Origin of the sequence: Pseudomonas sp. ANT_J12, from assembly GCF_008370045.1 — a bacterium.
Classification (GTDB): domain Bacteria; phylum Pseudomonadota; class Gammaproteobacteria; order Pseudomonadales; family Pseudomonadaceae; genus Aquipseudomonas.
In genome coordinates this window covers 111,783-167,011 of record NZ_VOBN01000008.1, presented here as the reverse complement: position 1 = coordinate 167,011, position 55,229 = coordinate 111,783, and the positions used below count along the sequence as shown (strand labels likewise).

Sequence of the window (55,229 nt, the reverse complement as noted above, 5' to 3'; positions counted from 1 at the left end):
GAAGGACTGTAACCCTGCGCCCGGCGACTTTCGAATTCGCGGTTTAAGGGTGTCTTGGGTAATTCACCGGTTGCTTCAATTGAAGGTGTATTGGCCGTTTGATAACTATCAATATTCTGCAGAATGTAATTAATCGCGCTTTCTTGAGTGCCGGTGTGAACAACTTCCGCTTCCGGAAACTTGATCATGCCGTCTTCTTCAAGTTTGATAATGTGATCGATATTAACTTCGCACACAATCCATCGGGCATCGGCGCGCAGACTTAGCTGAGTAGAAGAACCCTCGCCCCACAACAGCCCGACCAGACCGTTCTCGAGCTTTTTACTGGGCTGCCAATGCTTGCACACCAGGGGCCCGGATTCAGGCCAGACTTGGCCAGCGTGGTCCGACATGTCATTGGCACACGTGCGCAAGACCAGGACTTTGTTGTCATTCATATCAAGTGTACTCAATGGATATAACCGCATCAGCGGGAATCAGGATTGTAAGTGTCCATCCCGTTCAAAAAAGAACGATCAGTTGATTACTCACAGTCACTGGCTGAAATCCATTGATAGCCAGCGGCAAAGCCGCAGCCCTGTTGTTAAACAGGTCGCAGTCCTGGCGAAACTTCTCGATATCGATGATTCACCCTAAAGCAAAGTATCAATATTGCCTACACTTATTGTGGTGGTTATTGAAATGATATTGCTCGTTACAATAGCGCAACAAATTAATGTCAGGGTGGATGTGGTTTAATGCTTTTTTAATTCAAATTAGCGGCGGTGGGGAAGCTGCGTACGCTCTGAAACGGCGCTGTTCTATACGAACGCGTTTTACGGCATTATCGACGGCACGCGATCCTCGCTCGGCCCTCAGGGACCCGGTAGCGTCCCCCCTTAATCTGATGGATTACTTTAAGGCTCCCTGCCATGACCACCGCACTGCTGATCATCGACGTCCAACACGCCCTGTGCACTGGCGAGTACGAATGCTTCGACATCCAACGCGTCATTGCGAACATCAATAGCCTGAGTGCCAAGGCCAGGGAAACCGGGGTCCCGGTGGTCCTGATCCAGCACGAAGAAAAGGGCGACTTGCTGCAACACGGCTCCGAAGGTTGGCAGTTGGCCGCCAGCCTGGAGACTTCCCCGCAGGACCTGCGCGTGCGCAAGACCACCCGGGATTCGTTTTACAAGACCCACCTGCAAGCCTTGCTGCAAGACCAGGGCACTGACCGGCTGATCATCTGCGGCCTGCAAACCGACTATTGCGTCAACGCCACCGTGCGCCAGGCCCTGAACCTGAGCTATGACGTGGTACTCGCCAGCGACGCGCATTCCACCGTCGACAACGGCAACCTCGCCGCCGAAGACATCATCGCCGAGCACAACGCCGACCTCGCGCACCTGACCGGCCCCGTGGCACGGATCGACGTTTTGCCCACCGCCGAAATCCGCGTTTAGCCCGCGTCCGCGTTCAACCAGAAATCAGCCGTGGCGACTCATGATTGTCGACTTGCGGCCGATGGTTAGTGCTCGCGCCAGAGCGCGAGACACGTTTGTCTTCCAGAATCGAAAAGTGGACTGATCACAATGACCGGAGCTGTCACGAAACACCTCAAACTCGCCTGTCTGTTGCTGGCGACCACCGCGCTATTCGGCTGCGCAACCAGCCGTTCGGTGGTGGACATCACCACGCCGCCAGCGGCCAATGGCAATGGCCAGAAAGTGTTCATCAGCGTGCTGGACGAGCGCCGCTTCGAACTCAAGCCTGAGCTTCCGGAGACCCCATCCCTCAAGGAGGGCGAGATCAACGATAAATCCATCACCGAGCGCGCCATTGCCCGTAAACGCAACGGCTACGGTAAGGGACTGGGCGACGTATTGCTGCCTGAAGGCACCCGACTCAGCGACCTTGTCGCCAAAAGCATCGCCGCGGCGTACGGCCAGGCGGGTTACCGGGTCGTGCCGAGCAGCGAAAAAACCGTCGATACCCAAGCGGTCACCGTGCACGTTATCGAATTCTGGTCGTGGATGTCCCCGGGCTTCTTCACCGTCGGCGTGAACAATAAAGTGCACTTGAAAGTCGACACCGGCACCTCGGCGAAACCGATCGAGATCTTTGGTCAGAACCGCGAAGGCGTGCAGACCGTGACCGACAACGACTGGAAACAAAGCACCGAACAAGCGCTGAAAACCGTCACTGACACCATGGCCAAGAATCTGTAAGCCATGGGCTAAACGAAACGGGCGCCCAAAGGGCGCCTGTTTTCATTAACGTCAGTGCTCATCTGAAGAATGGAATCTGCCCGTGCCTCTCACGTTTTCTCCTGTCATCGTCATCGCCTTGCTGTTAGCAGTGTCCGGCGTTTCCCACGCCAGCAGCTTCGACTGCACCAGCGCCGCCAGCCCCAGCGAAAAAGCCATTTGCGCCGACGCTTACACCTCCAACCTGGATAAAAAACTGGGCGAACTGTGGAGCGCCACGTTGCCGAAAGTCGCTGATTCCAAAGCGCTGAAGACCGACCAGCGCCAGTGGCTGAAACAGCGCAATCTGTGCGCGGATGACCTCTCTTGCCTGCGGCAGAAGTATCAAATGCGCATCACCGAACTGGGCTACATGGCCACGCCGTTTTCGTGGGACGCCACTTGGCAGATGATTCCGTGGGGCGTAGCGAACGATGGCGAGTTGAAGACCCGGCGTAAAGATTCGACCCACATCACGTTCAATGTCCTGGCTGCCAACGGCGCCAATATGGGCAATCTGGACGGTGTCGCTACCCTCGAAGGCACGACGGCGCATTACGCCGAGGGCGATTGTGCGCTGACCTTCATCGCCATGAATGGCGTGCTGGATGTCAATCAGCAGGGCAGTGACTCGGAATGCGGTGCCGGGATGGGCGTGTTTTATGCCGGACGATACGTGGCATCGGAGCAGTCTCTGCCGTTGGAAGACGATTTGCTCAGCGTCGGATTGGTGCGCACGCAACAGGAAGACGACGCGATGCGCACATTGCTCAAGGACGACTACCGGCGGTTGGTCGAGAGCAGCAGTTCTCGGACCAAGGGTGACGCATCCAGCGATGTGCCGGGCGCCGAAGTCGATGAAATGTGGGTACGCGGGCTCGGCGGTATCAACGCTTCAATTTTCATGCGCGCCACCGACTCACGCTTCTGGCTGGTGTTGATCGTGAGCGATTCGAAGGGCAATCTTCGCGCCCGTTACTACACCAACGTACCAGGCTGGAAAGGGCGCCTGCCCGAAACACTCCAGCGTTGGTATGACAAACGAGCGGCCGCCGGGTCCTTGCCGCTGGACCAGATGCCCTAGCGAGGGGCGTACTGCTGGACCCTGTAGGAGCAAAGCTTGCTCGCGAAGGCGGCGTGTCAGTCGACATCATCGTCATTGACACACCGCCTTCGCGGGCAAGCCTCGCTCCTACAATTGTTTTGCGCCGTTCACACAATTGGCAGCCAACACCAATCCCTGTAGGAGCGAAGCTTGCTCGCGAAAGCGGCGTGTCAGCCGACATCATCGTCATTGACACACCGCCTTCGCGGGCAAGCCTCGCTCCTACATTTGTTTTGCGTCGTTCACAAAATTGGCAGCCAACACCAATCCCTGTAGGAGCAAAGCTTGCTCGCGAAAGCGGCGTGTCAGCCGACATCTTCGTCGTTGACACACCGCTATCGCGGGCAAGCCTCGCTCCTACAATTGTTTTGCGCCGTTCACACAATTGGCAGCCAACACCAATCCCTGTAGGAGCGAAGCTTGCTCGCGAAAGCGGCGTGTCAGTCGGCATCTTCGTCGTTGACACACCGCCTTCGCGGGCAAGCCTCGCTCCTACATTTGTTTTGCGTCGTTCACACAATTGGCAGCCAACACCAATCCCTGTAGGAGCGAAGCTTGCTCGCGAAGGCGGCGTGTCAGCCGACATCATCGTCATTGACACACCGCCTTCGCGGGCAAGCCTCGCTCCTACAATTGTTTTGCGTCGTTCACACAATTGGCAGCCAACACCAATCCCTGTAGGAGCGAAGCTTGCTCGCGAAGGCGTCAAGCCTGACACACCGCGTTTTCGTTCATCGCGAGCAAGCTTTGCTCCTACGATTAAGGCGTGGTGTCTGACATACGGCGTTATCGTTCTTCGCGGGCAAGCCTCGCGCCTGCCTTGCGCAGCCGCCCCCCAAATCACGTCGCAAACATCAACCCGCCAATCGCCCCAACCCGCTCCGGCACCACACCCCCCAGCACCAACCGGGTAATCGTCGCCGCCGCATTCCGGTAATCCCCATCCTCCGGCACCTGCCTCCCGGTGATATGGGCCATCTGCCAACCCAGATTGGTGTAGGTGCGCGTCGCCGACCAGATAAACAACATCAGATGCTCAGGATCCACCGGCGCCAACAGCCCGCGCTCAATCCAGCTGCGCAGGCACTCGACATTGCGCTGCGCCTCGGCATACAACAAATCCCGACACTCCCCGGGCAACTGCCGTCCCCCGAGCAACAACTCGCCACTGAACACCTTGGCAATGTGCGGATGCTCCCGCGCAATGCGAATCCGCGCCGCAATGTAGGCCTGCAAGCCCTCCACCGGATCATCGCTCTCGCGCAACATCGCCGACGCCTCCAGCAAGGGCTCGACAAACCCGAGCAACACCTTGGCGTAGAGGTTTTCCTTGGTCTGGAAGTAGTAATACAGATTCGCCTTCGGCACCCCCGCGCGCGCGGCGATGTCCCGGGTCTGGGTGGCGTCGAAACCCTTGGCGGCAAATTCTTCGCTGGCGGCGGCCAGGATCAGGTGCTGATTGCGTTGGCGAATGCTGGTCATGAAGACGGAACGAAGGAAGAGGGCATGAGGGGCATCTTGGAAAATCGGTTTCGTAATATACAAAACTATACAGCGAATGAGCTAGAGGCGGTTCGTCCGAGGCTGCCTAATTGAAAAGGGCGTTCCGTGAGCGGTTGCCTAAACTTAATGGGGCTTCGGCTTCTGGCTTGATAGTCGATCATCACCCGCCGACAGGTGCACCCCACGGTCCACCCCCTATCCCGGAAAAGAAGTGCTGATGATCACCGTGGAATACTCGCCCGGCGGCGCCGATCCGGTCCATCGGCACGACGCCCATGGCTTCATCTATGTGCTCGAAGGCTCCATCGTCATGGGCGTGAAGGGCGGCAAGGAAGTGATGCTGACGCCAGGGCAGAGCTTTCATGAAGGGCCTGAAGATGTGCACACGGTTGGGCGTAATGCGAGTCAGGACAAGCCGGCGAAGTTTTTGGTGCTTTTGTTGAAGGAGAAGGGGAAGCCTGCGGTGATCCCGGTTGATTGAACGGCGCAGCTAAAGCGCCTGTAAAAATCGATCCGTCAGTGTTCCGGAGAAACACGTCTCTACCGGTCCAATGAGAAAAACAGACCCCAGCCCATCCCATTGAACCGTAACGGTCCCGCCATCACATTCAACCTCGACGCAGTTGTCCAGCAAGCCCCGGCGAATGCCGTTGACCGCCGCGCCACAAGAGCAGGAGCCCGAGCCGAGCGGGATGCCACCGCCGCGCTCCCAGATGCGCAGCCGAATGTGCGTGCGGTCGATGACCTGGACGAAATGCACATTCGTTTTCAGTGGAAATAGAGCGTCGGTTTCAATGGTCGGTCCGATGGCCGCTATATCAACGGTTGTCAGATCGTCCACAAAATAAGTGCAGTGCGGATTTCCCATGCTGCACGCTGCGGGGTCGCCAGTCAGTGGCAAAACAGCCGTGTCCACTTCCTGCGCCAGGGGAATAGCCGACCAGCCGAAAAGCGGTTTTCCCATGGCGACAGAAATGGCACCCGTTGAGGTGCGTTCGCACGTGAGCAGTCCACGGTTGGTTCGCAATACTATCGAGGTCGTATTTGATTCACGCATCAGTCGATCCGCCGCCCCTCGTGTTGCGCTGCCACAGGCCTCCAGCGTGGAGCCATCGGCATTCCAGAACATCAAGCGCGCGGCGGCATCATCGCAATCGAGCATGACCGCGAGTTGATTGAACCCCACTCCACGGTGCCGATCGCCCATTCGCCGTGCCAGGGCACTGGTTATTGAGAGGGGCGAATTTCGCGAGTCGACAATCACGAAATCATCACCATTGGCGTGCATTTTGTGGAAGCTCAGTGGCATGAAGAGTCCTTGGCGACGAGATAGAAGGTGAATGGACGTCCAGCCGCGATCTAGCCCCACCTGCAGGACTTTTTCAAGCGGTGACGGTATGGACGTCATCACTGCCCCTATGGCATCGTCCAATCAATACGCGATGTAGCCAAAGGATAAGAACTATGCGGGAGGGTAACGACGTCGGTGCCATGACCACACTCAACGCCTTCAACCGCTGCATCCTCCACCTCGGTCGCCTGGCCCGGGATCGCGGCGACTCGCAATTCATCGAAGACGGCCTGCACGCCTTCAGCGAACTGGTGCCGTTCGCGTCCTCCTGGTGGGGCGAGATGTCGGGGTCGGACGCCGATGCGCCGCCCCAAAGCTGGATGCACGGGCGCATCAATCTGCCGCAATCGTTCGCGGCCGAATGGCACACCTGTGCGCAAATCGACAAGTTTTCCAACGACACCCTGAGCCAGCTCGGAGCGGTGGTGCGTGAAAGCGGTTACACCGACCCGAGTGAAGAAGTGAACGACTTCGCGCGGCGTCACGACCTGTATCACCCGATGTGCATCACCTTCGAATTGCCCGAAAGCGGCTTGCTGTTTTTCGTCTGCGTGTACCGTGGCGATGATGCGCCGGGGTTCAGCGACAATGAGGCCGAGTTGTTTTCTGCGTTCTGCGATCATCTGCTGCAACTGTGGCGGTTCCAGGTGCAGGACATGATTCGCTTCGACACCGGCAGCGGCGCCACTGACTTCGGTATCGCCCGACTCGACGGCAGTCTGCTGTACGTCGGCGCCAATTTGTGCGCCGCGATTCAGCGTGAATTGCCGGGGTGGAGCGGCTCGACGCTGCCGTTTGAGGTGATCGCGCAACTGGCCAAAGCGCCGTGCGTGATCCGTTTCGGTCGTTGCACGCTGACGCTGAGCCCGAACGCCGAGCATGTGATTCTGTCCCTCGAAACACAATCGCGCGGGGCGGTGCTGGCGCCTCGCGAACGCACGGCCGCGATGCTGTTTGCCGCCGGCCACTCCTACAAGGAAATCGCCAAAACCCTGGGGCTGAGCCCGGCCACCGTGCGCACGTATCTGCGTAACTGCTATTTGCAGCTTGGCGTGAAGAGCAAGGTGGAACTGGGTTCTGTCCTGCGTTCGCCGTCCCACGATACCCGGCGTATTCCCCACTAATTGCCTGACCCCTCCTCATTTGCGGAGGTCCGGATTTCGCTTGCGCGCTATAGGGTAGGCCTGCCTGCCACGGGCTGGCGCGCCAGTCTGTCCGGGCACTTCAAAAAACTATAAGAACAGAGGTGGGTCAGTGAAATTTTCCGGGCTATTTATCGCGGTGGCTGCGACCACGGCATTGGCGGGTGTGGGGTTGGTGGGATGTCAGACCCAGGGGTCGACCGCTGCCGACATGGTGCTGCGCAACGGCTATGTCTACACCGTCGATGGCAAGAATTCGGTGCAGCAGGCGATCGCTGTCACGGGCGGCAAGATTGTGTATGTCGGCAGTGATGAAGGCGTCGCGCCCTATATCGGCAAGCAGACACAGCTGATCGATCTGGCCGGGCGCATGCTGATGCCGGGCTTCATCGACGGGCACATGCATCCGGGGGACGGCGGCCGCGCCATGACCCTGTGCGACCTGAAATACCAGACGATGACGCGCAAAGTGTTCCAGGAAACCATCCAGGCATGCCTGGATGCCGACAAGGACAAAGGCCCGGACGTGTGGCTCGAAGTCGGCAGTTGGGATCGCATGGGCATGGATGGCCTCGATGGCGATCCGGACAAATCGACTCTGGATGCGCTCAAGACTAAACGCCCGATTCAAGTCCGTTCGACAGACTTCCACACGGTGCTGACCAACTCTCGCGGCCTGGAAGTCGCCGGCATCACCAAGCAAACCCCCAACCCGAGCGACGGCAAATACGTGCGCGACAGCGCCGGCAACCCGAACGGCATCTGCGAAGACGGCGCCGCCGACACCATGGCCGCCGTGGTGCCGCCCGCCACCGACGCCGAAAAGCTGACCCAGACCCGCGCCGCGCTCGACGCCATGCGCCAGCAAGGCATCACCAGTTTCTTCGATGCCATGTCGGGGCCCGAAATGGGTAAAGCGTTCACGACCTTGCAGCAGTCGGGCGAACTGACCGCCCGGGCTTTGTTGGCAATCAAACTCGACCCGGCCGCCGCGGCCGCGGACCCGGGGAAAACCATCGCTGATGCCAAGGTTTTGGCCAACACCTACGATCAGGGCGAAACCAAAGTCGCGCCGGGCGTGAGCATGCGCCACGTCAAAGTGTTCATGGACGGCATCATCAACGCACCGGCCGACACGGGCGCGATGTTGACGCCGTATTTGCATAACACAGGCACCGAGAAGGCGCCGAAATGGACGCCGGGCAAGAATCTCGGCGAGCTGTACTTCCCGCCGCAAGTGCTCAATCCGCTGCTGCTCAAGGCCGTTGAGGCGGGCTTCGATCCGCACCTTCACGCCACCGGCGACCGCGCGGTGCGCGATTCACTGAACGGCATCGAATACGTGCGCCATCAACTGCCGGGCAATGCCTTTCGCCCGACCATTACCCACAACGAAGAAGTGGACCCGGCGGACTATCCGCGCTTCAAGGCGCTCGACGTGACGGCCAACATGTCGTTCCAGTGGGCCCAGCAAGCGCCGTCCACCGTCGATGGCACCAGCGACCACCTCGGCGCCGCGCGGTTCGCCCGCATGGAGCCATCGGGCAGCATCGCCCGGGCGGGCGGTCGCGTGGCCTATGGCAGCGACTGGCCGGTGGATCCGCTCGACGAATTCCTGGCGCTGAAAGTCGGTGTCACTCGCTCGGGTGATCCGCAGAATCCACACAGCTATGGTCCCAAGTACGCGGGCAGGCTCAACGCTGATCCGGCGCTGTCCCGGGAGGAAGTGTTGCGTACCATCACCCTGAACGCTGCCGAGCAGTTGAAGCTGGACGCGGTGGTCGGTTCTGTCGAGGTCGGCAAGTTCGCGGACCTGATCGTGCTGGACAAGAACTTCATGCAAGTGCCCGAGGCTGAGCTGGCGCGCAATAACGTGCTGCTGACCATGGTCGGCGGCAAGGTCGTGTGGGCCAAGGCGCCGTTTGTGGGTGTTACTCAGAAGAGCACAGCGCAATGATTAATGAATAACCTGTGGCGAGGGAGCTTGCTCGTGCTGGACTGCGTAGCAGGCCCCTGCTTTTTAAGGAAAAGAGCGGGGCTGCTGCGCACCTCAGCACGAGCAAGCTCGCTCGCCACAGGAAGGGTTTTAGCTCTGAAGGCCGATGTTGTTCCTCAACCCATCGCCAAACAGGACGGAGCTATGAATAGCCTCGTCACTGCTTATCCCTGTCGATTTTTGCTTTCGTATCCTGATCGATGATGTTGCGCAGAGCCTCAAAAATCGGTTGGGCACTGGTGTGTTTTTTGCCATACGCCAGATTGAACGCGTAGTCGAAGTCCGGCGGGTTCAAGCCCTGATTGTGTTGAAGCAGGGTCTCCAGTTTGTCCAGTGCCTTGACCGCCTGCGCCTCGGGGGACAACGCGTTTTCGTAGTCATCCCAGAGCGCCAATATCTCTGTTTTCAGCGCGTCATCAAGGGTGCTGGTCAAGAGCAGAAGATCGCGTCGTTCATGCTCGCTCTTGTCGGGGAACGAGGCTTGGCTGACGGCTGGAATATCGCCGTTGATGGCTTCGCCCAGATCATGAATGACACACATCTTGAGGACTTTCAAAAGGTCGAGGCTGGCCAGTTCGTCCGCGAACACAATGGCCATCAGGCACAGGCGCCAGCTATGTTCAGCCGTGCTTTCGGTGCGCCCGGAGGTGGTATGCGCACTCCTGAGTACATCCTTGAGCTTTTCCGCTTCGCGCAGAAAGTCGAGGCGTCCTTTGATTTTTTCGATGTCCATACATCCGCCCTGTAGGTTGACCGGCGCCAGACTAGGCCCGGCGAGGCGCATCGTCCACGCATAAAATATGCGCGGCCGTTCTGTCAGAGTGTTTCCACCAGACGTGCCGCCGAGCCGTCGGAGAGGGGAATGCGCGTCCAGCGACACAGGCTCTGGCGGATGGGGACGAGCGCGCAGTCATTGCTCCCGGTGACGAATTCCAGAGCGGGTGGGGCGAGGGCTTCGCGCCAACCCGACTCATCAAGCGCGGCCTCTGTGCTCAGGATCTCTGGCGTTGCGAAGCGCCAGAGCGACTGACCCAGAAGATCGCCCAGCGGGCTGGCAAACTCGGCGGCACGAGACGGGGAGCAGGCCAGCAGACGGTGGGTCAGGTCGCAAATGAGATGAACCGGCCGCGGACTTTCCGCGACCAGTCTGGCGAGGACGCGATCGGCGGCGGAATCGAGACGAGCGGCCAGCAACCGTTCAAGTTGCTGGTGTGCGGCGCGATCCATGGCTTGTACGCCACTCTCCCATCGGGAAATCGTCGATTGGGTGACGCTGAACATCTGCGCGGCGTGGGCTTGTTTGACGCGGTGCAGCAGGCGCCATCGCCGGAGCGCAATGCCGGGCAGCGCTGGCTTCAGCAATAGGTCAGGCATATTGGGGGCCGGTGGGCGGTGGGCGGGTCCCGCAGTTTGATGAGTGCAGGAGCGCTCTGCAAATTGGCTGGATAAATGGGCGTGCGTGAAACGCCTGGCAGGATGGCGGCCCGCTACACTCGGACCAAACCCTAAGGAGGGAACAGCATGACCATCCACGCCCAACGCGCCGACGCCAGCCACCTCGACCCAGTCGCCCGACTCTTCGACGCCTATCGCGGTTTCTACGGCCAGCCTTCGAACCTGCAGCAGTCCCGGGACTTCATCGCCGAGCGCATCGCCCTGGATGAATCCGCGATCTTCCTCGCCCAGGCCGATGACGGTCAGGCACTGGGTTTCGTCCAGCTCTACCCGACGTTTTCCTCCATCGATGCTCACCGAACGTGGTTGCTCAGCGACCTCTTCACCGCACCGGCGGCGCGGGGCCGCGGGGTAGGGACGTTGCTGATGAACACCGCCCGCGCGTTTGCGCTGTCGACGGGGGCGAAGGGATTAGTGCTGGAAACGGCCACGGATAACTTCGGCGCGCAGCGGTTGTATGAGTCGTTGGGGTATGTGCGGGATACGGGCTATTACACCTACGGCCTCGATTTGAAGCAGGACTGATCTGAGTAGGAGCAAGGCTTGCCCGCGAAGAACGATAACGCGGTGTGTCAGGCACGACGCCTTCGCGAGCAAGCTTCGCTCCTACAAGGGATCGGGTCTGATTGGTGTGTAGGAGCAAGGCTTGCCCGCGAAGAACGATGACGCAATACACCAGACCCGACGCCATCACCGTAGGAGCGAGGCTTGCCCGCGAAGAACGATGACGCAATACACCAGACCCGACGCCATCACTGTAGGAGCAAAGCTTGCTCGCGAAGAACGATAACGCGGTGTGTCAGGCACGACGCCTTCGCGAGCAAGCTTCGCTCCTACAAGGGACCGGGGCTGATTGGTGTGTAGGAGCGACCAACCACTGGCCCAACCACCTCCAATTCCGTAACATCCCCACCCCTCATTCCCCGCCACTCCCCGCGGCCAGCTTCACCGGCCCGCATTTTCAGGTAAGCCATGAAACCACAACGCCTCCGCGCCGATGCCCTGGCCGGGCTCACGACCTCTTTTGCGTTGCTGCCCGAATGCATCGCCTTCGCCCTGGTCGCGCATCTCAATCCACTGATGGGCCTCTACGGCGCGTTCATCATCTGCACATTGACCGCGCTGTTCGGCGGGCGGCCGGGGATGGTGTCCGGGGCTGCCGGGTCGATGGCGGTGGTGATTGTGGCGTTGGTGGTGCAGCACGGCGTGCAGTATTTGCTGGCGACGGTGCTGTTGGGCGGGTTGATCATGATGGCGTTCGGGCTGTTGCGGCTGGGTAAACTGGTGCGCATGGTGCCGCACCCGGTGATGCTCGGTTTCGTCAACGGGCTGGCGATCATCATTGCGTTGGCGCAGTTGGAGCACTTCAAGAGCGGCGACACCTGGCTCAGCGGCACGCCGCTGTACGTGATGAGCGGGTTGGTGGCGCTGACCATGGCGATCGTCTATCTGTTGCCGCGCCTGACGCGCGCGGTGCCGCCCGCCTTGGTGGCGATCCTCGGTGTCGGGCTGGCGGTGTACCTGCTTGGCCTGCCGACTCGCACCTTGGGTGACATGGCGCACATCGCCGGCGGCTTGCCGACGTTGGCGTTGCCAGACATTCCCTGGAATCTCGAAACCCTGCGCATCGTCGCGCCCTACGCGATTTTGATGGCGCTGGTCGGCCTGCTGGAAACCCTGCTGACGTTGAACCTCACCGACGAAATCACCGAGAGCCGTGGCTACCCGGATCGTGAGTGCGTGGCGCTCGGCGCGGCGAATATGGTGTCGGGGGTGTTCGGCGGCATGGGCGGCTGCGCGATGATCGGCCAGACCGTGATCAACCTCAGTTCCGGCGGGCGTGGTCGGCTTTCCGGGGTGATCGCCGGGGTCATGATTCTGCTGTTCGTGTTGTTTCTATCGCCGCTGATCGAGCGCATTCCGCTGGCCGCGCTGGTGGGGGTGATGTTCGTGGTGTCGCAGCAGACCTTCGCCTGGGCCTCGTTGCGGGTGGTCAACAAAGTGCCGCTCAACGATGTGCTGGTGATCATCGCCGTGACCACCATCACCGTGTTCACCGACCTCGCCACAGCGGTGCTCTGCGGGATCATCATTGCCGCGCTCAACTTCGCCTGGCAGCAGGCCCGTGAGCTGTACGCCGACACCTACCTGGAAACCGACGGCAGCAAACTCTACCGCCTGCACGGCACGTTGTTCTTCGCCTCCACCGCGCCGTTTCTCAATCAGTTCGATCCCGCCAACGATCCCGCCCTGGTGACTCTCGATTGCCGTCACCTGAGCTTCGTCGACTACTCGGCCATCGCGGCGCTGAAAACCCTGCGCGAACGCTACGACAAGGCGGGCAAGCATCTGCGGGTGTTTCACCTGTCGGAACGCTGCAAGCAAATGCTCAGGCGGGCAGGCGGGGATTACTGATCGCCGGCTTCATCGATCCCGCTGCAGCAGTTCCTCGACCACGCCCATAAAGGCCTCGACGAGCAGGCTGCGCCCCTGGGTTCGCGTGAGAATCAGCAGTTCCGCACGGGCGGTGGGGTCTGCCAGCGGCCGATAGGTCACGCCTTTTTTGGCCAGGGTCCTGGCGCACTCGGGAACCAGGGCGACGCCCTGGCCGGCGGCCACCAAGGCGATGATCGAAGTGATCTGCCGCCCCGACGGCCCCGGACGGATGGGCAGGTCGTTGCAGCGGTACAGGTGCTCGATGGATTCATTGAGCCCGGAGCCGTAATCGGCTGGAAACAGAATCAAGGGGTGCGCACTGAGCTGGGCCAGGGTGACCTCGTCCTGGCTGGCCAACGGGTTGTCGCTGGAGAGGGCGGCCACCAGGGGTTCGCCGCCCAGCGACAGGACCTGAACCTCGGTTTGCCCCGGTTCCGGCAGCAGACGGCTCAGGCCGATATCGATGCGGCCATCGACCACTTGCGAATACAGACTGGCGGACGCACTTTCCACCAGGGTCAGTTGCACGTCCGGGAAACGTTGGGCAAAGGCTTGCAGGGTTTGGCTGAACGGATCCGACAGCGCGATCGAACTGGCGTAACCCAGCGCCAACTGACCGGCAGTACCGGCGGCCAGCTTGCCGGCGATGACTTCGGTCAGGTTGGCCTGGTCCAGGACCGCTTGGGCGTAAGGCAGGAAATGCCGACCCTGGGCCGTGAGCGTGACCGTGCGGCTGGTGCGATCAAACAGGCGAAAGCCCAGCTCGGTTTCCAGGGCCGAAATCTGTCGGGTCAGGGGAGGTTGGGCGAGGTGCAGGCGCAATGCCGCGCGGCCAAAGTGCAGTTCTTCGGCGACCGTCAAAAAGTAACGTAGCTTGCGTAGGTCGAGCATCCTGATCCCTAGGTATTGATCGGTCCGAATTCGGTATTGGTGTTCGGCGGGCTGCGCATTCTATAAAGACCTTCGGCATTAAAACGAGAGGTCTCATGAATTCGCGCCTGCACAGTGCTCGCGTCGCCCTGTTTCTGTGTGGCTGTGCGGCTTTTCTCAACCTCTATTCAACCCAGAGCATTCTCCAGGAGTTTGCCCTGAGTTTTCAGGTGAGCGCTCGTCAGGCCGGCTGGAGTATCACCGTGACCACCCTGGCGGTCGCCCTCACGGCCCCTTTTGTCAGCCGCTTGACCGGTCGCTTCGAGCAACGCTCGGTGATTGTGGTCGCGGCGTTGTTTTTGGCGGTGCCGGCGCTGCTGGCCGCCCGTGCCGGCAGCTTTGCCGAACTGCTGGTGTGGCGCTTTATCGAAGGCATGCTCATCCCGGTGGTGTTCGCCACCAGCGTAGCCTACATCGGCGACCGCTGGCGCGGCGGCACCGTCACCGAAATCACCAGCCTGTATGTGGCGGGGACGGTGCTGGGCGGTTTTGCCGGGCGCTTCGTGTCGGGGATCATGACGCAATACGTGGGCTGGCGTGAGGCCTTTGAACTGCTGGCGATCATCAGCTTGCTGGTCGGCGTGGCCATCCACATCCTGCTGCCGGCCAATCCAGTGTTGACGACCCAGGCTTCGCCTGTGCGTGCGCACACGTTTCGCGACCTGTGCCACAAGCCCCTGCTGGCGGCGTACGGCGTCGGTTTTTGTGTGCTGTTTTCCCAAGTGGCGACCTTTACCTACGCCGGGCTCTACCTCAGCCAGGCGCCGTTCAACCTGGGCGCGGCGGCACTGGGGACGATTTATGCGGTGTTCCTGCTGGCGCTGGTGGTCATTCCGATTGCCGGCCGCTTGAGCAAACTGCGACCGCAATCCGAATTACTTACCGGCGCGGTGCTGCTCGGGGTCTGCGGCTCAATCCTGACCCTGATGCCTTCGCTGTGGCTGATCGTGCTGGGCCTGGCCCTGAGTTCGACCGGGGTGTTTCTGGCCCAGGCGTCGGCGAATGCCTTCATCACGGCCACCGCCCAATGCAACAAGGCCGGTGCCGTGGGCCTGTACCTGACCGGCTATTACCTGGGCGGCAGTTTCGGCGCCATCGTCCCGGCGATGATCTGGAGTCGCTGGGGCTGGCAAGGCTGCGTGGCGCTGATCATCGGCTTCCAGCTGTTGTCGCTGTTGATTGCCTTGACCGGCTGGAAACCCCTCAAACCCGACACCCCCGATACACCGGTCGCACGCGGCCGCAACGGTTCCAGCCGAACCGGTGAACCTGCCTGATTCATCATCCAATAAGGGAATATAAGAGGTGACCATGAGTAACGTAATGACCCGCCACAGCCAGTTGTTGAAGATCGTCGAACCGGTGCTGAACGACATGCCTGCCAGTGTGTTGAAGCATGCGCTGTTCGAGGCCTTCTGGAGTGAAGAAGAGGCGCTGGTGGACATTGAAAATGCGTTCGAGCAACTCACCTCGCGTCGTCATTCACCGGTCGCCTTGCGCAAGTTTTTCGCCAGTTGGTCCAAGACCAACAACTCGGCCGCCAGTGTGTCCGGCCTGGCCAACCGCATTACTTTGCTGGCGCGCTCCGAGCAAGGTTCCGAGTGCGCCGAGCAGCTGTACCGGGCCTGCGGCAGTCTGCAACGAATCACCGATGAAGACCTCGGCGCGCTGGGCAACATCGTGCACTCGGACCTGTTCTACAACATGGCCACACCGTTGTGCGGCGATGACCAGTGGCTGCTGAAGGAAAACTGCCTGCCTTCGGCCCAGGCCTTCAAGGACTGGACCGACACCCGTCGCCTGCGTGATCGCGATTTGTTGCAAGGCCTGCTCACGACCTTGATCCACGAGGTGTACACCCACGGTGAAGTGGAATTTATCCACCCGCTGTACAAGCAGTGGTTCGTGCGCGACATGGGTGTGCCGGAAGCCAAGGCCCGCGCCACCGTCGCCTGGGTCACCGTGCATACCGGCGGCACCGAGAGCAATCATTTCGCCCATGCCGTAGCGGCGGTCAGTGAATTTGTCGATGCCATGCAAATCGCCGTCGACCACCAGACCGCGCGGGAAATCTTCGCCGAGTACCTGCGTCGCAAAGCCACGGTGATGAAGGATTGCGCGCAGCTGTTGCAGTGACGGTGGCTCAGCCTGCTTGACTCTCTACATCCACTTTCAAGTCGCACACGACGATGAACGATTTGACACACGAAGTGGTTCGCCCGCGCACCACGCCACCGGCCGATGCCTGCGTGCGTCGTCGTTCGCTGGTGGCGGGCTGCGGCGCGCATGCCGTGCATGACGGGTTGAGCGACGTTATCTACGTGCTGTTGCCGATCTGGCAGGCGCAGTTCGGCCTGAGTTTTGCCCAGATCGGCCTGCTGCGCGGGGCCTATGCCGGGATGATGGCCGGGTTCCAGCTGTTGGCCAGCCGCGCCGCCAAACGCTGGGGGCGCGAGCGCCTGCTGGTGGGCGGAACGGCACTCGCCGGCCTGGCCTATTTGCTGGCCGGGCAGGCGGGCGGGTTGACGGTGCTGTTGCTGGCGCTGCTGTTGGGCGGATTGGGCGCCAGTACCCAGCACCCGCTGGCCTCGTCGTTGATCACCGACAGTTACGAGGCGGGCGGCGGGGTCAAGCAAGCGTTGGCGCAGTACAACTTCTCCGGCGATATCGGCAAGACGTTGATCCCGGGGTTGATCGGTCTGTTGCTGACGGTCATCAGTTGGCGTGCCAGCGTCACGCTGCTGGGCCTGCTTGGGCTGGCCGCTGCGGGACTGCTGTGGTGGTTGATCCCGGCACGTACTGAGTCGGTGTCGGCAAAAAGCAAAGCGTCCAAGGCGATAAATGGACAGGGTTCCGCCAGCGGGCTGCGCGCCCTGATCCTGACCGGCACCCTGGACAGCGCGGTGCGCATGGGTTTTCTCACCTTCTTGCCCTTTCTGCTCAAAGACAAGGGCGCCGGTACGGCGGGCATCGGCCTGGCCTTGACGATGCTGTTCGTGGGCGGCGCGTTCGGCAAGTTGCTGTGCGGTTACCTGGGCGCGCGCATTGGCATGGTCAAGACCGTGTGGTTGACCGAGCTCACCACGGCGGTGCTGATCGTGATGGCGGTGTACCTGCCGTTTTTCGGCCTGATGGTGATGTTGCCGCTGTTGGGGCTGGTGTTGAACGGCACCTCGTCGGTGTTGTACGGCGCCGTGCCCGATCTGGCGGGGCCGGGCAAACGCGAGCGGGCGTTCGCGACGTTTTACACCGGCACCATCGGCGCTGGCGCGCTGGCGCCGGTGTTGTTTGGCGCTCTCGGCGACGTCACTGGGGTGCCCGTCGCGGTGATGCTGTTGGCCGCCACCCTGTTGCTGACGCTGCCGTTGTCCTGGTGTGTGCAACGCGGCCTGGACGCGGATGCACGGTTGTATCAGAGCGCGAGTCGTTGACGGGCCACCGCCCGTGAGCCGGTCGCTTGGTTTTCAAGTCGTTTTCGCAGGTAGAAGAATGAATCACAGTGAGCCCTCTGCACTTCGATTGGCGTTATCCCATCGTGCCCTGATTCTCAAGGCGCCCGGCACCTCCAGCATGCGCAGCAAAGCCAATGCCTTGAAAGAAAGTGGCATCAAGGTCATCAACTTCGCGGCGGGCGAACTATCGTTCGATGCCAGCGCGGACATGAAGGCGGGCGCCATCGACGCCATCAACGGCGCACGCAATCGCTACACACCGCCCATTGGCTTGCCTCAGCTTCGTGAACGCCTGGCGCAACAGGTCAGCCAGCGCTGCGGCGTCCCGTACGCCGCCAATGAAGTGGCCGTGACCGCCGGCGCCAAACAAGCGCTCTACAACGCGGCGATGGTGCTGCTCAATCCCGGAGATGAGGTGATTGTGCCGACGCCTTATTGGGAAAACTCGCCCACGCAGATCCTGTTGGCCGGCGCCACACCCGTGTATGTCGATACTCGAGGCAACGACTATCGCTTGACCTGCAAGGCCGTTGAAAGAGCCTTGTCGCCACGCACCAAAATGATCGTGATCAACACCCCGAACAACCCCACGGGTACGGTTTATCAACGCGAGGAGTTGCGCAAGATTGCAAAGCTCGCCTTCGATCATCGGCTCTGGGTGGTGTTCGATGAGTGCTACCGCAAACTGGTGCGCCATCCCCATGAACATCACAACATCGTGTCGCTGTTTCCGGCCCTGAAAAACCAGACGGTACTGGTCGATTCGTTCTCCAAGAGCCAGGCCGTTACGGGTTGGCGCATCGGTTACGCCTGCGCCCCGGCCCAGGTCATCGCGGCCATGCACAACTTGCAGGGCCACACCACGTCCCACCCCAGCAGCCTTGCCCAATATGCGGCGCTGAACGCCTTGATCGCCGATTCACCGGACTTCGCCCGCCAGATCAATACCTTCCTCGACAGCCAACTGCAGGCAGCGTGTACCAGTCTGGGTTATGTCGACGCCGTGACCTGCGCGCCCCCGGAAGGGGCGTTTTACCTCTATATCGATGTCTCCCGGAAGCTGGGTTGCCGTTACCTCGGCACGAAAATCCGCGACGTCGATCATCTCGCCGATCTGTTATTGAGCGAGGCGCATATTGCCGTCGTCCCCGGCTCAGGCTGTGGCGACCCCAACAGCATCCGGATTTCCTACGCCGTCGAGCGTGAAGAATTGATCGAAGGCATGACGCGTTTCGTTCAGTTCATGGCAGACGTCGTCGCGGATTGACGGCGGGTATTCATCTTGTCCTAGAGCAATGAACCACCTAATAAGGAGATAAGCCGTGGAACAGTTGAGCCGGAATTTTATCGGGTACGTCAATCAGGCACTGGTTGATGTCGAGGACAGAAATCTTGTTGAAGCGCTGCTGAGTGGTTTTCATCGCCACCCCGACAAGCTGGATAAATATTGCGAAACCTATGTCGACATGACGTCCAGCAACTGGACCGAGTCGTCACTGTGCACGTTCTTTTGCGGCTGGCGCAGCCCGGACGGCGAGGCCCATGCGGTCTCCAGCATTATTGTGCGGATCCTGCAGGAGTCCGAGTCGTTAGCCGACGATGGCAAGTTGAAGATGCTGGAAGCGGCGCGGCACTGCGGCGAAATCATCATTGAAGACGTGGGGCTCGGCGAAATGCACGGGCATCCGCACCATTTGAAGTTGTATTACCGCATGGCGTCGGCCATTTGCGGCTCCGATGACTGGCACCTCCAGGACCGCTTCCAGGACCCGGTCACCAAGGCGTTTTCCAGTGGGGTCGGGGAGAAAAGCCCCCTGGCACCGGAGCTCATCGAAGCGCTGGAAATGATGGCCATGACCGAGCTGTTCAACACTGGCGAATACAACCTGATGACCCCGATGTGGAAACAGTGGCTGCGCGAAGTGCGGGGTTATCCGTCGGGTGAGGCCAATCGCGTCGCCGCGTTCCTCAGCGTCCATTGCGGCAGCGTCGAGGCCCGTCATTTCAAGCACGCGGCACAGGCACTGGAACTCTACGCCAGCGCAACCGCACAACCGATCAACTACCTGCGCATCGAGCGTCTGTCCAGGGACTACGTGGCCAAGGCTTGTGAGCACCTAGGGAAGATGGCGTCGGTGTTGCGCAGCGAAGTGCCTGCCTGGGACTGAACCTATCCCGGCCATTTATGCAGCGGAGTTCGACCACTACTTGGTGCCCCTGGACATGACTCATCCGTAACTGGATTCTGGTGGCAAAGGGGTTTGCCTGTGGTGAGGGGGCTTGTCTGTGGTGAGGGGGGGGCTTTCCTGTGGCGAGGGGGCTTGCCCCCGTTGGAGCGCGAAGCGGTCCCAAAAAGGCGAGCGCTGCGCACTCGAACGGGGGCAAGCCCCCTCGCCACAGGTTTTGTGTCAGGCCATATAGATTGGCTTCACCGCTCTGGAAGCCCCCAACGCTCACGCAACTGCGCATATTCCGCCTCGGGCAACTGCACCAGCAACGGCGTCTGCCGTGGATCCAGCCAGGTGAACAACCGCGCAATATTCGCCGGGTCCATGGCCGTACACCCCAGTGTCGGCGACGTTGGCCCGCGCCAGATATGGAAGAAAATGCACGAGCCCGAACCGGCCGCCGCCGGGCTGTTGTGCTCGATGAAAATCCCCTGGCGGTACATGTCGTCCTTGCGGCGCATGGTTTCGGAACTGTTCCAGTCCTTGGCCAGCGTCGCGCCGTCGACCAGTTGGTTGTAGCGTGTGGACTGGCCGTCATCCACGCATTCGACGGTCGCGCTCAGCGGCAGGTAGGGCAGTTGGGTATCGGCGGTTTTGTCGTAACCAAACGCTGTGCCGAGTTTGAAGATCCCGGCCGGAGCTTTGCCGTCACCTTCGCGTTTGACCGGCCCTGCGCGTTGGTCAACGACGGTCAGGCCCTTGCCCCAGGCCAGTCCGCTTTTACCGACCACCACCGCAAACGGTTCGCCGGATTTTTCAAAGGTTTGCCCGTGGCGCTCATAGCGCTGGGCGGTGCCCTGGATGTCGGTCCAGTTTTTAGTGGTGACGATGATTAACTGATGACTGCTGCTGAGCTCCATCGGGGTAATCGGAAAATCCATCACCTGGTTCAACGCCGGATTGCCATTCCAGGTGAAGTGCCACCACTCCTTCGAATACCCGACAAACCCTTCTTTTTCCATGGCACGGGTCAGTCGCTGGCGATTGGCTTGGGCGGTCGCATTGATCGCAGTGCTGTCGGTGTGGGCCGGTTCGTCAAAGCAGTCGAAACCGGTACCCATGTCCAGTGCGCCGTCGTGCCAACGCTGACCATACGGGGCGGTGCAGTCGACATTTTTGGCGGCAGGCGTCCAGGTAGCGGCGGGCAGGGCGCCTGGGCCGGTCAGGGTCAGGTCCACCGTGCTGCCCTTGGAATGCCCCGAGACCCGCGCCACATACCCCAGGCGCCAGAAGTCCTGCTTGTTCACGCGGGCATAGAACTCGGCTTTGGTTGGATCACCCGGCACCTTGGCGAAATGGCCCATGTCGGCAACCGCGCGGGCCGGGCGATAACAATCGAAGACCTTCAACCCGTAGCCTTCGGCATGCAGCGCGGTTTGCACCCGGGCGAGGGCCTTGGCCGCGTCCGCTGACAGCAGGCATTCGGGTGCCTCGTAACCGTCGAGTGGGTGGCCGGTGAAGTTATGGGCCGTGGCGTAGCGGATGTCTTGCTCGATGCTCGGGGCGATGGTGCGCAGATAAACCATGTGCTCGGGCCGAGGCTCGGCGCTGGCCATGTTCGGTACGATAAGGCACAGGGCCGTCAGGGTTTTGCTGAGTGTGTGCATGGGATGCCTCCAGAGAGTGTCCATATTCACCGGGTCGCGCCTCGGGTATCCGCCAGAATCGGCGCCGCATCCCGCGCCGGTGGCAGACCGAATACGCGGGCATAGTCGCGACTGAACTGGGTGGCGCTTTCATAACCGACGTCGAAAGCGGCGCTGGTCACACTGTGGGCGCTGGCCACCAGCAGCGAGCGGGCATGCAGCAGCCGAACGCGTTTTTGATACTGCAAGGGGCTGAAGTTGGTCACCGCTTTAAAGTGGCGGTGGAAGGCCGACACACTCATCGCCGCTTTCTGCGCCAAGGCGTCCACCCGCAATGGCTCGGCGAAGTCGCGGCGGATCCACTGGATGGCCAGGCTCACGCGGGTCATCGCCGAATCGGGCGCGGCGATTTCCCGCAGCATCGAGCCCTGGACCATCGCCACCCGTGGGATGCCGGTCTCGGTGCGGCGGTTTTCGGCCTTGGCGGCGAGGGTTCTGAGTTCATTCAGTTGATCGTTCATGGGGCGACATCTGATCCCATGGCCACCCGTGGCGCAAGCAAAAAGCAGAAACAGGCAGTTTCCGAGTGCGATCCGCACGGAGCTGGGCGGCGGCCTGAACGACGAGTTCGAAGCCCTGCTCGCCACACAAACCGCCCTCGCTCGGGTCGGCGAACCGGACGATGTCGCGCGGGTCATCGCCACGCTATTGTCCGAGGACAGCGGCTGGATCAATGGGCAGAGCATCGAAGTGGCGGGCGGCTACATCATCGGAATCAGGGAGGCGAATCCATGCTCGATCATGTGTTTATTTCGGTCAGTGACATTGAGCGCTCGGTGCGTTTCTACAGCGCGGCGCTCGCCCCGCTGGGGATTACCGGACGCCTCGACTTCGACGGCAAGGACGGTCCGCCGGGCCATCCGGACCTCAAGGGTTTCGGCGCGCAAGGGCGAGTATTCTTTTGGTTGCGCGAAGGGGTGGTGGAGGGCCGGGCCGCGCATGTCGGGTTCGTCGCCAACAGCACCGCTGAAGTGGACGCCGCCTATGCTGCGGCAATGGCGGCCGGCGCTACCGACAATGGCGTGCCCAGTGCACGGCTGTATTACGACCCGCGCTATTACGCCGCCAATGTGTTCGACCCGGATGGCTATAGCCTTGAGTTCGACTACAAGAGCTGGCAGCACTCATGAGTCACGGTTGGCCTTGAACACCAGGCTCTGCGGTTGCCCCGGCACATCATCGAGCACATCGATGCGCTGCATGCCGATCTTTTCCAGTACGCCGATTGAGGCCCGGTGGCTCGGCCGCACCAGCGCAAACACCTGCTCGGCATTTAATTCGTTAAAGGCAAACGTCAGCGCAGCGCTGCCGAGTTCCGTGGCATAACCCTTGCCCCACGCGGCGCTATCGAACCGATAACCGAGGTTCAGGCGCTCGACGTCGAGGTAGTTGTATAACGCGATACCACCGAAACCGATGATGTGCTCCGGCGCGTCACGGCTGGCAATCGCCCATTGTCCGTAGCCGTTGGCGTTCCAGTGTTCAAGCCAGCCCTCCAGCAAGGCCTCAGCCCGATGGATGTCGGCCAGCGGCCCGGCCGGGTTGAATTGATTCGTCGCCGGATCGCCGTAGATCGCAAACAGACGCGCCAGGTCTTCGGCGTTCGGTGGCCGCAGGATCAATCGCGCCGTACTGAACATCATTTTTTCGGCGCCTTGCCACTGCTGGGAATGTGCAGGTAAGCCATCACGCTTTCCGTCAGTTCGGTCGCCAGTTTCACCGCTTCCTTGTTCCGCGCCATCACCCCCGCGACCAAACCTTCGATCAACGCCAGCACGGCGATGTTGGAGCTGGTCAGCACCGGATGATCGGCCGGGGCGAACAGGGTGTGTTCGGCGATGCTGGTCAGCGGCGAGGCGGGGGAGTCGGTGATCGCCAGCACCGTGGCGCCACGCTCGTTGGCGAAGCGCGCCAGTTGCAGGGTGTCGAGGGAGTAACGCGGCAGGGAGATCGCCAGCAGCACGTCCTGATCGGTGATCGCGGCCAAACGGTACGCGGCGTTTTCGTTGCCGCCCTCCATGCTGATCGCGGTGGCGTCGGCGCAGAACGGCATCAGGGTCGAGGCGGCGAGGCCTGCGAAGTAGACGCTGTTGCCGAAGCCGAGGATGTAGATCTTGCGCGCATTGATCAGGCAGGTGACGAAGGCTTCGAAAGTGTCGGCGTGGTTGTTGGTCGCCGCCGTGGCGAGGTTGCTGCTGGCGCTGTGGATTTGCTCATGCAGGCCAAACGCGCCGCCGGTGCGCTGGGCCAGTTCGTTGCGCAGCTTGTCCACCGGCGACACCATTTGCTGCAAGGTGGCGACCAGTTCGGCCTTCATGCCGGTGTAGCCACCGAGGTCCATGGCTTTGGCCAGGCGGTTGACGGCGGCGGGCGAGGTCGAGGTTTCGTGGGCCATCTCCTCGATGGTCAACGTCGCGGCGCGCAACGGGTGACGCAGGATAAAGTCGGCGACCTTGCGCAGTGACGGCGGCAACTCGGCGACGATTTCTGCCAGTTTGCGCATGACCGGCGCGGCATAGACCGTGGTGTTTTTCGAAGAGATCGGCATGTGCGGCTCAACAGTTCCTGAGGGCATAAGGTTGGCTGGAGTGTATCCGAAGCCAACCGTGGGTGTGCAGCGCCAGCGGGATTACTTCAAGCTCCCGGACAGAAACTGCTGCAGGCGTTCGGACTGTGGGTTGACCAGCACTTCGCGCGGGTCGCCACGCTCCTCGACCTGGCCTTTGTGCAGGAACACCAATTGGTTCGACACCTCGCGGGCGAAGCCCATTTCGTGGGTCACCACCACCATAGTCCGGCCTTCCAGCGCCAGGTCCTGCATGACTTTGAGCACTTCGCCCACCAGTTCCGGGTCGAGGGCCGAGGTCGGCTCGTCGAACAGCATCACTTCCGGTTCCATGGCCAGTGCCCTGGCAATCGCCACGCGCTGCTGCTCGCCGCCGGACATGTGCGCCGGCCACGCGTCCTTGCGATGGGCGACGCCGACTTTGTTCAGGTAATGCTCGGCCTTTTCCCGCGCTTCTTTCTTGCCCATCCCGAGCACATGCACCGGGGCTTCCATCACATTTTCCAGGGCGCTCATGTGCGACCACAGGTTGAAGTGCTGGAACACCATCGACAGCCGCGAACGCATGCGTTGCAACTGTTTCGGCTCGGCAGCCTTGAGCCCGCCGAGTGTGTTGCTGACCAGTTTCAGTGGCTCGCCGTTGAGCACGATGTTGCCGGCGTTGGGCTGTTCCAGCAGGTTGATGCAGCGCAGGAAGGTGCTTTTGCCGGAGCCGCTGGAGCCGATAATGCTAATCACGTCACCGGCCTTCGCTTCCAGGGAAACACCCTTGAGCACTTGGTGGGAGCCGTAGCTTTTGTGCAGGTTCTGGATTTCAAGTTTGTACATGCTGTTCACTCTTCTGGCATCAGTCGCTGAGCAAGCGACCCTGGCGAATAAGGCGGGTACCGGCAACTTTGGCCAGCCACAAACCGGGTTGGGCGAAACGCAGGCGTTCCCGGGCATAGAGGATGCCGTCGGTGCTGGCGCGCACGATGCTGTGGCGGTCGGTCAATGGATCGAGCACTTCAAACAATGGATCGCCGACCCGCACTCGCGCCCCCAGCGGTTGCAGAAAACTCACCACGCCGGGGTGCGGCGCGTAGGCGTATTGCGCGCCGGCAAACGGCGTGGCGTCACAGCAGAATAACGGCGCTTCGGGCCAGTCACCGCTGATCAGGCCTTGTTCGGCGAGGTAGCCGAGAATGGCTTCGGCGCTGTCGACGCAGGGCTCGCGCTCTGTGTCAGCCATGCCGCGCAATTCAATGGTGGTCGCCACGCACGCCAGTGGAATAGCGGCTTCGGGGAACAGCTCGGTCAAGCGCAGCCAAGGGAAGGCGCAGGCTTCATCGAAGGCACTGCCGCCGGCATCTTCGGCCAGCAGTGCGGCGCCGGCGCCGAGGCGAGCGGCCAATGAACGCAGGCGCGGCCAGTTTTGCGGCATGGCGTAAAGCAGCATGATCGACTCGAAATCGCAGTGCAGGTCCAGCACCACGTCGGCGTCACACGCGTGTTCCAGCAACAGGCGACGCAGGCCATCGAGTTCCGAGGTCGCGGGTGGCATGTCGGTAAGGACATCGCTCATGGCGCGGCGGATCAGCGTGGTGTTGAGGTCGGCGTCGTCGCCCAATTGACCTTGCACCAACGCTGCCACGGCTTCGGTCAGCTCCGGGAAGTCGCGGTTGAAATTCTTGCCGCTGTTGAATTCGAAGCGACCCTGATGCGTGGCCTGGAACATCTGGGCGATGCCGATCGGATTGGCCATCGGCACCAGTTCGATCACGCCGTTCAGCCGACCTTGTTCTTCCAGCAGCCGCAAGCGTCGCTTGAGTTCGACCGCCACGCGCATCCCCGGCAACTCATCGGCATGCAGGGACGCCTGGATGTACGCCTTGCGCGATCCGCTGCCAAAGCGAAACAGCGACAGGCGCCGTTCCGTGCCCGAAGCACTCCACGGCAACAAATATTCAATGTGTTCCATACACGCTCCTTAGTGCTTGCGCGGTGCCAGGTACGCCAGCCAGCGGCGCTCGGCCAGCTTGAACAGACGCACCAGAATGAAGGTCAGGGCCAGGTAGATCAGGCCGGCGGTGATGAACGCCTCGAACGGTAAATAGAACCGCGCACTGACCGTTCGCGCAGCGCCGGTGATGTCCACCAGCGTGACAATCGACGCCAGGCTGGTGGTTTGCAGCATCATCAAGACTTCGTTGCTGTACTGCGGCAGCGCCCGGCGCAGGGCCGAGGGCAGCAGGATTCGCCGGTACAAGGTGAAGCGCGACATACCCATGGCTTTCGCGGCTTCGATCTCGCCGTGGGCCGTGGACTTCAGGCTGCCGGCCAGCAGTTCGGCGCTGTAGGCACTGGTGTTGATCGCGAACGCCAGGCAAGCGCAAAAGGTCGCGCTGGACAGGTACGGCCAGAGCGCGCTTTCCCGCACGGCGGCGAACTGCGCCAGGCCGTAATAGATCAGGAACAATTGCACCAGCATCGGCGTGCCGCGAATCACGTAGGTGTAGAGCCACGCCGGGAAGCTGAGCAGCGGTGAGCGGGACACGCGCATCAGGGCCAGCGGGATCGCCAGCACCAGGCCGAACGCCAGGGAAATCAGCAGCACTTTGAGGGTCAACAAGGCGCCGTTGAAGTACAGCGGCAGGTTGTCCCAGATCAGGTTGTAGTCGAGCATTGAGGGCAGCTCCCGATCACAATTCGGCGGCTTTGATGCCGACCGAGTAGTGTTTTTCCAGATAGCGCAGCACCAGCAATGACACGCTGGTGAGCATCAGGTACAGCGCCGCCACCGCGAGGAAAAAGGTGAACGGCTCGTGGGTCGCATCCGCGGCGTTTTTGGCTTTGAACATCATGTCCTGCAACCCGATCACCGAAATCAGCGCGGTGGATTTGGTCAGCACCAACCAGTTGTTGGTGAACCCCGGGATGGCGAAGCGAATCATCTGCGGCACCAGGATTCGCCAGAACACTTGTGCGCCCGTCATGCCATACGCCGCGCCGGCTTCGGCCTGGCCTTTGGGGATCGCCATGAACGCGCCGCGAAAGGTTTCCGAGAGGTAGGCGCCGAAAATGAAGCCCATGGTGCAGACGCCGGCGATGAAGGGATTGATGTCGATGTAGTGGGTGTAACCCAGCGCAAGGGCGATGCGGTTCACCAGGTCCTGGCCGCCGTAGAAGATCAGCAGGATCAGCACCAGGTCCGGGATGCCGCGAATCAGCGTGGTGTAGCTTTCGCCGAGCATGGCCAGCCATTTCAGGGGCGACAGGCGAAAGGCTGCACCGATCAGGCCGAGGGCAATCGCCATGGCCATGGAGGTCAGGGCCAGGTTGATGGTCAGCCAGGCGCCATCGAGAATGCTCGATCCGTAGCCGTGAAGCATGATGAAGTCCTCAAAAAAACCGCGAGACAAACCGCTGCGCCGCGTGCCGGAGACGGGCGCCCGGGTGACAGGTAGGGGTTACTCGCCGTAGATATCGAACGCGAAGTACTTGGCCATGACTTGCTGGTACTTGCCGTTGGCGCGGATCGCGTCAATCGCGGTGTTGAGGCGTGCGGTGTTCACGCTGTCCCCCTTGCGCACCGCGATCCCGGCGCCGCGACCGAAGTATTTCGGGTCGTTGATGTCTGGCCCGACGAGGGCGAAACCTTTGCCCGCTGGCGTTTTGATAAAGCTCTCGTCGGTGTTGACAATGTCGGCAAGGGTGGCGTCGAGGCGACCCGAGGCGAGGTCGAGGAACGCTTCGTTTTGCGAGCCGTAGCGCACGACGCTGACCCCGGCTGTTTCCAGTTGCTCGGTGGCGAAGCGGTCATAGGTCGAAGAGCGTTGCACCCCGACTTTCTTGCCCTTGAGGTCCACCAGCGGATCGTTGATCACGTTGCCGGCCTTCATCGCGAACTTGCCCGGCGTGTGGTAGTACTTTTTGCTGAAGTCGACCGACTTCATCCGGTCTTCGGTGATCGACATCGACGACAGCACCGCGTCGATCTTGCGCACTTTGAGCGAAGGGATCATGCCGTCGAACTCCTGGATCACCCACTCGCACTTGACCTTCATTTCCTCGCACAGCGCGTTGCCGATGTCGTAGTCGAAACCACTGACGTTGCCTTCCGGCGTCTTGTAGGAGAAGGGCGGGTAAGCGGCTTCGATGCCGATGCGCAGGCTGTCTTCATCGGCGTGGGCCAGGAAGCTCGCGGCGCAGAGGGTCAGGGCGCCTAGAAGTGCTGTCTTGTTCATATTGTTGACTCCTTGGGGTTGTTTTTGTGTGGCTATAAATGACACGTAATATTTCATTAATCAATACACTGAAAATAAACATATCAAAACGAGGCGCAAAAAAATCCCGGATTTGCGCAGGACTTGAAGGTGGGAAGCGTGTCGCAGAGCGCTTTGAGCGGGACGAATACCGTCAGTCGGATCCGCTGCTAGAGAGCTTTTTTATCGCTCCCAAGCATATTTTTAATAATTTTCCTCTGTAGAGGGATGTCGCACTATCGAGCCACACCCTGCGTGGTTCGGCGTTCCCGGATGGAAGCCGTTGCTCATAACGATGTCGGTCCCAGGAGGCCAGCACGATGGAACTGTTATTGGTCTCTGGCCAGCACTGCCCGGCTTTACCCTAATTTTAAAAAAACAGCTGCGGGAGCGTTCCATGTCTTTAACCTTACGTACGTGCATCCCTTTTTCCCTGGCCCTGTTGTGCACTGGTGCATTCGCCACGCCGCAGGATTTGACCGTCATTTCCTTTGGCGGCGTCACCAAGCAGGCCCAGGACAAAGCCTACTTCCAACCTTTCAACGCCAGCGGTGCCGGACGCATCGTCGCCGGCGAATACAACGGCGAGCTGTCGAAGATCAAGGCCATGGTCGATGTCGGCCACACCAGTTGGGACGTGGTTGAAGTCGAAAGCCCGGAACTGTTGCGCGGCTGCGATGCCGGTTTGTTCGAGAAACTGGACGCCGCCAGTTTTGGCGACCAGAGCCAGTACGTGCCGGGGACCTTTACCGAGTGCGGCGTGGCCACCTACGTGTGGTCGATGGTCATGGCGTACGATCAGAACAAACTGACCAAGACCCCGAGCTCCTGGGCGGACTTCTGGAACGTCAACGACTTCCCGGGCAAGCGCGGGCTGCGCAAAGGCGCCAAGTACACCCTGGAAATCGCGTTGCTGGCCGATGGCGTCGCGCCTGATCAACTCTACAAAGTCCTGAACACCCCCGAAGGCGTGAGCCGCGCCTTTGCCAAGCTCGACAAGATCAAGTCGAACATCCAGTGGTGGGAGGCCGGCGCCCAACCGGCGCAGTGGTTGATTGCCGGTGACGTGGTCATGAGCGCCGCCTACAACGGCCGCATCGCCTCGGCGCAGAAAGAAGGCATGAACCTGAGCATCGTCTGGCCGCAAAGCCTCTACGACCCGGAATACTGGGCCGTGGTCAAAGGCACGCCAAACAAGGCCCTGGCCGAGCGCTTCATCGCCTTCGCCAGCCAGCCCCAGACCCAGAAAGTGTTCTCGGAAAACATCCCCTACGGCCCGGTCCACCGCCAGGCTTTGGCCCTGCTACCGCCGCAAGTGCAACAGCAACTGCCAACCGCCGACGCCAACATGGCCAAGGCCCGGGCAGTGGATGCGGAGTTCTGGGTGGACCATGGTGAGGAGCTGGAAGAGCGGTTTAATGCGTGGGCTGCGCGTTGAGTCCGTTCAAAAATAGAACAAACAATGAATAACCTGTGGCGAGGGAGCTTGCTCCCGCTGGACTGCGCAGCAGTCCCTCTTTGGGGGTCGCTTCGCAACCCAGCGGGAGCAAGCTCCCTCGCCGCAGGTTTGGTGTCATGCCCGGCTGGCTGGTACCTGTCCTGCCTGTGCCGCGTCGAATCCGCTTTTTTGAGACGTGTGGTCCGTCATCAATATCAAAGCAACCCTTCATATCCTCGAAGCTATGCCAACAGCATCTATAGTCTTAACGGAAATTAATGTTTACAGACGCCATTAGTTCGTTGTGATAGCGATGATCGTCGTTCATGATCCAATGCTCCGCCGTTGAGTGATGGCCATCTGGCCTCATCGTTTCCAGCCTCGACCACGTTTCAAGAGAGTCTCCATGAGTTCAGGGATTAGTCAAAAGCTGCAGGGTAGCCGCAAGGAACTGCTTGATATCGGCCTTCGCAACACCATGTTGAATTTCCGCGCGTCAGCCAGGACGTTGGCGGTGGTGGATGAGCTGTCCGAATCGGTGTTCAACCTGCTCTATCGGCAGGAAAAGGCTATGACTTTTTCGCCGAAGGCGCGCCAAAGGATGGTGACTTTGGCGAGGTTCGAGCTGCCAGACGAAGACGACGCTCAGGACGCTGCGACTGATGAGTTGCTATTGGATGAGCTCGACAGTTCGGGTGAGTCGTATGCTGTCGACAATGAGGTAGACGAGGCGGGTCGAGCGCGGCGGCATACAGACACGCGGTTGCAGACCGTTCTGGAGGAGGAGCGGCTTTTTCTGCAATTGCTCAGGATTCATTCTGAGGCGCGTGCCTTCATCGAGGAGCAAGGGGTCAACACGCTGTTTCTGGCGCTGGGTTTCTTACATTGGTATGAAGCCGATAGCTCGGAGAATTTGCGCAAGGCTCCTTTGATGCTGTTGCCTGTGACTCTTGAGCGTGGCGGTGCAAAGGACGCCTTTAAACTGAAGTACTCTGGCGACGAGTTGATGCCGAACTTGTCATTAATCGCCAAGCTCAAGACCGATTTTGGTCTCGACCTCGCGGCTTGTGACTTCAATGAAGATCGCTTCGAAACTACAGAAGGTAGCCTCGACGGTTTTTATGCTGAAGTGGCGGATCTGGTTAGTAAGCAACCCCGCTGGAAAGTGTCAGTAAACGAGGCAGCCCTCGGTTTCTTCTCCTTTGGCAAGTTTTTGATGTTCAAGGATCTGGACCCGAAGAGTTGGCCGCAGGATCAGCAACCGGATGTACACCCGGTAATCAATCGACTACTGGGCTCTGGCTTTGGTGATCAGCGACCTGCCTATGCCGAGGATGTGAACATCGATTCGGTGCTCCAGCCAGGAGAGGTGCGATTCGTCAAAGATGCAGACAGTAGCCAGACTGAAGCGATTCTCGAAGTGCGCGAGGGCGCCAACCTGGTTATTCAGGGACCACCTGGCACCGGTAAGTCGCAGACCATCACTAACATCATCGCGGAACTGATTGCCCAGAAAAAAACCGTATTGTTCGTGGCCGAAAAAATGGCCGCTCTGGAAGTAGTTAAACGTCGTCTCGACGAATGCCACTTAGGCGATGCGGTACTTGAATTACACAGCCACAAATCCACCAAAACCTCGGTGCTCAAGGAGCTGGGTCGAACACTTGATCAGGGTCGCCCGCTGACTAAGGTGGGTGAGGACGACCTGGCCAATCTGGCGCAGTTACAAGGTAATTTGAACCAGTATTGCGCCGCGGTTAGTGCGCGTGTAGGTGCCAGTGGCCAGGATTTTGTCGAGGTGCTGGGTCATTACCTCGCACTCAAGCGAAACTACGGCGTATTGCCAACGATTGCGTTCGCGCCGATGGCGTCATGGACTCAAACGGATCAGCAAAAGCGCCGCGATTTAGTTGTAGAACTGACACTTCACCTCAAGGAGATGGGTCGTCCAGACCTGAACCCATTCTGGGGTAGCAAGCGAACTTATTTTTCTCCTATTGAACAGAACAGCGCTAATGACGCATTGCAACAAGCAAGTGCACATCTAGCGGCACTAGACGCAGCCGCCAAGGCGCTTTCGTCACGACTGATGCTGACCCAGCCTGCGACCCTCGCCGACGTTGCTGTTATCTGCCGCGCCGCAAGGCGTGCGGCCGAAGCACCCCGTTTACAAGGTGTAGAGCTGAGTACCGGTGACTGGCAGCTGCGCCGCGATGCCATTCGCGAATTACTCGATGCAGGTCAGCGCATGAGCACCTGCAAGGCTAGCCATGGCGGTCAATTGATCGAGGCCGCATGGGAGCAGGATTTGTTGGAGGTTCGCCAGAATCTGCTGGCTTACGGTGACAAGTGGTGGAAGGTGTTTTCGGGGCGCTATCGCGGGGCCAAAGCTCGCTTGCAAGGGCTTGCACAGGGTGCGTTGCCCGCTAGTAATGCCGAACAACTCCTTTTGGTCGATTCGGTTCTGACCTATCAACAAAGCCAGAAGGTCTACGACCAACACGAGGGCCTGGGCAGCGCCCTTTTCGGTGCTCAATGGCAGCGCCAGCAGTCCGACTGGGCAGTGCTCGAGCGCGTCAGTGCCTGGGTTGTCCAGTTGTACGAAGACCTCGGTAATGGTCATGTTCCACAAGGGATCATCGCGTTCCTCGCCGGGCACACGGACGCCAGTGGGCTTGGGGATACGGTGAGTGACATCGAGGAGCATCTCGCTGGTCTCACCGAGTCATTGCAACGAGGCCTGGAAGTCATCGGTATGCAGGATGACACCGCGCAGACACTGCAAAGCCTGGATCTTTCTGCCTTGGGCGCGCGCTTGCAGTTGTGGCAGTCCAGCCTCAACGCGCTGTACCAGCTGGCTCGCCTCAATGTACTGTCGGGCGAGATGCACCAGGCCCAATTGGACGAGTTATTGAACATCGCCCTACGCAGCGAAAACCCCGATCAGATACCCGCGATTCTCGACTTTTCCTGGTATTCGGGGCTTGTGCAGAAGGCCTACGCCGAAAAGCCACCGTTACAACAATTTGATCGCATCAAGCACGAACACCAGATTGCCAGGTTCAAGGCACTTGATACCGCTTCATTGAATCACGCTCAAACGTATCTCGCGCGTCAGGTATGGGAGGACATGCCTAACGTGAATCAGCCGGGTGAAATGGCAATCTTGCGCGCGGAGCTGAATAAGAAGCGTCGGCACATTCCGATTCGCCAATTGATCGACAAGGCTGGGCGGGCCATTCAGCAAATCAAACCCGTGTTCATGATGAGCCCTATGTCCATCGCCAACTTTCTTCCTCCGGGCAAGCTGGCATTCGACGTCGTAGTGTTCGACGAAGCCTCTCAAGTGAAAGCCGTCGACGCATTCGGCGCAATTTTACGAGGCAAACAAGTGGTGGTAGTGGGTGATACCCGGCAAATGCCACCTAGCGATTTGTTTAGCCGGGACATCGCACCTGATGACGAAAATGACGTCACTGCCGACATCGAAAGTATCCTCAGCATGTTTAAGGCGGCGGGTAGTCAGGAACGCTATCTGCGCTGGCACTATCGCAGCCGGCACGAATCACTTATCGCGGTCTCCAACGTGGAGTTCTATGAAAGCAAGTTGGTGGTCTTTCCCTCGGCAGGCCAGCATATCCACGCCAAAGGTGTGAGCTTCGATTATCTACCGCAGGCACTGTATGACCGTGGCCGCACACGGACCAACAAGGATGAAGCCAAAGCGGTTGCTCAGGCGGTGATGAAACATGCACTGGAAACACCGGAGCTTTCGTTGGGCGTGGCGGCATTCAGCGTACCGCAGCGTGACCTGATTAACGTTGAAGTTGAGTTGTTGCGGCGCAAGACACCCCAAGCCGAAGTGTTTTTCACCGCACAGGGAAGCGAGCCATTTTTTGTAAAAAACCTGGAAAACATTCAGGGGGATGAGCGTGATGTGATCTTCATCAGCATTGGTTATGGCCGCAATGAATCCGGTCGTATCGCTCGTGAGTTCGGCCCACTCAATAAAGATGGAGGGCATCGCCGGCTCAACGTGTTGATTACGCGGGCCAAATTGGCGATGCGCGTGTTTTGTAACTTCCGTGGCGATGAGTTGGAGATTGATACCACCGCCAAACACGGCGTACGTGCCTTGAAAAACTTCCTGAAGTACGCAGAAACAGGCGAACTGGAAGTCGCCATGGAAACCGGAAAGCCTACTGACTCACCTTTTGAGGATGAAGTGATCCGTTCCTTGCGCGATCTGGGCTATCAAGTCGAGCCTCAGGTCGGAACTGCGGGGTACTTCATCGATCTGGCCGTGAAAGACCCCGAGTTCCCGGGCCGATATGTGCTGGCTGTCGAATGCGACGGCGCGGCCTATCACAGCTCGCGCTCGGCCCGTGATCGCGACCGCCTGCGTCAAGGTGTGCTTGAAGGGTTGGGTTGGAACTTCCATCGAATCTGGAGCACCGATTGGTTCCGCAATCCTCAGCAAGAAATTATTCGCACCGTGGCAGCCATTGACGCGGCCCGAGAGCGCATAGCAAATCGTCGAGATGCGTCCTCGGTCAAAGAAGTGTTGATCGAGCCTCTACATGAAATTCTGCGTGATGAAACCGTTTCCGAAGTCGATCCGGTCGCTAGCCTGCCTTATAAAAAGGCTCGGCTTGCTGCGGTTACTAACCAAGTGGAATTGCATCAGCACCAACCCGAACATCTACTGCAGTTGATACGCACAGTGGTCGATATTGAATCTCCGGTGCATTCAGTTGAAGTCACCCGACGTCTCATGGAGGCTTTCGGAGTGACAAGGCAGGGCGCGAGAATTACTGCCGCCGTGGAGAACGCAATTGGTTTGGGTGTTAGGCAAAGGCACTTCTCGCGCCGGGGTGAATTTCTGCACCCGGTGGACAATCGCCCAGTTGTCATCCGTAGCCGGGCCCATTGGGAGTCCGCCGAACGCAAACTTGAGTGGGTGGCGCCGGAAGAACTTGATCAGGCCTTAATAGAAATCATCATCTCGGGTTTTTCCATGAGTCCAGACGACGCGATATCTGGTGCGCTGAGACTTCTCGGCTTCGGCCGCGCTACGGCTAAAGTAACTGCGCTGCTGGAAGAAAGAGTCGATCAACTGACAAGTAGCAGACGGTTGGAGCTGCGAGAAGGTCGATTGATGGTTACAAGTTCCAGTTGATGGTGAAGCGGTTGCGATCAGAGGGCGAGTTGCGAAGAGGGTAATTGTTGATTCGCAGAGAGTGGGGATTGCCCACTCTGCGCAGCGGACCTCGCTATTCCAAGCACAGAGGGGACTGCTGCGCAGTCCAACGGGGGCAAGCCCCCTCGCCACAGCAAGCCCCCTCGCCACAAAAGCCGATCGCCACAGGGGTGAGTGTCAGCCCTTGAACCTGTGGTTTAGCGCGCTACCAACCGCAACCCGCTCGCCACACTCCCCACCGCCGCAAACCCAGCCCCGATACTCAACGCCAGCACCGGCCCGTGAGTTCCCGATATCCCGAAACTCAACGCCACCAACGCCGCGCCGGTTGCCTGGCCAATCAGCCGGGCCATGGCGATGGTGCCGCTGGCACCGCTGGCGCGTTCCCGGGGGGCGCTGGTCATCAGGGCTTTTTGGTTGGGGGCCTGGAAGAAGCCGAAACCGATGCCGCAGATGATCATGCGAATCACGATCCCGGCGGCGCTGGGGTCGCTTGGCAGCAAGGCGAAGGAGACCATGCCGGCGCTGAGGATGGCCAGGCCGATGCCGCCGAGCAGGCCGGGCGGATAGGTGTCGGACAGGCGCCCGACCATCGGTGCGATGAGGGCCACCACGATGGACCACGGGGTCATCAGGAAACCGGTCTGGATCGGGTCGCGTCCCAGGGTGGTTTCGAAGAAGAACGGCAGCGAGACGAACGCCAAGCCTTGGGTAGCAAATGAACAGAACGCGGTCAGTGCCGATAAGGCAAACATCGGGCGCTTGAGCAGGTCCAGCGGGAACATCGGCGTCGGATGCCCGGCCTCGCGGCGCAACATCAACGCCCCGGCGATCAGGAACACCGCCAGGGCGATCACCACGCTGCTCACCGAGCCCAACTGCGCTGCCTGGCTGAGGGAGAAGATCAGCGCACCGAACGCAATGACGTTGAGCACCGCGGTCAGCCGGTCAAACACCACGGCTCTGGGCTTACTGGTCGGCAAGGAGCTCCAGGCGAAGGCGAGGGCAAATAAACCGAGGGGCAGGTTGATCGCAAACAGCCACGGCCAATTGGCCACCGACAGCACCAGAGAGGCGATGGTCGGGCCGGCGGCGAAGCAGGTGCCGACCACCAGCGCGTTCAAGCCCAGACCGCGACCGAGGCGTTCCGGGGGGAAGATCAAGCCGATCAACGCGGCGTTGACGCTCATGATCGCGCTGGCCCCGACACCCTGGAGCACCCGCGCCACGGTCAGGGTCGGCAGCGACCACGCCAGCGCACACAATCCCGACGCCACCACAAACAGAATGATCCCGCTGAGGAACACCTTGCGATGGCCGATGATCCCGCCGAGTGCGGCAAACGGCAGCAGCGTGGCCACGGCCGCCAGTTGATAGGCATTGATGATCCACACCGACGCGGCAGGGGAGGCCTGCAAATCCGCGGCAATGGTCGGCAGCGCGGTGTTGGCGATGGCGGTGTCGAGCACCGCGAGGGCAATCGACACCAGAATCGCCAACAGCCCACGGCGTTCACGGGGGGAGAGTTGGCCGGGGACGGCGGCGGGTAGATTCGCGGCGGGCTGAGTCATCAGTTTCGACTGGCCATGACTGAAAGACGGATCATGCTGATTCCCCATGTGCAGGCGACGCGCAAGGCCCTCACTCTACCTAAATCTTTTGCGGTTCTGTAGACGCTTGGCGACTCACTTCGCCCCGAACAGCATCGTCCAGTACACGCCTTCATCGCTGCGCGCATCCGTGGCAAACGCGGCGCCGACCTGGGTGAACATCGGGTTCATTAGATTGGCGCAGTGCCCGGGACTGGCCAGCCAACCGGCCATCGCCTTGCTCGGCGAACCCTGACCGGCGGCGATGTTTTCGCCGATCTGCCGGCCACGATAGCCCGCCGCCCTGGCCCGGTCCGCCGGCATTTCACCGTCGGGGTCCTGGTGCGCGAAATAATTGCCGTAGGCCATGGCCTTGCTGTGGCCTTGCGCGGCGGCGCCCAACGCGGCGTTCCAACTCAGCGGCCGGGCGGCGGCGAAACGCTGGCGACCGCACAGGCGCGGCCGTGCCCGGGCGGCGTTGACCTCGGCCAGCAGCGTCTTGCTCGCCGCTCGACTGTCGCCTATACGGCTGTCGAGCAACGGCCGCGCCAGCACCACTTGCCATTCGCTACGGGCGCGGCTGATGCCGATGTCGGCGTACTGCGCATCGAGCAGCGCCCCGCAGTAGTTGCTCTGCAACATGTCGAAAGCGTCCTCGGCATCTCGTGCGCCGACCAGGCGAATAGTGCGCATCGTCACCGCTTGATAGCCGTTCTGCTTCAACCCCTCACGCAACGCGCCGCCATAACCGATGGGCAACGCCAGGTTCGACTTCAGCGCCAACGGCGTCAACGCCTGGGTCGGGCGCACTGAGCAGCGGCGGGGGTGGGCACGGTAGTCGTTGATGTCCGACACCAGTTGCCGTTCCTCACTGGCGTGGGCGGGCGTGGCAAACAGGGAAAACAAAGGAACGAGGCAGAGCGAAACAACGCGAAAGGACACGAGGGCTTGGCGCATGGGGCGAACGGCTCGGATGAAAGACGACCATGGGGCTGAGGCTGCGCTGGCCTAGCGGGTGGGCGAGCGCATTTCAGGGCAGGTCTAAGACTGCGGTTTTTAAATCTGGTTCATGATGGCCATTGCGTGTTTCACGACGGCTTCGCAGCCGGACGCAGGCTTCGCCAGCCGCTACAGGGTGAAAACAATCATTGGCGCGGCAAGTATTGAGTGAACAAATCAACCAGACCCTGTGGCGCGGTCTCGTTGAAAAACAACTTCAGGTTCTTGTCCGTTTCCGCCGCCGTCTCTGCGCTGCGAGGGAACAGTTCCTGTTCATAGGCCAGCAGCGCGGCTTCGACGTTTCCTGGGTTGGCGACAATCGCTTCTGCGAGCAACGCGCCGTCGTACAAGGCAAGGTTGGCGCCTTCGCCAGCAAACGGCGACATCAGGTGCGCGGCGTCGCCAAGCAGGGTCACGCCGGGGACGCGCTTCCATTGATGGCCGACCGGCAGCGCATGGATCGGGCGCAGCACGGGGGGCGTATCGGAATCGGTGATGAGCGCGGTCAGCGCCGGCGCCCAGCCATCGAATTCCTCGGCGAGCAGGGCCATGGCTGCGTCGGGATCGGAGAGGTCGAGACGGGCAAACCAGTCTTCCGGCCTGTTCAACGCCACGTAGGTTTGCAAGGTACCGTTCGCATGACGGTGGGCCAGGATGCCCTGGTTCGGCACCACCGCCATCAGCGTGCCGTCGCCGATCACCTCGGCGCTGGCCGGATGGCGACGGTTGGCGTCGAACAGGAAAGTCTCGACAAAGGACAGGCCGGCGTAGGCCGGTTTCACATCGGTCAGCAGGGGACGAACCCTTGACCAGGCGCCGTCGGCACCCACCAGCAGCTCAGTGGTCACGGTCGAGCCGTTGGCGAAGGTCAGCCCATGCCGACCACCGCCGAGCGCGGCCACCGTAGTGAGCTTGTGTCCCCAGCGAATCGTCTCGGCCGGCAGCGACTCAAGCAGAATCCTGCGCAGCTCGCCGCGCTCCACCTCAGGCCGACCACCGTTGTCCGGGCTGGGCCAGTCCAGCAGAACATTGCCGTGTTTGTCGCAAATCCGCTTGGCGTCAGCGCCTTCAATAATGATGCCCAGAAACTGTTCGAACAGACCCGCCGCCTTCAGTGCGAGCTGCCCGTTGTATTCGTGAATATCGAGCAGCCCACCTTGGGCGCGGGCGTCTGCCGAGGGTTCCGCCTCGTAGATCGCCGCCGCGATCCCGTGCACATGCAGAACCCGCGCGAGGGCCAGGCCGCCCAGCCCTGCACCGATGATCGCGATTGGAGTGTTCATCCGAAAACCTGTGTGATTGAAGTCTGCGGTGACTATCTACCACAGGCAGGCGCTGGGGTTGTAGTGCGCGTCAATCCACATCACCGATTGACCCAGCGGCTGGTTTGTTGGGGAGTCATTCCCTGTAGCTAACTGACCATGGTTTTGAGGGCTGGGAAACCCGAGCGGCTAAGCTTTTCTTCGGCGACCCAATAATGCCAATAAGCCAATCAACTGGATCGCGCCCACGCCCATCGCCACTTTCTGCGCCACCGGGCCCAGGTTGCTCAGCCATTGGATCAAAAACACCAAACCTACTACGCAGAAGGGGAGCATGCACAGGATGAAAAGCACGTTGATCAGTTTTCGATGGCGTTGGGTCCATGTGGATTGGCCTTCCTTTGGCGCTGAGGTATCCATGAGGGATAACGCGTTCAGGAGGGCTACGAGAAATTCAGGCATGACTTCCCTTTGAGGTGATGTTTTGGGCCGCGTGGAGGCTGAGCACCGGTTCAGTCATTCTAGAAGCTAACCCAACACATGGACGCGAGACGGGAAATGAAGCTAATCGCTGCGCAAATCCTCGCTGTACCGGGCGAAGTTGAAAAAAACATCGCCAGACACATTGATGTCATCCACTTGGTTGCAAGCCAAACTGTATAGGCGCCGCCGACAACTATGTAGCAGCGGGTCGGTCTGCCATCTGGAACAGTGACGGTGAAATTGTTTGCGGCGCTGACGCCTTTCAAGAGGCATTAGTTGCGTACGACCTACAGACTGGAGAAGCGGGTATTTTCAGCTTGGCTTGAACGTCTGCTTATGATTGCCGCCTTTTCTAGAACGGCCGGCTGCTTCGGGGTGTTTGCGGCCCGTTGTGGCAGGCAGAAAACGGCCAGGAGTAGCCGGTCGATCCAGTCACCTTTCAAGGGTAGCGGGATTATGCAATCTATTGTTTGAGAGTGAGCCACTCGATAGGCTATCGACCTATTTTCATCGGGAATCTCGTACATGGATGCACATTCGGTCATCGCCAGAAATTTCGTTGGGTGCGAAGCGTTCGAGGACGCGTCGTTCATTGGACGATTGCACGAAGCAGAAATTTGGGATTACGACGAATACTGGTTACTGGAGTGGGCGTTGTACCAACTTGCAACAGAAGCAAGCTTCAGCCTAACGCTCTTTCAGCGGGTGTTTGAAATATTCAGCTATAGCTTTCTGCTGTTCGGATGCCACTTCGATCGCAAGGATGGCTTCAAGATCCGCAACCTCAAAAGAAACCAGATTTACGATTTGCGTGAAAGATTCAAGATGGTTTTCGAAGGCTTCTTCGCTGGAAAAATGCCGAAACCGACTCGCTTTGACGAAGCCAATCCGTGGCTCTTGGAGCATTAATGTGCTGCCTGTACGGGGATTGATAGCGGCTAACGTCTGAGGGGCAACATGCAAATGGACCGGCTGTTGAAGAAGCGGCAACTGAATGTGCAGGAACAGAATGCTGTAACTGCCCATCGCCTGATGAAAACCGCAAGTTTCTGGCGTGATGCCGGTGTTCCCGATGCCTTGGCACGTTTTGGCAAGAGCCAAGGCATTAATTGGTCAGAAACCGTCGTACTTGAGCTTGAGATCGACTTTCCCGGAATGCCACGCCTTTATGGCTTGATGCTCAATCAAGCGGAACGGTTCATCGCATTTCAAATTGATACGGACATTGGTCATCAACATGTTGAATGTGTGAACCAATGGGAGGACGTGTCCGCTCATCAGAACTATACGGTCTCACAGCGAGGCACTGGCAAAGGCTTTGCGGTGATTGCTTTACAGGTCAGGTGTGAAGTTCTTGCGTAGCGACAGGCGCAGATTGTCATGCAAAGGATTTGAAAGTTATGCGTCCCTGATTGTTAACAGCTGGGCTGGCTACAGGCAGTTCCATCGGCGGCAACACCTTGTCACGCAGCCCCGACGTGCTCGCACAACTGGGCCGCGTGGTCACGATCGTGGACATTGCACAGCCACAAAACGTCGTTCAGGCCTGGGGCAAGAACGCGAGTTATCACTTCGTTTTCACCAGACAGAACCGCGGCAAGCTTGATGAGCTGAGCGCACTGGTAGAGCGCGGTCAGCTGCGGCCCCACGTTGGCGCTGTCTATTCGCTTGCCGACCTTGCGCTCGCCCATGCCCGGTTGGAGAGTCCCAACAACGGCATTCAAGGAAAAATCGTGATTGCAGTCGAGCCATCGCTCATTTCGTAAGTGCGTGCTTTTAACCGCTTAAGTCATATCAGAGGAACGCCATGATTTACGAGATCGCTTTACTCCCCGTGCACAAAGAACGCATTGAAATGTTTAGATGTGCATTTGCCGAGGTCGCTCCTTTGCTCACCCGCGCAAAGGGTTACGGCGGACACTTGCTCGCGCAAGGGATCGAATCCCCCCATGTATTCAACCTGATCGTGCACTGGGCTTCTCTCGAGGACCACACGCCGGGTTTCGAAGAGAGTGAAGACCATCGGCTGTTCATGATGGGCCTGGAGGAATACTTTTCGGAAGAACCGAGGGTCTACCATGTTGATGGGGCAGATTCAGGGTTGCCATCCTTCGCCACAGCCAAAACCTGACACCCTGTAGATCTATATCCCGCGCGGATCTAGAATTTATTGGCCTTCCTCGCCGCCGATCCCGGTACCGGTCCCATGACTGAACACGCCAGTTACCATCACGTTCCCGAAGTGCCCGGCCTGGTGCTGGGCTCGGCGCGCCTGACGGATGCCGGTTTCGATCGCCATTACCACCTCGACTTCCACGTCGGCTTCGTGACCGAAGGCATCCAGCGTCATCGATCCAAAGGCGAGTCGTTTCTGTTGGGGCCGGGCAATATTGCCCTGATGCCGCCGGGCGAAATCCACGATGGCGTGGCCGAGGGCGGCGGCGCCTACACGCTCAAGACATTCCGCCTGTCCCAGGCGCTGGTCGCGAGCCTCACCGAGGACATCAGCGGTCGGCCCCAGCACCTGGAGTTGGCCGGCATGTTGCTCGAAAACACCGGGCTTGTCGGCAACCTGCGCGGCTTGCACGAGGTCATGCAACAGGCCATCGGACCTGGCGGTCTGGCGGTGCAGACGCAATGGCTCACCCTCGTTGAAGGCCTGTTGCGTCACTCACGGGTGATCATGCCCGAGGCGATTTCAGGCTCACTCTCGCCCCTGCAATGGTCACGCCTCAGGGACTATTGTTTCAGTCACATCGATCAGCGAATCACGCTCGATGACCTCGCCGGGCTTTGCGCACTGGGCCGGTTTCCGTTCCTCAAACAGTTCAAACGAACCATCGGCATGACGCCGCACGCCTGGCTGCTGCGTCTGCGTCTTGAACAGGCCTGTGGCCTGCTGTCGCGCAGCGAACTGCCAATCATCGATGTTGCCCAAGCCGTCGGGTTTTACGATCAAAGTCATTTCAACCGTGCTTTTCGACACGCATTCGGCGTCGCGCCTTCTCGCTACAGGAATTGAGTGTCGGCCTTTCGCGGGCCGTCAATTTTTTACAAGCCAGGGCACCGGTCCTCTCCCTAGGATGCGCAAAACCGGGCGGATTTTCTTCGCCCGTGCAGCCCGAGGACAGAAAGATGAACGGTGAATCAAGCAGACCGCCCGCACTGGGTTTTGCCAGCGACAACATCGCGGGAGCTTCGCCAGAAGTGGCGCAGGCCATGATCCGACACAGCACTGGCCAGGCGAGTGCGTACGGCACGGACGAACTGTCCCGGCAGGTCACGCTCAAACTCAGCGAGATATTCGAGCGTGAGGTGGACGTCTTTCTCGTCCCCACCGGCACCGCCGCCAACAGCCTCTGCCTGAGCGCAATGACACCGCCCTGGGGCAACATCTATTGCCATCCGGCCAGCCATATCAACAACGATGAGTGCGGCGCCCCCGCGTTCTTTTCCGACGGCGCAAAGCTGATGACCGTCGACGGCCCATCGGCCAAGCTGGATATCGCCCGCCTGCGCGAACGCACACGGGAAAAGGTCGGCGACGTGCACACCACCCAACCGGCGTGCGTCAGCATTACCCAGGCCACGGAAGTCGGTAGCCTCTACAACCTGGACGAAATCGGCGCCATCGGTGAGGTGTGCAAAGCAAACGCCCTGGGGTTTCACATGGACGGTTCCCGATTCGCCAACGCGCTGGTTTCCCTCGGGTGCTCTCCAGCGCAAATGACGTGGAAAGCCGGGGTGGATGCGTTGTCGTTCGGCGCCACCAAGAATGGTGCGCTGGCCGCCGAAGCCATCGTCCTGTTCAACCCCGCACTGGCCACCGAGATGAGCTATCGCCGCAAGCGCTCGGGCCATCTGCTGTCCAAGATGCGTTTTCTGTCGGCGCAGATCGATGCGTACCTGACCGACGACCTGTGGCTGCGCAACGCACGCCAGGCCAACGACGCCGCCCAGCGCCTGGCACGTGGGCTTGCGGGGCTCAGAGGCGTTGAAGTCTTGGGCGACACCGAGGCCAACATCCTGTTCTGCAAGCTGGATTCGGCCATCATCGACGCCCTGCTAAAGGCCGGGTTCGGGTTCTACCATGATCGCTGGGGGCCGAACATCGTGCGCTTTGTCACCTCGTTCGCGACCACTGCCGAGGATGTTGATCATCTGTTGAGTCAGGTCAGGGGAGTGGTTGATATGCTGCGTGCATAAGGCATTGACTGGTAATCGGTGATTGCCACACAAAAAGATCGCAGCCTTCGGCAGCTACATTGAAATGCGCACTCCCTGTAGATACCGAAGGCTGCGATCTTTTGATCTTGATCCTGTGGCGAGGGAGCAACCCCCCTCGCATAAAAAGCAGTGCTAGACGCTACTCCGACGGCATCGCCCGCAACTGTCGCCCCAATACATCTAACACATCACAGCCATCGCGCAATGGGATGGCGCAGAGTCAAAAGGAGTCGTCATGTTGGAGGTCGCCATTGATCGAGATAGCGTTCATGCGGGAGATGATCTGGAAAGCCATGCGACGTCGATCACACTCGATTCATCAGCCACGCTGCGTGCCTTGATCGAGGTGATACAAGATGCGGGCTACTTACCTGGCATCAGTGGAGGCAAGGCTACTTGGATTATTTGTTCGTCTGACAAACCAATAGGTGTTTTAGCGCAGCAATGGCCAGAACCTAAATTGACCGTGCCGCCAGAGAGCATCGTGGATCAATATTTCGCAAATACCGAACCTCGCCTTCTATTCAAATATTGGTGCCAGGCAGATCCAGACCAGGTCTTTTCGCATATCAAGTCCGGAAAAGAGCCACCATCACGATTTTAGGATTGGTGGTGGGCATCTCTGTTGATCAATGCAGTTCAGATAACCGCTAAGGTTTGTTTTCGGCCCGTTGCGACAGGCAGAAAACGGCCAGGAGCAGTTATTCATCCAGGTACCGTTTTCGGCCAAAAGCTGACGTCACCCAAGCCGCTTCCACCAAAATCGGACGGTCAGTCTGGGTGGCCGCCCTAACAAATGGATATATGATCTGCCTACTAAATGAGAGCTGATTCAGGCCTATGCTTCTTCAACAACCACCTGTATGAAAAGAGCACAGCACGATGATAAATGATTCAGATTTAGCCGAAATGATTCCTTCCGCGCTAACAGGTGTAACTGTCGGGATCGGTTCGCAGATCCTGCTTTTTGGCGATATGGCTAGCGTGTTAATTCAGTGCCCTTTCGCTTGTGATATCAATAGGGTATGCAAGTGGGGGCATGGTGAAGATGCTGCCACAAGCCCTTTACTTTTCGACTTTCTAAACCACGATGTAGAAGCTTTTTCCATTGATAGTTTTGGGGTTTTCACCATCACCTTCAGTACGCAAATGATCTTGAAAATCCATCCTCAGAAAAATGGATTGGAGTCTTATGTTGTGAGTACGCGGCGCGATATATTTCCCATCTTGGTGTGGTAGCCAGAAGAACGCGATGGCTATACGACGCGAGCCCCGGCCTCCGCTCTGACTCTGGTTGCTGACACCTCTGGGTCGATTGCTGCCTATCGTGACAAGCAGCTTTTGGCCGATTACCGCCCATCACAAAGCCCGCAATCCCACAACCAACCCCACATCACTAAACCACCGTCGGCGCGCGCAACTCCGGCTGTGGCCCGACACTGGCCTGCGCCTTGTCCACCAAACGCTGCACCCACCCGGCATCCTGGTCATTCACCACGGCGTAGCGATCCGGCGGAAAAAACGTCCAGTGATGAGCCACCTCGACAAGGCGCTTGAGCTCTTCGGCGGACATCCAATACGGCGTGTCGATCAGGGGTAGCGGTGCGCCGCTGAAGCGCCGGCCGAGGGGGAGGTTGGTGCCGGGGGCGAAGGCGATCGCCAATTGCTGGCCGGGTTGCATGTGATTGTCCGGCGGGGGCATTTTCCCGACCTGTGCGTAGCTGAAGTCGCCCGGATATTGGTCCTTGAGCACCAGCCAGTGGCCCGCCGTGGTCTTGGCCAGGAGCCATTGCGCCACGCCGCTGTCTTGCACGCTTTCAAGCTTGCCGTTGCTCCAGCGCATGATGGCGTTGCAGTCCGGATCATAGTCGTTGGACCAGAGGCTGAAACCGGATATCAACGTATGCCGCTCAAGCTCGACCAGCCCTTGATCCGGCATGGATAGCCAGTAGCGTTTGGTCGGGTCGTGGGTGTCGCGCAGGAAGTTGCGTAACCCCCAGGCAACCATGAACAGCAGCGTCGCGAGCGCGAGCCAGCCAAAGGACGCGCCGACGATCCGGTCGATATCCAGGTCGGAGGCGAATAACGTTCGATAGAGCAACAGGCCCACTACAAACGCGATACCCGGCAAAACCGGACCCAAGCACAGCGGCGGCACTATCACGGTGATCCAGCTGAAGCGGTGCATGGACGCGTGCTGCTGCGCCCAGGCTAGCTCCTGAGCGAGCATCGGCGCCTGTTCGCGTGGGGCAATGGCGGCGTCAGGTGTCTGAAAGCGCATGTACCGGGTATAGAAGTCATCTTTCATGGATCAATTCATGCTCTTGAAGTAATCGCTTATCCCGACGAATCAGGCAGAGCCCTTGAGGATTTCAGTCGATGAATCTCATGATTTCTTTCCAGACATAACCGTAGCTATAGCGCAGCCAGGCGATTTTCAGTTTGGCCACTGCGCGGCGCGTACCACTGCGTGCCCGCGCTTGCAGTGTCGTTTCAATTTCACTTAATAGCCATTCGTCCTTGAAGCCTGTCCAGACCGGGGGGACAGGCGTTTCAAGGTTGCTGAAACATACCGGAGCGACTTCCGAGTAGAGGATGTCTTCCACGACGTTCAGGTCATAGCCGCGGATTCGCTCAGCGATAAACGCGTAATCGACGGCGCTGTCGACAAACGCCTCGGCCAGCGCGATCTGAATACTCGCTCTTTCAGCAGCAGTTGGAAGTTGTCCCAATGGGCCAGTTCCTCCAGCGCTACGTCGATTCAGGCCAGCCAGAAAACCGGAAATCTGCGCCGCACTTCGAAGGTGAACAACCGGAATCAGCGGCCCGATGGCCAGGCGTAAAGCCTCGGTGCGGGGGCGTCTCGTGCGGTCAAAATCCCAGACATACTTCAGAAAACCGAAAAATTCCTTGTCCAGCCTCTCGGTGCAGCCTGCCGGAAGATCCGCGCGTGGTCGGTTCAGCACGCTGCGCAGAATGACTCGCCGCAAGCAGGTGGTGCGCGGTGTATCGAGCCAGATGATGAGATCCGCCCGGGGCAGCCTTAACGCGAAGGTCTTTGTGGAGTAATTGCCTTCACAAATCCAGGCGTCCCCGGCGACGGCTTGCCGAACCCGTGTGCGGAAAATGTCGGTATCCGCTTCGACCCAACCGGGTTCCCAAAACAAGGTATCGAGGTGGACCACCGGCAAATCAAGACGCTTGCCTATTTCACGCGCCAAGTCGATTTGCCACTCCCCGAGTTGCCCAGTATCACGATGCGCTGCATCAGCATTTCCCTTGCCGAAAACGGGCAATGCTATCCCATCCGCTGGGGTAAAGAACAATGGACAGTCTCGGTTGTTGCTCATACGGGTGGAGGACTGCGTAGTGTGTCTATCTCGAAAACTTCCGCGCCCCCGCCACACAAAGAATCACCGCCACCGTCACCCCAAGCATGCCCAGGCTGACCTGTTCATGCAGCAACGTAGCCGCCAGCGCCAGGCCAAAAAACGGTTGCAGCAACTGGAGCTGACCGACCGCGGCAATCCCGCCTTGGGCCAGCCCGCGATACCAGAAGACGAAACCAATCAACATGCTGAAGATCGATACGTACGCCAGGCTCAGCCACGCCGGTGTAGAAATGGTGGCGAACGAAGGCGGGGCCTTGAACACGCTCAGCAGCGCCATGACCGGCAGCGACAACACCAGTGCCCAACTGATCACCTGCCAGCCGCCCAGTGTTTTTGAAAGCTTCGCGCCCTCTGCATAACCGAGGCCGCAGACGATGATCGCCAGCAGCATCAGCAGGTCGCCGGCCGGGGAGGCCGTCAGCCCCTGGGACACCGCGAAGCCCACCACCAACAGGCTGCCCAGTACTGAGAAAAACCAGAACACCGGCCGTGGACGCTCGCCACCGCGCAACACACCGAACACCGCAGTGGCGAGCGGCAACAGGCCGACGAAGACGATGGAATGTGCCGAGGTCACGTACTGCAACGCCAGCGCGGTCAGCAGCGGAAACCCCACGACGACGCCGATGGCGACGATGGCCAAGGGCAGCAGTTGATGTCTGGCTGGGCGCTTTTCCTTGAACAGCACCAATAGGCACAGTGCCAGAAGCCCGGCAATGGTCGCCCGGGCAACGGTGAGGAATACCGGATCGAATTCCAGCACGGCCACTCGGGTCGCGGGCAACGAGGCGCTGAAGATGATGACGCCGATCAGTCCGTTGAGCCATCCGCTCGTGGTCTTGGCCGTGGCCGGGTTTTGCAGCTTCGATGTCTGTTCCATGATGAGGTCCCACTCAATGTGCCGTGATCCATCGTATGATCGAAAATCACTACAATCAAAAAATCGTCATGGATACATTTCCGTATGCCTCGCTCACGGTACAAAACATTAGTGGATGCTTTTGCGGCTGACATCAGGTCGGGAAAACTGTTGCCGGGCACGCGCTTGCCGACCCACCGCCAACTGGCGGCCACGGAAGGGCTCGCGCTGGTGACCGCCTCGCGGGTGTATGCCGAGCTTGAAGCCATGGGCCTGGTCAGCGGGGAAACGGGGCGCGGCACGTTCGTGCGCGAAACCTCGTTGCCGCCGGGTTTGGGGATGGATCAGAAAGTCGTGGCGGTGGGCATGACCGATCTCAATTTCAACTATCCGTCGCTTCCCGGGCAAGCCGACCTGCTGCGCAGTGCGCTGCGTCAACTGGCGTCGTCCGGCGATCTTGAGTCGTTGCTGCGCTACCAGCCACACGCGGGGCGTACGCATGAACGTGCGTCGATCGCCCGGCATCTGGGCACGCGAGGGCTGACGGTGGAGGCTGAACAGGTGCTGGTGGTCAGCGGTGCCCAGCATGGATTGGCGGTGACGATGATGGCGCTGCTGCAACCCGGTGATGTGATTGCCGCCGATGCGTTGACCTATTCGGGGTTCAAGGTGTTGGCCGAGTCGCTGCACCTGGAAGTGCTGCCCATTCCGGTGCTCGAGCACGGTCCGGATCTGGAGGCGCTGGAGCGTTTGTGCCGCCAGCGACGGGTGCGGGCCGTGTATTCGATGCCCACGATTCACAACCCGCTGGGATGGGTGATGGATGCCGCTCAACGCGAGGCCCTGGTGACGATTGCGCGCCAGCATGACCTGCTGATCATTGAAGATGCGGCGTACGCTTTCCTGGCCGAGAACCCGCCGGCACCCTTGGCGTACCTGGCCCCCGAGCGCACGGTTTACGTGTCCGGGTTATCGAAAAGTGTCGCCACCGGGCTGCGCGTGGGCTTCATTGCCGCCCCTGCCGAAAAGGTGCCCGCACTGGAACGAGCGATTCGGGCGACCACTTGGAACACCCCGGGCGTATTGACCGCCATCGCGAGCACGTGGCTCGATGACGGCACCGTCACACAGCTGGAAGCGGAAAAGCGTCTGGACGCGCAAGCCAGGCAATCGATGGCCCGCGAGGTGCTGGCGGGGCTGCCGTGGGTGGGGCATCCATCGTCGTATTTTCTGTGGCTGCCGCTGCCCGAGGATGCGCGGGCGGAGCAGATCGTAAAGGAACTGATGCGTGAGCAGGTGTCGGTGTCGACCGCCGAGCCGTTTGCGACGTCAGCCCATGTACCCCATGCCATCCGCCTGGCGCTGGGTTCTGCCGACATGGGCGCGCTGCGTTTGGCCCTGGAAAAAGTGAAGTGGGTGATTGGAGCTTATGCTTAGCCCGGCGCCAGCAAGCGCTCGATCTGCGCCAATTCCCAGGTGCTGAGCAAACTGACCGGGTCGGTGCCGTAACGATGCCAGGACTCGAAAGTGACTTCGCGGCCGTCCGGGCTCTGGCAGTTTTGGCAGTGGCGCAAATGATTGCCGTCGAGGTCGAGGGTCAGGCGCCAGCCTTCGATATCAACCATTATCTGGCCCGATGCGCTGGGTGTGTCGAGGCACTGCAACGCGCGAATGCCCAAGGCGGCATCGCGCAATAACTGGCACACCTCGCGGGCGGTCAGGGCAGGGCGCTGAGCGGTCACTCGTCTTTCGTCGACTTGATGACATTGCTGCGCAACCGCACGATCGCTTTCTGCAGTTGGGTAAATTCGTCCTGGGTCAGCCCCGTGGTATCGGGGGACAACTGCGGCTGGTCTTCACGCAAATCGCGGCCGGCCTGCGTCAGGTTGATCCGCACCTGGCGCTCGTCCTCGGGGTCGCGTTGGCGCTGTAAATAACCCATCACTTCGAGCTTTTTCAGGATCGGCGTGAGGGTGTTCGATTCCAGGAACAACTTTTCGCCCAAGCTGCCGACGGTCTGATTATCTTCCTCCCACAACGCCACAATGGTGATGTATTGCGTGTAGGTCAGCCCGACCCGCTCGAGGACCGGCTTATAGGCTTTGCCGAACGCCAGGTTGGTGGAGTAGACCGCGAAACACAGGAAGTCGGAGAGCTTCAGGTCTGTGGGGGACGGGGAGTCTTTGGATTTCATGGGCATCCTCTTTGGCCATCGGTTGATGGCTCGAATGCGTGGAATATACATCGGGTGCGATGGTGTCGGAAGTGCTCAGACTCGTGGCAGCAAGCCGGTTTGACGAGCAAAGTCTCGCCAAACCGGCCCGGCACATTACGCCGTCTGAACGTTCAGGGCCACGTCGATGTTGCCTCGCGTCGCTTTCGAGTACGGGCAGATCTGGTCGGCGGTGTGCGCCAGCGTCGTCGCCACATCGTGCGCCAGGCCTGGCACGCGCAGGGTCAAGCGCGCCTGGAGGAAGTAGGCGTCGCCGGTCTGGCCGAGGTCGACTTCAATGTCGACGGAGAAATCGGACGGCAGCACCACGTTCATCTCACCGGCCACGAGGCCGACGGCGGCGGTGTAGCAGGCCGACCAGGCGCCAGCGAACAATTGCTCGGCGTGCGGGTGCGGCTGGACGGCCGAGAACACGTGGGCCGGTTTTGCGTTGCCGGGCGAGGACAACTGAATGTCGAGGCTGCCGTTATGACCGCGCGAAGTCGTGCCGGCGCTGCTGGCGGTGGTGTGAGTTTTGCCGCTGGCCAGTACTTTTTCAATCTTGCTCATGATGATTCCTGAAAGTTTTGATTTGTTTTCGTATGCGCTTATATCGCATGCGATATATGTGGCGCTTCTAAGGGGGCGGTTGTGATCAAGCCCACGCAAGGCTTCAAGCGGTGAGAACGTTCAGGGCCACGTCGATGTTGCCTTTGATCGCTTTCGAGTAAGGGCAGATGCTGTCGGCGGCATGCACCAGCGCGCTCGCGTCATCGTGCGACAGGCCCGGTACGCGCAGGGTCAAGCGAGCCTGGAGGAAGTAGGCCTCGCCGGTCTGGCCCAGATCGACTTCGATGTCGACGGCATGATCGGCCGGCAACTCGATATTCAGTTGCTTGGACGCGAGGCCGACGGCGGCGATGAAACAGGCGGACCAGGCGCCGGCGAACAATTGCTCGGCAGTCGGGTGCGGCTGGATGGCCTTGAACTCGTGCACCAGTTTGGCGCTGCCCGGCGAGGAGAGCTGAATGTCGACGCTGCCGTTATGACCGCACGAAGTGGTGCCAGCGCTGCTCAGGGTGGTGTGGGTTTTGCCGCTGGCCAGGACTTTTTCGATCTTGCTCATGGGATGAATCCTCAAAATTGCATTACGTGTGATTTTGTTATCGTATACGTTTATATCGCATCCGATGGAAATAATGGTCGCGCAGACGCAAAGGGGTGTCAATAGGGGCGTTGAGTGCTGGCCGACGAGTGGTCGAGGCGTGCTTTTTGCGCCAATCTGCGAACAAGCCGTCGATGCGCTGTAAACTGGCCGCCTTTTCTCACCTCGAACAAGAGAACCTCATGGCAAACCAAGACATCGCTTTCACCCCCGATCCAGACGCAGACTCCATCTCCTCCGATGTCGCCGGTTTCGGCGGCCTGCTGGTCTCCACGCAGATTCCCACCCACGCCGATGGCAGCCTGGAGCTGGGTGGTATCGTCGAGCAGAGTGAATGCACCTTGCAGGCGCTAAAGGTGGCGCTGGAGGGCGCGGGCAGTTCGATGGATCGGGTGTTGCACCTGACCATCTACCTGACCGACATGGCCGACCGCGCCGCTTTCAATGAGGTGTACAAGCGCTTCTTCGCCAAGCCGTGGCCGGTCCGCGCCGCGGTTGGCGTGGCTGCTTTGGCCGTCGAAGGGATGCGGGTGGAAGTGACCGCGATGGCGGCCAAAGCCTGATCGGCGAGTGACCCGGTGGCGCCGCTGAATCAGCGACCGCCGCCAGTTATTTCTTGCACTGCGCCAACACCACCTGGCAAGTACTCGGCGTGCCACCGGAGCGGCCGGCATAGCGCATGCAGTTGTTCAGGGATTTTTGCCGCGCCATGCTCAAGGTGTCGCCCCAGGCCAGGCCGCCTTCGCCGGATGTGGGGAGCGCTTTGGCATAGCAGCTTGAGCCCAGGCTTGCGGTCGAATGGCGATGGCCGGCACATCCCGCTATCAGCGCAAGGGTGATGGCGAGCAGGAAGGGAAGGCCCCATGACGAGCATTGGCGCGCAGTTTTTCCGGTCATGCCATGTCCCCCTGTATCAACAGGCTGGAGGCGTGTTGGTGGGCGTGTGTATTGAGAATAGCGGGTATTGCGCCTGTCCCGGCAGCGGCGGGCACGGCCATGAAAGTTTCACGTTTCTGATGCGAAGGTGATTTCAATCGACAGCATCGTTGGCTGGAACAATTGCGTCTTGACCCGGCTCGGCAGCCAGTTTCAATCGGTCGGCTTTGCTGATGTATTTGGACTTGTTGGCCGGTGCCAGTTTGGCACTGGCCTTTTTGGCGTGGGCCTTTAATAACTGGGTGATTTTTTTACGACGATTCATGTTTTCTACTCGGTTTGTCAGGTCTTGAATGATCTATATCGCGCTGATGGGGTCGTCCTGGTGGAAGGCATTCTACCTTTCTTCGATGTCGCCAGCGTCCATCGGCCAGCGCGTTTCCAGATACTCCGCCAGATAACTCATGAACGCCTTGACCTTGGGCGTCAGGGCGGCGCGTTCCTGGACGCATGCGTATATGTCGAGGGGTTCGGCATAGGCTGCGGCGTCGCGATGTTCGAACAGCGGAACGAGTTGCCCGCTGTCGAGGTAGGGCGCAGCCACGAACTCGGCCAGGCGAGTAATGCCCGCGCCGCGGATCGCCATTTGCGCCAGCGCGTCAATGTCGTCGCTGATGGCGGTGGCGTTGATCGTTGCGTCATACCGCTGCCCATCACGGATAAAACCCCAGCGTAGAAAACGCCCGTCCAGCGGATAACGAAATGCCAGGCAGGCGTGCTGTTGAAGATCTTCCGGGGCGTGCGGCCAGCCGACGCGTTCCAGATAAGCGGGGGAGGCGCAGATGATAAACGGCACCGACACAATCTTGCGCGCGACGATCCCTTCTTCCAGTTGCGGCTTGATCCGCAAGCTCAGATCAATGCCTTCCTGAATGTGATTGATTTTGCGATCGGTGGTGGAGAGTTCGAGGATCAGACGCGGGTAACGCGCCGCGAAGCCGGCGATGACGGTTGCCAAGACATGCCGGCCAAACGCCGAGGTAGACGCGATGCTCAGGCGCCCTTGCAGCGGAGTGTGTGCGTGGGTGATTGCGCTGTGCGCCGATTCGAGATCGCGCGCGATGTGTTTCACTTTTTCGTAGTACGCCGTGCCGTTCTCGGTCAACGCCATGCTGCGTGTGGTGCGTTGGAGCAGGCGCGTGTCCAGGTGCGTTTCCAGACGATTGAGGGTCTGGCTCACGGCCGCGGCGCTGACGCCCAACGTCTTGGCGGCGCCGACGATGGAGCCGGCTTCAACGACCTTGATAAAGCTGTCTATGGCGCCGAGCAGGTTCATTGTTTGGCCTGATCTGATTCGTAAGTTTCTCTTTATAAAGCACTCACGGATAAGCGTCTAGTTGGCGATTGCCTGGCTTGTTATGGTGCGGATCCTTATCAATCGAAGGTCAATAAGGTCTGATATGAATTCAAAGACAACCGCCAAAACACTGTTCCAAAACCCACGTAAGCTTTCGGCCCGCGCGACGCCCTATGTGTTTGCCCTGTACATGGCGGCGATCATGGCGCTCCTGATGTCGTTTGTGATTACGGCGGCCAATTCCGGTATTCAGCAGGATTTTCTAAGTAATGCGCTGCACGCTTACCAGTTGGCGATGCCCGTGGCGTTCCTGTGCATCCTTGTCGTGCGTCCTGTTGTGATCAGACTGGTGGCGTTGACGGTGCACCCCCATCACTGAACTTCGCCCAAAAAAAGAGGCGGCTCATTCGAGCCACCTTAGTTCAGTGATCAACCGCGCCGGGGCAGTTTCCAGTTTGGGCGGATGAAGTGGCAGGTGTAACCGTTGGGCAAGCGTTCGAGGTAGTCCTGGTGTTCCGGTTCGGCTTCCCAGAATGGCCCGGCCGGGCTGATTTCGGTGACCACCTTGCCGGGCCAGAGGCCGGAGGCTTCGACGTCGGCGACGGTGTCTTCGGCCACCCGTTTCTGCTCATCGCTGAGGTAGAAAAGGGCAGAGCGATAGCTGGCGCCGATGTCGTTGCCCTGGCGATTCTGGGTCGTCGGGTCATGGATCTGGAAGAAAAACTCGAGAATCTGGCGGTAGCTGATCTGCTGCGGGTCGAACACGATCTCGATCGCTTCCGCGTGGTTGCCATGGTTGCGATAGGTCGCATTCGGTACATCGCCACCGGAATAACCCACCCGTGTGGACACCACGCCGGGATAGCGTCGCAGTAGATCCTGCATGCCCCAGAAGCAGCCACCGGCCAGGAGGGCGGTTTCGGTTTGCGTCGTCATAAGCGGTCATTTCCCTCAGTGAAAGCGTGCGTTACTGATTGATGATCGGACTGTTGAACTGGTCGGAGTAACTGCCGTCCATCAGCGAGGATGCCACTCGATCCGAACCTATGCCACTGCGCGAGTAGGCGAGGCGGGCGGAGCCGACGTGATCGGCGCCGTCTGCGGCGAGGGCTCCGGCGCCGACGTGGTCGGAGCCGTCTGCTGCGACTGCTCCGGCGCCGACTCGATCTGCGCCGTCTGCGGCAACGGCTCCGGCGCCGACTCGATCTGCGCCGTCTGCGGCAACGGCTCCGGCACCGACTCGATCTGAGCCGTCAGCGGCAACGGCTCCAGCGCCGACTCGATCCGAGCCGTCAGCGGCAACGGCTCCGGCACCAACACGATCCGAGCCATCAGCAGCAACAGCACCGGCGCCTACCCGATCCGAACCGTCTGCGGCAACTGCACCAGCGCCGACTCGATCCGAGCCGTCAGCGGCAACGGCTCCGGCACCAACACGATCCGAGCCGTCAGCGGCAACGGCTCCGGCACCAACACGATCCGAGCCGTCAGCGGCAACGGCTCCGGCACCAACACGATCCGAGCCATCAGCAGCAACAGCACCGGCGCCTACGCGATCCGAGCCGTCAGCGGCAACAGCACCGGCGCCTACGCGATCCGAGCCGTCAGCGGCAACAGCACCAGCGCCTACGCGATCCGATCCGTCAGCGGCAACAGCACCAGCGCCAACACGATCCGAGCCATCAGCAGCAACAGCACCGGCCCCAACACGATCCGAGCCATCAGCGGCAACAGCTCCAGCCCCAACACGATCCGAGCCATCAGCAGCCACCGACCCCGCCCCGACATGATCCGCACCATCCGCCGCCACGGCTTGCGCCTTCGCAGCCAGCGCACTGGGCACCATCACCGTCGCCGCGAGCGCCAATATAACGCCTGAAAAAAACTT

The 55,229-nt window shown here is 60.0% G+C and carries 57 protein-coding genes and 5 pseudogenes (1 of these 62 only partly in view); 28 read left to right on the top strand and 34 right to left on the bottom strand.

The window, feature by feature from the left end:
- Window positions 1-437, bottom strand: partial view of an Ice nucleation protein gene (locus tag FQ192_RS18665; RefSeq protein ID WP_149659887.1) — the beginning only. Its footprint begins 2,521 nt before the window's first position; only the first 437 of its 2,958 coding nucleotides appear in the window; the start codon lies at window positions 435-437; its stop codon lies off the left edge, out of view.
- Between the two features lie 474 nt (window positions 438-911).
- Here FQ192_RS18665 and FQ192_RS18660 point away from each other — a divergent pair, with 474 nt between their 5' ends.
- The 3 genes from FQ192_RS18660 (at window position 912) to FQ192_RS18650 (ending at window position 3,312) form a co-directional block, all read left to right on the top strand.
- Window positions 912-1,445: a cysteine hydrolase family protein gene (locus FQ192_RS18660; RefSeq protein WP_149659886.1), complete on the top strand. Its 534-nt coding sequence runs from the start codon at window positions 912-914 to the stop codon at window positions 1,443-1,445.
- A gap of 129 nt (window positions 1,446-1,574) precedes the next feature.
- Window positions 1,575-2,210, top strand: coding sequence for a flagellar biosynthesis protein (locus tag FQ192_RS18655; RefSeq protein ID WP_149659885.1), 636 nt, complete (start codon window positions 1,575-1,577; stop codon window positions 2,208-2,210).
- Between the two features lie 82 nt (window positions 2,211-2,292).
- On the top strand, window positions 2,293-3,312 hold the full coding sequence (locus tag FQ192_RS18650; protein WP_149659884.1) for a lysozyme inhibitor LprI family protein: 1,020 nt from the start codon (window positions 2,293-2,295) through the stop codon (window positions 3,310-3,312).
- Between the two features lie 861 nt (window positions 3,313-4,173).
- Here the strand turns inward: FQ192_RS18650 and FQ192_RS18645 are convergent.
- The gene (locus FQ192_RS18645) at window positions 4,174-4,815 is read right to left on the bottom strand and encodes a TetR/AcrR family transcriptional regulator (protein ID WP_149659883.1); all 642 of its coding nucleotides are present in this window, start codon (window positions 4,813-4,815) and stop codon (window positions 4,174-4,176) included.
- A 238-nt stretch (window positions 4,816-5,053) separates the two neighbouring features.
- Here FQ192_RS18645 and FQ192_RS18640 point away from each other — a divergent pair, with 238 nt between their 5' ends.
- On the top strand, window positions 5,054-5,317 hold the full coding sequence (locus tag FQ192_RS18640) for a cupin domain-containing protein (protein ID WP_149659882.1): 264 nt from the start codon (window positions 5,054-5,056) through the stop codon (window positions 5,315-5,317).
- A gap of 9 nt (window positions 5,318-5,326) precedes the next feature.
- Here the strand turns inward: FQ192_RS18640 and dapF are convergent, their stop codons facing one another.
- Window positions 5,327-6,145, bottom strand: coding sequence for a diaminopimelate epimerase (gene dapF, locus FQ192_RS18635; protein WP_149659881.1), 819 nt, complete (start codon window positions 6,143-6,145; stop codon window positions 5,327-5,329).
- Window positions 6,146-6,300: 155 nt separating this feature from the next.
- On the opposite strand from dapF, the gene FQ192_RS18630 reads away from it, so the two are divergent.
- Window positions 6,301-7,311, top strand: coding sequence for a helix-turn-helix transcriptional regulator (locus tag FQ192_RS18630; RefSeq protein ID WP_149659880.1), 1,011 nt, complete (start codon window positions 6,301-6,303; stop codon window positions 7,309-7,311).
- Window positions 7,312-7,441: 130 nt separating this feature from the next.
- Window positions 7,442-9,286 carry an amidohydrolase gene (locus FQ192_RS18625; RefSeq protein WP_149659879.1) on the top strand — a complete coding sequence of 615 codons (1,845 nt, stop codon included), beginning with the start codon at window positions 7,442-7,444 and terminating at the stop codon, window positions 9,284-9,286.
- A gap of 196 nt (window positions 9,287-9,482) precedes the next feature.
- Here the strand turns inward: FQ192_RS18625 and FQ192_RS18620 are convergent, their stop codons facing one another.
- Together FQ192_RS18620 and FQ192_RS18615 are read right to left on the bottom strand one after the other, a co-directional pair.
- Window positions 9,483-10,058, bottom strand: a complete 576-nt coding sequence (locus tag FQ192_RS18620) for an HD domain-containing protein (RefSeq protein WP_149659952.1) — start codon at window positions 10,056-10,058, stop codon at window positions 9,483-9,485.
- A gap of 83 nt (window positions 10,059-10,141) precedes the next feature.
- Window positions 10,142-10,699 (bottom strand): helix-turn-helix transcriptional regulator, encoded by a 558-nt coding sequence (locus FQ192_RS18615; protein WP_149659878.1) that lies wholly within the window; start codon window positions 10,697-10,699, stop codon window positions 10,142-10,144.
- A 147-nt stretch (window positions 10,700-10,846) separates the two neighbouring features.
- Between FQ192_RS18615 and FQ192_RS18610 the strand changes: the two genes are divergently transcribed.
- Together FQ192_RS18610 and FQ192_RS18605 are read left to right on the top strand one after the other, a co-directional pair.
- The gene (locus FQ192_RS18610; protein ID WP_149659877.1) at window positions 10,847-11,305 is read left to right on the top strand and encodes an N-acetyltransferase; all 459 of its coding nucleotides are present in this window, start codon (window positions 10,847-10,849) and stop codon (window positions 11,303-11,305) included.
- 447 nt (window positions 11,306-11,752) lie between these two features.
- Window positions 11,753-13,195 (top strand): SulP family inorganic anion transporter, encoded by a 1,443-nt coding sequence (locus FQ192_RS18605; protein ID WP_149659876.1) that lies wholly within the window; start codon window positions 11,753-11,755, stop codon window positions 13,193-13,195.
- A 9-nt stretch (window positions 13,196-13,204) separates the two neighbouring features.
- On the opposite strand, the gene FQ192_RS18600 is transcribed toward FQ192_RS18605, so the two are convergent.
- Window positions 13,205-14,107 carry a LysR family transcriptional regulator gene (locus tag FQ192_RS18600; protein WP_149659875.1) on the bottom strand — a complete coding sequence of 301 codons (903 nt, stop codon included), beginning with the start codon at window positions 14,105-14,107 and terminating at the stop codon, window positions 13,205-13,207.
- A 95-nt stretch (window positions 14,108-14,202) separates the two neighbouring features.
- On the opposite strand from FQ192_RS18600, the gene FQ192_RS18595 reads away from it, so the two are divergent.
- From FQ192_RS18595 to FQ192_RS18575, 5 genes are read left to right on the top strand one after another with little or no spacing between them, the layout of a single operon-like run.
- A complete protein-coding gene (locus FQ192_RS18595; RefSeq protein ID WP_149659874.1) occupies window positions 14,203-15,423 on the top strand; it encodes an MFS transporter in 1,221 nt (406 codons plus the stop codon).
- Window positions 15,424-15,457: 34 nt separating this feature from the next.
- Complete coding sequence (locus tag FQ192_RS18590) at window positions 15,458-16,282, top strand: hypothetical protein (RefSeq protein ID WP_149659873.1); 825 nt, start codon at window positions 15,458-15,460, stop codon at window positions 16,280-16,282.
- 53 nt (window positions 16,283-16,335) lie between these two features.
- Window positions 16,336-17,577 carry an MFS transporter gene (locus FQ192_RS18585; protein ID WP_149659872.1) on the top strand — a complete coding sequence of 414 codons (1,242 nt, stop codon included), beginning with the start codon at window positions 16,336-16,338 and terminating at the stop codon, window positions 17,575-17,577.
- A gap of 58 nt (window positions 17,578-17,635) precedes the next feature.
- Complete coding sequence (locus FQ192_RS18580; RefSeq protein ID WP_149659871.1) at window positions 17,636-18,865, top strand: pyridoxal phosphate-dependent aminotransferase; 1,230 nt, start codon at window positions 17,636-17,638, stop codon at window positions 18,863-18,865.
- A 55-nt stretch (window positions 18,866-18,920) separates the two neighbouring features.
- Entirely contained in the window at window positions 18,921-19,766 is an 846-nt protein-coding gene (locus tag FQ192_RS18575) for a hypothetical protein (RefSeq protein WP_149659870.1), read from the top strand.
- Window positions 19,767-20,026: 260 nt separating this feature from the next.
- Here FQ192_RS18575 and FQ192_RS18570 read toward each other — a convergent pair whose 3' ends face one another.
- Entirely contained in the window at window positions 20,027-21,433 is a 1,407-nt protein-coding gene (locus FQ192_RS18570; protein WP_149659869.1) for a M15 family metallopeptidase, read from the bottom strand.
- A gap of 26 nt (window positions 21,434-21,459) precedes the next feature.
- A pseudogene (locus FQ192_RS18565) lies at window positions 21,460-21,840 on the bottom strand (helix-turn-helix domain-containing protein); the annotation flags it as partial.
- 142 nt (window positions 21,841-21,982) lie between these two features.
- Between FQ192_RS18565 and FQ192_RS18560 the strand changes: the two are divergent.
- Window positions 21,983-22,183 (top strand): annotated as a pseudogene (locus FQ192_RS18560) (SDR family oxidoreductase); the annotation flags it as partial.
- A 20-nt stretch (window positions 22,184-22,203) separates the two neighbouring features.
- Window positions 22,204-22,602, top strand: coding sequence for a VOC family protein (locus FQ192_RS18555; RefSeq protein WP_149659867.1), 399 nt, complete (start codon window positions 22,204-22,206; stop codon window positions 22,600-22,602).
- Here FQ192_RS18555 and FQ192_RS18550 read toward each other — a convergent pair.
- From FQ192_RS18550 to FQ192_RS18520, 7 genes are all read right to left on the bottom strand, one after another.
- On the bottom strand, window positions 22,597-23,115 hold the full coding sequence (locus FQ192_RS18550; protein WP_149659866.1) for a GNAT family N-acetyltransferase: 519 nt from the start codon (window positions 23,113-23,115) through the stop codon (window positions 22,597-22,599). The genes FQ192_RS18555 and FQ192_RS18550 overlap by 6 nt on opposite strands.
- Window positions 23,112-24,020 (bottom strand): MurR/RpiR family transcriptional regulator, encoded by a 909-nt coding sequence (locus FQ192_RS18545; protein ID WP_149659865.1) that lies wholly within the window; start codon window positions 24,018-24,020, stop codon window positions 23,112-23,114. The genes FQ192_RS18550 and FQ192_RS18545 overlap by 4 nt, the downstream gene beginning before the upstream one ends.
- Window positions 24,021-24,101: 81 nt before the next feature.
- Complete coding sequence (locus FQ192_RS18540) at window positions 24,102-24,866, bottom strand: ABC transporter ATP-binding protein (RefSeq protein WP_149659864.1); 765 nt, start codon at window positions 24,864-24,866, stop codon at window positions 24,102-24,104.
- A 19-nt stretch (window positions 24,867-24,885) separates the two neighbouring features.
- Window positions 24,886-25,998, bottom strand: a complete 1,113-nt coding sequence (locus FQ192_RS18535; RefSeq protein WP_149659863.1) for a succinylglutamate desuccinylase/aspartoacylase family protein — start codon at window positions 25,996-25,998, stop codon at window positions 24,886-24,888.
- A gap of 9 nt (window positions 25,999-26,007) precedes the next feature.
- Entirely contained in the window at window positions 26,008-26,703 is a 696-nt protein-coding gene (locus FQ192_RS18530; protein ID WP_149659862.1) for an ABC transporter permease, read from the bottom strand.
- 16 nt (window positions 26,704-26,719) lie between these two features.
- Window positions 26,720-27,409, bottom strand: coding sequence for an ABC transporter permease (locus FQ192_RS18525; RefSeq protein ID WP_149659861.1), 690 nt, complete (start codon window positions 27,407-27,409; stop codon window positions 26,720-26,722).
- A 78-nt stretch (window positions 27,410-27,487) separates the two neighbouring features.
- A complete protein-coding gene (locus tag FQ192_RS18520; RefSeq protein WP_149659860.1) occupies window positions 27,488-28,264 on the bottom strand; it encodes an ABC transporter substrate-binding protein in 777 nt (258 codons plus the stop codon).
- A gap of 415 nt (window positions 28,265-28,679) precedes the next feature.
- Here FQ192_RS18520 and FQ192_RS18515 point away from each other — a divergent pair, with 415 nt between their 5' ends.
- Window positions 28,680-29,720, top strand: coding sequence for an ABC transporter substrate-binding protein (locus tag FQ192_RS18515; protein WP_149659859.1), 1,041 nt, complete (start codon window positions 28,680-28,682; stop codon window positions 29,718-29,720).
- Window positions 29,721-30,126: 406 nt separating this feature from the next.
- Entirely contained in the window at window positions 30,127-34,899 is a 4,773-nt protein-coding gene (locus tag FQ192_RS18505; RefSeq protein ID WP_149659857.1) for a DUF3320 domain-containing protein, read from the top strand.
- A gap of 218 nt (window positions 34,900-35,117) precedes the next feature.
- Here the strand turns inward: FQ192_RS18505 and FQ192_RS18500 are convergent, their stop codons facing one another.
- The 4 genes from FQ192_RS18500 to FQ192_RS18485 all read right to left on the bottom strand — a co-directional run bounded on the left by FQ192_RS18500 (window position 35,118) and on the right by FQ192_RS18485 (window position 39,232).
- A complete protein-coding gene (locus FQ192_RS18500; protein WP_256672315.1) occupies window positions 35,118-36,422 on the bottom strand; it encodes an MFS transporter in 1,305 nt (434 codons plus the stop codon).
- A 183-nt stretch (window positions 36,423-36,605) separates the two neighbouring features.
- Entirely contained in the window at window positions 36,606-37,466 is an 861-nt protein-coding gene (locus FQ192_RS18495; protein WP_149659855.1) for a CAP domain-containing protein, read from the bottom strand.
- Between the two features lie 188 nt (window positions 37,467-37,654).
- Window positions 37,655-38,791 carry an NAD(P)/FAD-dependent oxidoreductase gene (locus tag FQ192_RS18490; protein WP_149659854.1) on the bottom strand — a complete coding sequence of 379 codons (1,137 nt, stop codon included), beginning with the start codon at window positions 38,789-38,791 and terminating at the stop codon, window positions 37,655-37,657.
- A 168-nt stretch (window positions 38,792-38,959) separates the two neighbouring features.
- On the bottom strand, window positions 38,960-39,232 hold the full coding sequence (locus FQ192_RS18485) for a hypothetical protein (protein ID WP_149659853.1): 273 nt from the start codon (window positions 39,230-39,232) through the stop codon (window positions 38,960-38,962).
- Between the two features lie 546 nt (window positions 39,233-39,778).
- Between FQ192_RS18485 and FQ192_RS18475 the strand changes: the two genes are divergently transcribed.
- The 6 genes and pseudogenes from FQ192_RS18475 (at window position 39,779) to FQ192_RS18450 (ending at window position 43,459) form a co-directional block, all read left to right on the top strand.
- On the top strand, window positions 39,779-40,162 hold the full coding sequence (locus FQ192_RS18475; RefSeq protein ID WP_149659852.1) for an Imm41 family immunity protein: 384 nt from the start codon (window positions 39,779-39,781) through the stop codon (window positions 40,160-40,162).
- A gap of 54 nt (window positions 40,163-40,216) precedes the next feature.
- Window positions 40,217-40,615: a hypothetical protein gene (locus tag FQ192_RS18470; protein WP_256672313.1), complete on the top strand. Its 399-nt coding sequence runs from the start codon at window positions 40,217-40,219 to the stop codon at window positions 40,613-40,615.
- 80 nt (window positions 40,616-40,695) lie between these two features.
- Window positions 40,696-41,019: pseudogene (locus tag FQ192_RS18465) on the top strand (zinc-binding dehydrogenase); the annotation flags it as partial.
- A 41-nt stretch (window positions 41,020-41,060) separates the two neighbouring features.
- On the top strand, window positions 41,061-41,384 hold the full coding sequence (locus FQ192_RS18460; RefSeq protein ID WP_149659850.1) for an antibiotic biosynthesis monooxygenase: 324 nt from the start codon (window positions 41,061-41,063) through the stop codon (window positions 41,382-41,384).
- A 75-nt stretch (window positions 41,385-41,459) separates the two neighbouring features.
- On the top strand, window positions 41,460-42,275 hold the full coding sequence (locus FQ192_RS18455; RefSeq protein WP_149659849.1) for an AraC family transcriptional regulator: 816 nt from the start codon (window positions 41,460-41,462) through the stop codon (window positions 42,273-42,275).
- Window positions 42,276-42,388: 113 nt separating this feature from the next.
- Window positions 42,389-43,459 carry a low specificity L-threonine aldolase gene (locus FQ192_RS18450; protein WP_149659848.1) on the top strand — a complete coding sequence of 357 codons (1,071 nt, stop codon included), beginning with the start codon at window positions 42,389-42,391 and terminating at the stop codon, window positions 43,457-43,459.
- A gap of 160 nt (window positions 43,460-43,619) precedes the next feature.
- Here FQ192_RS18450 and FQ192_RS34490 read toward each other — a convergent pair.
- Window positions 43,620-43,700 (bottom strand): annotated as a pseudogene (locus FQ192_RS34490) (short-chain dehydrogenase); the annotation flags it as partial.
- A 15-nt stretch (window positions 43,701-43,715) separates the two neighbouring features.
- Here FQ192_RS34490 and FQ192_RS18440 point away from each other — a divergent pair.
- Together FQ192_RS18440 and FQ192_RS18435 are read left to right on the top strand one after the other, a co-directional pair.
- Window positions 43,716-44,084 carry a hypothetical protein gene (locus tag FQ192_RS18440; RefSeq protein ID WP_149659847.1) on the top strand — a complete coding sequence of 123 codons (369 nt, stop codon included), beginning with the start codon at window positions 43,716-43,718 and terminating at the stop codon, window positions 44,082-44,084.
- A 278-nt stretch (window positions 44,085-44,362) separates the two neighbouring features.
- A complete protein-coding gene (locus tag FQ192_RS18435) occupies window positions 44,363-44,719 on the top strand; it encodes a hypothetical protein (RefSeq protein WP_149659846.1) in 357 nt (118 codons plus the stop codon).
- Between the two features lie 157 nt (window positions 44,720-44,876).
- Here FQ192_RS18435 and FQ192_RS18430 read toward each other — a convergent pair whose 3' ends face one another.
- The 3 genes and pseudogenes from FQ192_RS18430 to FQ192_RS18415 all read right to left on the bottom strand — a co-directional run bounded on the left by FQ192_RS18430 (window position 44,877) and on the right by FQ192_RS18415 (window position 47,752).
- Window positions 44,877-45,788, bottom strand: coding sequence for a hypothetical protein (locus FQ192_RS18430; protein ID WP_149659845.1), 912 nt, complete (start codon window positions 45,786-45,788; stop codon window positions 44,877-44,879).
- Window positions 45,789-46,236: 448 nt separating this feature from the next.
- A pseudogene (locus tag FQ192_RS18420) lies at window positions 46,237-46,748 on the bottom strand (AAA family ATPase); the annotation flags it as partial.
- Window positions 46,749-46,855: 107 nt separating this feature from the next.
- Window positions 46,856-47,752, bottom strand: coding sequence for a DMT family transporter (locus FQ192_RS18415; protein ID WP_149659844.1), 897 nt, complete (start codon window positions 47,750-47,752; stop codon window positions 46,856-46,858).
- Between the two features lie 84 nt (window positions 47,753-47,836).
- Here FQ192_RS18415 and FQ192_RS18410 point away from each other — a divergent pair, with 84 nt between their 5' ends.
- A complete protein-coding gene (locus tag FQ192_RS18410; RefSeq protein ID WP_149659843.1) occupies window positions 47,837-49,168 on the top strand; it encodes a PLP-dependent aminotransferase family protein in 1,332 nt (443 codons plus the stop codon).
- Here FQ192_RS18410 and FQ192_RS18405 read toward each other — a convergent pair.
- The 4 genes from FQ192_RS18405 to FQ192_RS18390 form a co-directional block, all read right to left on the bottom strand.
- Complete coding sequence (locus FQ192_RS18405; protein ID WP_149659842.1) at window positions 49,165-49,473, bottom strand: hypothetical protein; 309 nt, start codon at window positions 49,471-49,473, stop codon at window positions 49,165-49,167. The two genes, FQ192_RS18410 and FQ192_RS18405, sit on opposite strands and share 4 nt — an antisense overlap.
- Complete coding sequence (locus FQ192_RS18400; protein ID WP_149659841.1) at window positions 49,470-49,925, bottom strand: MarR family winged helix-turn-helix transcriptional regulator; 456 nt, start codon at window positions 49,923-49,925, stop codon at window positions 49,470-49,472. The genes FQ192_RS18405 and FQ192_RS18400 overlap by 4 nt, the downstream gene beginning before the upstream one ends.
- Window positions 49,926-50,060: 135 nt before the next feature.
- Window positions 50,061-50,513, bottom strand: coding sequence for an Ohr family peroxiredoxin (locus FQ192_RS18395; RefSeq protein WP_149659840.1), 453 nt, complete (start codon window positions 50,511-50,513; stop codon window positions 50,061-50,063).
- A 103-nt stretch (window positions 50,514-50,616) separates the two neighbouring features.
- On the bottom strand, window positions 50,617-51,069 hold the full coding sequence (locus FQ192_RS18390; protein ID WP_149659839.1) for an Ohr family peroxiredoxin: 453 nt from the start codon (window positions 51,067-51,069) through the stop codon (window positions 50,617-50,619).
- 221 nt (window positions 51,070-51,290) lie between these two features.
- Here FQ192_RS18390 and FQ192_RS18385 point away from each other — a divergent pair, with 221 nt between their 5' ends.
- Window positions 51,291-51,671, top strand: a complete 381-nt coding sequence (locus tag FQ192_RS18385; protein WP_149659838.1) for a RidA family protein — start codon at window positions 51,291-51,293, stop codon at window positions 51,669-51,671.
- 46 nt (window positions 51,672-51,717) lie between these two features.
- Here FQ192_RS18385 and FQ192_RS18380 read toward each other — a convergent pair whose 3' ends face one another.
- The 3 genes from FQ192_RS18380 to FQ192_RS18370 form a co-directional block, all read right to left on the bottom strand.
- Window positions 51,718-52,005 (bottom strand): hypothetical protein, encoded by a 288-nt coding sequence (locus FQ192_RS18380; protein ID WP_149659837.1) that lies wholly within the window; start codon window positions 52,003-52,005, stop codon window positions 51,718-51,720.
- A gap of 133 nt (window positions 52,006-52,138) precedes the next feature.
- Window positions 52,139-52,309, bottom strand: a complete 171-nt coding sequence (locus FQ192_RS18375; protein WP_149659836.1) for a DUF2986 domain-containing protein — start codon at window positions 52,307-52,309, stop codon at window positions 52,139-52,141.
- 72 nt (window positions 52,310-52,381) lie between these two features.
- A complete protein-coding gene (locus FQ192_RS18370) occupies window positions 52,382-53,320 on the bottom strand; it encodes a LysR family transcriptional regulator (RefSeq protein WP_149659835.1) in 939 nt (312 codons plus the stop codon).
- A 124-nt stretch (window positions 53,321-53,444) separates the two neighbouring features.
- Here FQ192_RS18370 and FQ192_RS18365 point away from each other — a divergent pair, with 124 nt between their 5' ends.
- Window positions 53,445-53,720, top strand: coding sequence for a DUF2798 domain-containing protein (locus tag FQ192_RS18365; RefSeq protein ID WP_133839832.1), 276 nt, complete (start codon window positions 53,445-53,447; stop codon window positions 53,718-53,720).
- A gap of 50 nt (window positions 53,721-53,770) precedes the next feature.
- Here FQ192_RS18365 and msrA read toward each other — a convergent pair whose 3' ends face one another.
- The 4 genes from msrA to FQ192_RS34485 form a co-directional block, all read right to left on the bottom strand.
- Window positions 53,771-54,277: a peptide-methionine (S)-S-oxide reductase MsrA gene (gene msrA / locus FQ192_RS18360; protein WP_149659834.1), complete on the bottom strand. Its 507-nt coding sequence runs from the start codon at window positions 54,275-54,277 to the stop codon at window positions 53,771-53,773.
- A gap of 108 nt (window positions 54,278-54,385) precedes the next feature.
- Window positions 54,386-54,688 carry a hypothetical protein gene (locus FQ192_RS18355; RefSeq protein WP_178129161.1) on the bottom strand — a complete coding sequence of 101 codons (303 nt, stop codon included), beginning with the start codon at window positions 54,686-54,688 and terminating at the stop codon, window positions 54,386-54,388.
- Window positions 54,689-54,694: 6 nt separating this feature from the next.
- On the bottom strand, window positions 54,695-54,877 hold the full coding sequence (locus tag FQ192_RS34065; RefSeq protein ID WP_178129159.1) for a hypothetical protein: 183 nt from the start codon (window positions 54,875-54,877) through the stop codon (window positions 54,695-54,697).
- 90 nt (window positions 54,878-54,967) lie between these two features.
- Complete coding sequence (locus tag FQ192_RS34485) at window positions 54,968-55,102, bottom strand: hypothetical protein (protein ID WP_256672312.1); 135 nt, start codon at window positions 55,100-55,102, stop codon at window positions 54,968-54,970.
- Between the last annotated feature and the right edge of the window lie 127 nt (window positions 55,103-55,229).

Bases quoted from the DNA above. Each gene is read 5' to 3' on its own strand.
- FQ192_RS18470 (WP_256672313.1), top strand. From the start codon at position 40,217: ATGGACCGGCTGTTGAAGAAGCGGCAACTGAATGTGCAGGAACAGAAT.
- FQ192_RS18525 (WP_149659861.1), bottom strand. From the start codon at position 27,409: ATGCTTCACGGCTACGGATCGAGCATTCTCGATGGCGCCTGGCTGACC.
- FQ192_RS18475 (WP_149659852.1), top strand. From the start codon at position 39,779: ATGGATGCACATTCGGTCATCGCCAGAAATTTCGTTGGGTGCGAAGCG.
- FQ192_RS18580 (WP_149659871.1), top strand. From the start codon at position 17,636: ATGAATCACAGTGAGCCCTCTGCACTTCGATTGGCGTTATCCCATCGT.
- FQ192_RS34485 (WP_256672312.1), bottom strand. From the start codon at position 55,102: ATGGCTCGGATCGTGTTGGGGCTGGAGCTGTTGCCGCTGATGGCTCGG.
- FQ192_RS18515 (WP_149659859.1), top strand. From the start codon at position 28,680: ATGTCTTTAACCTTACGTACGTGCATCCCTTTTTCCCTGGCCCTGTTG.
- FQ192_RS18380 (WP_149659837.1), bottom strand. From the start codon at position 52,005: ATGACCGGAAAAACTGCGCGCCAATGCTCGTCATGGGGCCTTCCCTTC.
- FQ192_RS18450 (WP_149659848.1), top strand. From the start codon at position 42,389: ATGAACGGTGAATCAAGCAGACCGCCCGCACTGGGTTTTGCCAGCGAC.
- FQ192_RS18640 (WP_149659882.1), top strand. From the start codon at position 5,054: ATGATCACCGTGGAATACTCGCCCGGCGGCGCCGATCCGGTCCATCGG.
- FQ192_RS18410 (WP_149659843.1), top strand. From the start codon at position 47,837: ATGCCTCGCTCACGGTACAAAACATTAGTGGATGCTTTTGCGGCTGAC.
- FQ192_RS18485 (WP_149659853.1), bottom strand. From the start codon at position 39,232: ATGCCTGAATTTCTCGTAGCCCTCCTGAACGCGTTATCCCTCATGGAT.
- FQ192_RS18545 (WP_149659865.1), bottom strand. From the start codon at position 24,020: ATGCCGATCTCTTCGAAAAACACCACGGTCTATGCCGCGCCGGTCATG.
- FQ192_RS18435 (WP_149659846.1), top strand. From the start codon at position 44,363: ATGATAAATGATTCAGATTTAGCCGAAATGATTCCTTCCGCGCTAACA.
- FQ192_RS18630 (WP_149659880.1), top strand. From the start codon at position 6,301: ATGCGGGAGGGTAACGACGTCGGTGCCATGACCACACTCAACGCCTTC.
- FQ192_RS18455 (WP_149659849.1), top strand. From the start codon at position 41,460: ATGACTGAACACGCCAGTTACCATCACGTTCCCGAAGTGCCCGGCCTG.
- FQ192_RS18495 (WP_149659855.1), bottom strand. From the start codon at position 37,466: ATGCGCCAAGCCCTCGTGTCCTTTCGCGTTGTTTCGCTCTGCCTCGTT.
- FQ192_RS18440 (WP_149659847.1), top strand. From the start codon at position 43,716: ATGTTGGAGGTCGCCATTGATCGAGATAGCGTTCATGCGGGAGATGAT.
- FQ192_RS18605 (WP_149659876.1), top strand. From the start codon at position 11,753: ATGAAACCACAACGCCTCCGCGCCGATGCCCTGGCCGGGCTCACGACC.
- FQ192_RS18570 (WP_149659869.1), bottom strand. From the start codon at position 21,433: ATGCACACACTCAGCAAAACCCTGACGGCCCTGTGCCTTATCGTACCG.
- FQ192_RS18540 (WP_149659864.1), bottom strand. From the start codon at position 24,866: ATGTACAAACTTGAAATCCAGAACCTGCACAAAAGCTACGGCTCCCAC.
- FQ192_RS18400 (WP_149659841.1), bottom strand. From the start codon at position 49,925: ATGAAATCCAAAGACTCCCCGTCCCCCACAGACCTGAAGCTCTCCGAC.
- FQ192_RS18505 (WP_149659857.1), top strand. From the start codon at position 30,127: ATGAGTTCAGGGATTAGTCAAAAGCTGCAGGGTAGCCGCAAGGAACTG.
- FQ192_RS18415 (WP_149659844.1), bottom strand. From the start codon at position 47,752: ATGGAACAGACATCGAAGCTGCAAAACCCGGCCACGGCCAAGACCACG.
- FQ192_RS18365 (WP_133839832.1), top strand. From the start codon at position 53,445: ATGAATTCAAAGACAACCGCCAAAACACTGTTCCAAAACCCACGTAAG.
- dapF (WP_149659881.1), bottom strand. From the start codon at position 6,145: ATGCCACTGAGCTTCCACAAAATGCACGCCAATGGTGATGATTTCGTG.
- FQ192_RS18555 (WP_149659867.1), top strand. From the start codon at position 22,204: ATGCTCGATCATGTGTTTATTTCGGTCAGTGACATTGAGCGCTCGGTG.
- FQ192_RS18460 (WP_149659850.1), top strand. From the start codon at position 41,061: ATGATTTACGAGATCGCTTTACTCCCCGTGCACAAAGAACGCATTGAA.
- FQ192_RS18395 (WP_149659840.1), bottom strand. From the start codon at position 50,513: ATGAGCAAGATTGAAAAAGTACTGGCCAGCGGCAAAACTCACACCACC.
- FQ192_RS18390 (WP_149659839.1), bottom strand. From the start codon at position 51,069: ATGAGCAAGATCGAAAAAGTCCTGGCCAGCGGCAAAACCCACACCACC.
- FQ192_RS18535 (WP_149659863.1), bottom strand. From the start codon at position 25,998: ATGGAACACATTGAATATTTGTTGCCGTGGAGTGCTTCGGGCACGGAA.
- FQ192_RS18490 (WP_149659854.1), bottom strand. From the start codon at position 38,791: ATGAACACTCCAATCGCGATCATCGGTGCAGGGCTGGGCGGCCTGGCC.
- FQ192_RS18550 (WP_149659866.1), bottom strand. From the start codon at position 23,115: ATGATGTTCAGTACGGCGCGATTGATCCTGCGGCCACCGAACGCCGAA.
- FQ192_RS18595 (WP_149659874.1), top strand. From the start codon at position 14,203: ATGAATTCGCGCCTGCACAGTGCTCGCGTCGCCCTGTTTCTGTGTGGC.
- FQ192_RS18590 (WP_149659873.1), top strand. From the start codon at position 15,458: ATGAGTAACGTAATGACCCGCCACAGCCAGTTGTTGAAGATCGTCGAA.
- FQ192_RS18375 (WP_149659836.1), bottom strand. From the start codon at position 52,309: ATGAATCGTCGTAAAAAAATCACCCAGTTATTAAAGGCCCACGCCAAA.
- FQ192_RS18600 (WP_149659875.1), bottom strand. From the start codon at position 14,107: ATGCTCGACCTACGCAAGCTACGTTACTTTTTGACGGTCGCCGAAGAA.
- FQ192_RS18645 (WP_149659883.1), bottom strand. From the start codon at position 4,815: ATGACCAGCATTCGCCAACGCAATCAGCACCTGATCCTGGCCGCCGCC.
- FQ192_RS18585 (WP_149659872.1), top strand. From the start codon at position 16,336: ATGAACGATTTGACACACGAAGTGGTTCGCCCGCGCACCACGCCACCG.
- FQ192_RS18370 (WP_149659835.1), bottom strand. From the start codon at position 53,320: ATGAACCTGCTCGGCGCCATAGACAGCTTTATCAAGGTCGTTGAAGCC.
- FQ192_RS18385 (WP_149659838.1), top strand. From the start codon at position 51,291: ATGGCAAACCAAGACATCGCTTTCACCCCCGATCCAGACGCAGACTCC.
- FQ192_RS18520 (WP_149659860.1), bottom strand. From the start codon at position 28,264: ATGAACAAGACAGCACTTCTAGGCGCCCTGACCCTCTGCGCCGCGAGC.
- FQ192_RS18620 (WP_149659952.1), bottom strand. From the start codon at position 10,058: ATGGACATCGAAAAAATCAAAGGACGCCTCGACTTTCTGCGCGAAGCG.
- msrA (WP_149659834.1), bottom strand. From the start codon at position 54,277: ATGACGACGCAAACCGAAACCGCCCTCCTGGCCGGTGGCTGCTTCTGG.
- FQ192_RS18530 (WP_149659862.1), bottom strand. From the start codon at position 26,703: ATGCTCGACTACAACCTGATCTGGGACAACCTGCCGCTGTACTTCAAC.
- FQ192_RS18430 (WP_149659845.1), bottom strand. From the start codon at position 45,788: ATGAAAGATGACTTCTATACCCGGTACATGCGCTTTCAGACACCTGAC.
- FQ192_RS18615 (WP_149659878.1), bottom strand. From the start codon at position 10,699: ATGCCTGACCTATTGCTGAAGCCAGCGCTGCCCGGCATTGCGCTCCGG.
- FQ192_RS18610 (WP_149659877.1), top strand. From the start codon at position 10,847: ATGACCATCCACGCCCAACGCGCCGACGCCAGCCACCTCGACCCAGTC.
- FQ192_RS18655 (WP_149659885.1), top strand. From the start codon at position 1,575: ATGACCGGAGCTGTCACGAAACACCTCAAACTCGCCTGTCTGTTGCTG.
- FQ192_RS18660 (WP_149659886.1), top strand. From the start codon at position 912: ATGACCACCGCACTGCTGATCATCGACGTCCAACACGCCCTGTGCACT.